50 protein-coding genes, 2 tRNA genes and 1 riboswitch (2 of these 53 cut by a window edge) are annotated in these 56,853 nt (G+C 62.5%); of the genes, 27 read left to right on the top strand and 25 right to left on the bottom strand.

The genetic code is table 11. From position 1 onward, the window contains the following. Both C4N04_RS22860 and C4N04_RS22855 read right to left on the bottom strand, forming a co-directional pair. Positions 1 to 2,987, bottom strand: partial view of an efflux RND transporter permease subunit gene (locus C4N04_RS22860; RefSeq protein ID WP_106797101.1) — the 5' portion only. 124 nt of this gene lie to the left of the window's left edge; 2,987 of the gene's 3,111 nt are visible here — the first part of the coding sequence; it begins with the start codon at positions 2,985 to 2,987; the stop codon falls past the left edge of the window. Next, a complete protein-coding gene (locus C4N04_RS22855; RefSeq protein WP_096764947.1) occupies positions 2,984 to 4,102 on the bottom strand; it encodes an efflux RND transporter periplasmic adaptor subunit in 1,119 nt (372 codons plus the stop codon). The genes C4N04_RS22860 and C4N04_RS22855 overlap by 4 nt, the downstream gene beginning before the upstream one ends. A gap of 98 nt (positions 4,103 to 4,200) precedes the next feature. On the opposite strand from C4N04_RS22855, the gene C4N04_RS22850 reads away from it, so the two are divergent. Next, positions 4,201 to 4,788, top strand: a complete 588-nt coding sequence (locus C4N04_RS22850) for a TetR/AcrR family transcriptional regulator (protein WP_106797111.1) — start codon at positions 4,201 to 4,203, stop codon at positions 4,786 to 4,788. A 22-nt stretch (positions 4,789 to 4,810) separates the two neighbouring features. Here C4N04_RS22850 and C4N04_RS22845 read toward each other — a convergent pair. Together C4N04_RS22845 and C4N04_RS22840 are read right to left on the bottom strand one after the other, a co-directional pair. Next, positions 4,811 to 4,884: transfer RNA gene (locus tag C4N04_RS22845), tRNA-Gly, on the bottom strand. Between the two features lie 59 nt (positions 4,885 to 4,943). Further along, complete coding sequence (locus tag C4N04_RS22840) at positions 4,944 to 6,038, bottom strand: 2'-deoxycytidine 5'-triphosphate deaminase (protein WP_170961364.1); 1,095 nt, start codon at positions 6,036 to 6,038, stop codon at positions 4,944 to 4,946. Between the two features lie 72 nt (positions 6,039 to 6,110). Beyond that, a riboswitch (SAM riboswitch) is annotated at positions 6,111 to 6,189 on the top strand. A gap of 44 nt (positions 6,190 to 6,233) precedes the next feature. Between C4N04_RS22840 and C4N04_RS22835 the strand changes: the two genes are divergently transcribed. Next, a complete protein-coding gene (locus tag C4N04_RS22835) occupies positions 6,234 to 7,418 on the top strand; it encodes an O-succinylhomoserine sulfhydrylase (protein ID WP_096764946.1) in 1,185 nt (394 codons plus the stop codon). A gap of 215 nt (positions 7,419 to 7,633) precedes the next feature. Further along, positions 7,634 to 8,026, top strand: a complete 393-nt coding sequence (gene apaG, locus C4N04_RS22830; RefSeq protein WP_096764945.1) for a Co2+/Mg2+ efflux protein ApaG — start codon at positions 7,634 to 7,636, stop codon at positions 8,024 to 8,026. A gap of 227 nt (positions 8,027 to 8,253) precedes the next feature. Here the strand turns inward: apaG and C4N04_RS22825 are convergent, their stop codons facing one another. The 3 genes from C4N04_RS22825 to C4N04_RS22815 all read right to left on the bottom strand — a co-directional run bounded on the left by C4N04_RS22825 (position 8,254) and on the right by C4N04_RS22815 (position 11,486). Beyond that, positions 8,254 to 9,246 carry an Hsp33 family molecular chaperone gene (locus C4N04_RS22825; RefSeq protein WP_038686708.1) on the bottom strand — a complete coding sequence of 331 codons (993 nt, stop codon included), beginning with the start codon at positions 9,244 to 9,246 and terminating at the stop codon, positions 8,254 to 8,256. A gap of 88 nt (positions 9,247 to 9,334) precedes the next feature. Further along, positions 9,335 to 10,249 (bottom strand): ornithine carbamoyltransferase, encoded by a 915-nt coding sequence (gene argF / locus C4N04_RS22820; protein ID WP_106797100.1) that lies wholly within the window; start codon positions 10,247 to 10,249, stop codon positions 9,335 to 9,337. 37 nt (positions 10,250 to 10,286) lie between these two features. Then, positions 10,287 to 11,486, bottom strand: coding sequence for an aspartate aminotransferase family protein (locus C4N04_RS22815; RefSeq protein WP_096764943.1), 1,200 nt, complete (start codon positions 11,484 to 11,486; stop codon positions 10,287 to 10,289). A gap of 425 nt (positions 11,487 to 11,911) precedes the next feature. Between C4N04_RS22815 and C4N04_RS22810 the strand changes: the two genes are divergently transcribed. Further along, on the top strand, positions 11,912 to 12,445 hold the full coding sequence (locus C4N04_RS22810; protein WP_038686705.1) for a GcrA family cell cycle regulator: 534 nt from the start codon (positions 11,912 to 11,914) through the stop codon (positions 12,443 to 12,445). Positions 12,446 to 12,683: 238 nt separating this feature from the next. Here C4N04_RS22810 and phoB read toward each other — a convergent pair whose 3' ends face one another. The 7 genes from phoB to phoR all read right to left on the bottom strand — a co-directional run bounded on the left by phoB (position 12,684) and on the right by phoR (position 20,815). Continuing rightward, positions 12,684 to 13,367 (bottom strand): phosphate regulon transcriptional regulator PhoB, encoded by a 684-nt coding sequence (gene phoB / locus C4N04_RS22805; RefSeq protein WP_004672768.1) that lies wholly within the window; start codon positions 13,365 to 13,367, stop codon positions 12,684 to 12,686. 133 nt (positions 13,368 to 13,500) lie between these two features. Next, positions 13,501 to 14,214 carry a phosphate signaling complex protein PhoU gene (gene phoU / locus C4N04_RS22800; protein WP_096764942.1) on the bottom strand — a complete coding sequence of 238 codons (714 nt, stop codon included), beginning with the start codon at positions 14,212 to 14,214 and terminating at the stop codon, positions 13,501 to 13,503. A gap of 44 nt (positions 14,215 to 14,258) precedes the next feature. Then, positions 14,259 to 15,074 carry a phosphate ABC transporter ATP-binding protein PstB gene (pstB, locus tag C4N04_RS22795; RefSeq protein ID WP_106797099.1) on the bottom strand — a complete coding sequence of 272 codons (816 nt, stop codon included), beginning with the start codon at positions 15,072 to 15,074 and terminating at the stop codon, positions 14,259 to 14,261. Positions 15,075 to 15,089: 15 nt separating this feature from the next. Then, positions 15,090 to 16,412, bottom strand: coding sequence for a phosphate ABC transporter permease PstA (gene pstA / locus C4N04_RS22790; RefSeq protein ID WP_106797098.1), 1,323 nt, complete (start codon positions 16,410 to 16,412; stop codon positions 15,090 to 15,092). Beyond that, complete coding sequence (gene pstC, locus C4N04_RS22785; RefSeq protein ID WP_096764939.1) at positions 16,409 to 17,890, bottom strand: phosphate ABC transporter permease subunit PstC; 1,482 nt, start codon at positions 17,888 to 17,890, stop codon at positions 16,409 to 16,411. The genes pstA and pstC overlap by 4 nt, the downstream gene beginning before the upstream one ends. Positions 17,891 to 18,057: 167 nt before the next feature. Next, positions 18,058 to 19,092, bottom strand: coding sequence for a substrate-binding domain-containing protein (locus C4N04_RS22780; protein WP_106797097.1), 1,035 nt, complete (start codon positions 19,090 to 19,092; stop codon positions 18,058 to 18,060). A 502-nt stretch (positions 19,093 to 19,594) separates the two neighbouring features. Further along, the gene (phoR, locus tag C4N04_RS22775; RefSeq protein WP_106797096.1) at positions 19,595 to 20,815 is read right to left on the bottom strand and encodes a phosphate regulon sensor histidine kinase PhoR; all 1,221 of its coding nucleotides are present in this window, start codon (positions 20,813 to 20,815) and stop codon (positions 19,595 to 19,597) included. Between the two features lie 244 nt (positions 20,816 to 21,059). On the opposite strand from phoR, the gene ppk2 reads away from it, so the two are divergent. Beyond that, a complete protein-coding gene (gene ppk2, locus C4N04_RS22770; RefSeq protein ID WP_106797095.1) occupies positions 21,060 to 21,941 on the top strand; it encodes a polyphosphate kinase 2 in 882 nt (293 codons plus the stop codon). 62 nt (positions 21,942 to 22,003) lie between these two features. Here the strand turns inward: ppk2 and C4N04_RS22765 are convergent, their stop codons facing one another. Next, on the bottom strand, positions 22,004 to 23,203 hold the full coding sequence (locus C4N04_RS22765) for a regulator (RefSeq protein ID WP_106797094.1): 1,200 nt from the start codon (positions 23,201 to 23,203) through the stop codon (positions 22,004 to 22,006). Positions 23,204 to 23,488: 285 nt separating this feature from the next. On the opposite strand from C4N04_RS22765, the gene C4N04_RS22760 reads away from it, so the two are divergent. Both C4N04_RS22760 and C4N04_RS22755 read left to right on the top strand, forming a co-directional pair. After that, a complete protein-coding gene (locus C4N04_RS22760) occupies positions 23,489 to 24,448 on the top strand; it encodes a nitronate monooxygenase family protein (RefSeq protein WP_106797093.1) in 960 nt (319 codons plus the stop codon). A 119-nt stretch (positions 24,449 to 24,567) separates the two neighbouring features. Beyond that, positions 24,568 to 24,643 (top strand) — tRNA-Thr (locus C4N04_RS22755). 172 nt (positions 24,644 to 24,815) lie between these two features. Here C4N04_RS22755 and C4N04_RS22750 read toward each other — a convergent pair. Further along, positions 24,816 to 25,121, bottom strand: a complete 306-nt coding sequence (locus C4N04_RS22750; RefSeq protein ID WP_106797092.1) for a hypothetical protein — start codon at positions 25,119 to 25,121, stop codon at positions 24,816 to 24,818. Between the two features lie 311 nt (positions 25,122 to 25,432). Between C4N04_RS22750 and C4N04_RS22745 the strand changes: the two genes are divergently transcribed. The 3 genes from C4N04_RS22745 (at position 25,433) to C4N04_RS22735 (ending at position 28,057) form a co-directional block, all read left to right on the top strand. After that, entirely contained in the window at positions 25,433 to 25,906 is a 474-nt protein-coding gene (locus tag C4N04_RS22745) for a hypothetical protein (protein WP_106797091.1), read from the top strand. A gap of 69 nt (positions 25,907 to 25,975) precedes the next feature. After that, positions 25,976 to 26,344, top strand: a complete 369-nt coding sequence (locus C4N04_RS22740; RefSeq protein WP_106797090.1) for a hypothetical protein — start codon at positions 25,976 to 25,978, stop codon at positions 26,342 to 26,344. A 222-nt stretch (positions 26,345 to 26,566) separates the two neighbouring features. Continuing rightward, positions 26,567 to 28,057, top strand: coding sequence for an MDR family MFS transporter (locus C4N04_RS22735; protein WP_106797089.1), 1,491 nt, complete (start codon positions 26,567 to 26,569; stop codon positions 28,055 to 28,057). A 12-nt stretch (positions 28,058 to 28,069) separates the two neighbouring features. Here C4N04_RS22735 and C4N04_RS22730 read toward each other — a convergent pair whose 3' ends face one another. Further along, the gene (locus C4N04_RS22730; RefSeq protein ID WP_106797088.1) at positions 28,070 to 30,028 is read right to left on the bottom strand and encodes an ABC transporter ATP-binding protein/permease; all 1,959 of its coding nucleotides are present in this window, start codon (positions 30,026 to 30,028) and stop codon (positions 28,070 to 28,072) included. A 379-nt stretch (positions 30,029 to 30,407) separates the two neighbouring features. Beyond that, positions 30,408 to 31,307 (bottom strand): GntR family transcriptional regulator, encoded by a 900-nt coding sequence (locus tag C4N04_RS22720; RefSeq protein ID WP_086155881.1) that lies wholly within the window; start codon positions 31,305 to 31,307, stop codon positions 30,408 to 30,410. Between the two features lie 265 nt (positions 31,308 to 31,572). Here C4N04_RS22720 and C4N04_RS22710 point away from each other — a divergent pair, with 265 nt between their 5' ends. The 7 genes from C4N04_RS22710 (at position 31,573) to C4N04_RS22680 (ending at position 39,722) form a co-directional block, all read left to right on the top strand. Beyond that, complete coding sequence (locus C4N04_RS22710) at positions 31,573 to 33,075, top strand: altronate dehydratase family protein (RefSeq protein WP_106797087.1); 1,503 nt, start codon at positions 31,573 to 31,575, stop codon at positions 33,073 to 33,075. Positions 33,076 to 33,115: 40 nt separating this feature from the next. After that, a complete protein-coding gene (locus C4N04_RS22705) occupies positions 33,116 to 34,135 on the top strand; it encodes an aldo/keto reductase (RefSeq protein ID WP_106797086.1) in 1,020 nt (339 codons plus the stop codon). A gap of 10 nt (positions 34,136 to 34,145) precedes the next feature. Beyond that, a complete protein-coding gene (locus C4N04_RS22700; RefSeq protein WP_106797085.1) occupies positions 34,146 to 34,595 on the top strand; it encodes an RbsD/FucU domain-containing protein in 450 nt (149 codons plus the stop codon). 205 nt (positions 34,596 to 34,800) lie between these two features. Then, entirely contained in the window at positions 34,801 to 35,790 is a 990-nt protein-coding gene (locus tag C4N04_RS22695) for an ABC transporter substrate-binding protein (protein ID WP_106797084.1), read from the top strand. A gap of 103 nt (positions 35,791 to 35,893) precedes the next feature. Beyond that, the gene (locus C4N04_RS22690) at positions 35,894 to 37,447 is read left to right on the top strand and encodes a sugar ABC transporter ATP-binding protein (protein WP_106797083.1); all 1,554 of its coding nucleotides are present in this window, start codon (positions 35,894 to 35,896) and stop codon (positions 37,445 to 37,447) included. A gap of 27 nt (positions 37,448 to 37,474) precedes the next feature. Further along, positions 37,475 to 38,449: an ABC transporter permease gene (locus tag C4N04_RS22685; RefSeq protein WP_106797082.1), complete on the top strand. Its 975-nt coding sequence runs from the start codon at positions 37,475 to 37,477 to the stop codon at positions 38,447 to 38,449. 253 nt (positions 38,450 to 38,702) lie between these two features. Beyond that, positions 38,703 to 39,722, top strand: a complete 1,020-nt coding sequence (locus tag C4N04_RS22680; RefSeq protein WP_106797081.1) for a zinc-binding alcohol dehydrogenase family protein — start codon at positions 38,703 to 38,705, stop codon at positions 39,720 to 39,722. Between the two features lie 313 nt (positions 39,723 to 40,035). Here the strand turns inward: C4N04_RS22680 and C4N04_RS22675 are convergent, their stop codons facing one another. Then, positions 40,036 to 40,761, bottom strand: a complete 726-nt coding sequence (locus C4N04_RS22675) for a copper homeostasis protein CutC (RefSeq protein WP_106797080.1) — start codon at positions 40,759 to 40,761, stop codon at positions 40,036 to 40,038. Then, a complete protein-coding gene (locus C4N04_RS22670; RefSeq protein WP_106797079.1) occupies positions 40,758 to 41,987 on the bottom strand; it encodes a LysR family transcriptional regulator in 1,230 nt (409 codons plus the stop codon). The genes C4N04_RS22675 and C4N04_RS22670 overlap by 4 nt, the downstream gene beginning before the upstream one ends. Here C4N04_RS22670 and C4N04_RS22665 point away from each other — a divergent pair. The 6 genes from C4N04_RS22665 to C4N04_RS22640 all read left to right on the top strand — a co-directional run bounded on the left by C4N04_RS22665 (position 41,955) and on the right by C4N04_RS22640 (position 46,664). Beyond that, positions 41,955 to 42,221: an acetyltransferase gene (locus tag C4N04_RS22665; protein WP_245425653.1), complete on the top strand. Its 267-nt coding sequence runs from the start codon at positions 41,955 to 41,957 to the stop codon at positions 42,219 to 42,221. The genes C4N04_RS22670 and C4N04_RS22665 overlap by 33 nt on opposite strands. A gap of 183 nt (positions 42,222 to 42,404) precedes the next feature. Further along, positions 42,405 to 43,313 (top strand): ABC transporter substrate-binding protein, encoded by a 909-nt coding sequence (locus C4N04_RS22660; RefSeq protein WP_106797077.1) that lies wholly within the window; start codon positions 42,405 to 42,407, stop codon positions 43,311 to 43,313. Between the two features lie 57 nt (positions 43,314 to 43,370). Next, entirely contained in the window at positions 43,371 to 44,537 is a 1,167-nt protein-coding gene (locus C4N04_RS22655; protein WP_106797076.1) for an ABC transporter permease, read from the top strand. Continuing rightward, on the top strand, positions 44,534 to 45,478 hold the full coding sequence (locus C4N04_RS22650) for an ABC transporter ATP-binding protein (protein WP_106797075.1): 945 nt from the start codon (positions 44,534 to 44,536) through the stop codon (positions 45,476 to 45,478). Before C4N04_RS22655 ends, C4N04_RS22650 begins: the two co-directional genes overlap by 4 nt. Beyond that, on the top strand, positions 45,475 to 46,224 hold the full coding sequence (locus tag C4N04_RS22645) for an ABC transporter permease (protein WP_106797074.1): 750 nt from the start codon (positions 45,475 to 45,477) through the stop codon (positions 46,222 to 46,224). Before C4N04_RS22650 ends, C4N04_RS22645 begins: the two co-directional genes overlap by 4 nt. Before the next feature lie 44 nt (positions 46,225 to 46,268). After that, on the top strand, positions 46,269 to 46,664 hold the full coding sequence (locus C4N04_RS22640; RefSeq protein ID WP_106797073.1) for a VOC family protein: 396 nt from the start codon (positions 46,269 to 46,271) through the stop codon (positions 46,662 to 46,664). Positions 46,665 to 46,876: 212 nt separating this feature from the next. Here the strand turns inward: C4N04_RS22640 and C4N04_RS22635 are convergent, their stop codons facing one another. Further along, positions 46,877 to 47,269 carry a PRC-barrel domain-containing protein gene (locus C4N04_RS22635; protein WP_096762952.1) on the bottom strand — a complete coding sequence of 131 codons (393 nt, stop codon included), beginning with the start codon at positions 47,267 to 47,269 and terminating at the stop codon, positions 46,877 to 46,879. A gap of 252 nt (positions 47,270 to 47,521) precedes the next feature. On the opposite strand from C4N04_RS22635, the gene C4N04_RS22630 reads away from it, so the two are divergent. The 3 genes from C4N04_RS22630 (at position 47,522) to otsA (ending at position 52,912) form a co-directional block, all read left to right on the top strand. Continuing rightward, on the top strand, positions 47,522 to 49,222 hold the full coding sequence (locus C4N04_RS22630) for a long-chain fatty acid--CoA ligase (RefSeq protein WP_106797072.1): 1,701 nt from the start codon (positions 47,522 to 47,524) through the stop codon (positions 49,220 to 49,222). Positions 49,223 to 49,361: 139 nt separating this feature from the next. After that, entirely contained in the window at positions 49,362 to 50,987 is a 1,626-nt protein-coding gene (gene pgi / locus C4N04_RS22625; protein ID WP_106797071.1) for a glucose-6-phosphate isomerase, read from the top strand. 518 nt (positions 50,988 to 51,505) lie between these two features. Beyond that, entirely contained in the window at positions 51,506 to 52,912 is a 1,407-nt protein-coding gene (gene otsA, locus C4N04_RS22620; RefSeq protein ID WP_106797070.1) for an alpha,alpha-trehalose-phosphate synthase (UDP-forming), read from the top strand. Positions 52,913 to 53,149: 237 nt separating this feature from the next. Here otsA and C4N04_RS22615 read toward each other — a convergent pair whose 3' ends face one another. Further along, on the bottom strand, positions 53,150 to 54,076 hold the full coding sequence (locus tag C4N04_RS22615) for a carbohydrate kinase (protein ID WP_106797069.1): 927 nt from the start codon (positions 54,074 to 54,076) through the stop codon (positions 53,150 to 53,152). Between the two features lie 63 nt (positions 54,077 to 54,139). After that, a complete protein-coding gene (locus tag C4N04_RS22610) occupies positions 54,140 to 54,829 on the bottom strand; it encodes an orotate phosphoribosyltransferase (protein ID WP_106797109.1) in 690 nt (229 codons plus the stop codon). Positions 54,830 to 54,926: 97 nt separating this feature from the next. On the opposite strand from C4N04_RS22610, the gene C4N04_RS22605 reads away from it, so the two are divergent. After that, entirely contained in the window at positions 54,927 to 55,409 is a 483-nt protein-coding gene (locus C4N04_RS22605; protein WP_106797068.1) for an anthrone oxygenase family protein, read from the top strand. A 199-nt stretch (positions 55,410 to 55,608) separates the two neighbouring features. Here C4N04_RS22605 and C4N04_RS22600 read toward each other — a convergent pair whose 3' ends face one another. Next, complete coding sequence (locus C4N04_RS22600) at positions 55,609 to 55,848, bottom strand: hypothetical protein (protein ID WP_077991147.1); 240 nt, start codon at positions 55,846 to 55,848, stop codon at positions 55,609 to 55,611. Positions 55,849 to 56,320: 472 nt separating this feature from the next. Beyond that, on the bottom strand, positions 56,321 to 56,853 hold the 3' portion of the coding sequence (locus C4N04_RS22595) for a glyoxalase superfamily protein (protein WP_106797067.1). It continues 4 nt past the right edge of the window; 533 of the gene's 537 nt are visible here — the last part of the coding sequence; its start codon lies off the right edge, out of view; the stop codon is at positions 56,321 to 56,323.

Raw genomic sequence — 56,853 nt, 5'->3', positions numbered from 1 at the left:
ACCGTGCCGACCGCCGTTCCACCGATCAGTGTGTAGGCCATCGACCCCCAGAACACCGAGTGGGTAAGAGGAATGAAGGCAAGCACGGCCGCAAGGGCTGTCAGAATAACGGGACGCGTCCGCTGCACCGTCGCCTCGATGACGGCGTGATAATCGTCGAGACCGGCTGCCTTGTTCTCCTTGATCTGTTCGGTCAGGATCAGGGTATTGCGCATCAGGATTCCGGCCAGTCCGATCAATCCGAGAATGGCGTTGAAGCCGAAGGGCTGATTGAAGAGCAGCAGGACCGGAACCGCCCCGGCAAGACCGAGCGGCCCTGTCAGCATGACCATGGTCATCGTCGACAGGCTGCGGACCTGCAGCACGATAACGATCAACATGGCGGCAATCATCGCCGGGAAGATCTTGACGAGGGCGGCGTTGGCCTTGAGCGACTCCTCGATGTTCCCGCCCATCTCGATACGATAGCCCACAGGAAGGGTGGCGATCAGCGGCTGAAGCGCCTTCATGACCTGCTGGGACACCTCAGGCGGCTGCGTCGCCTCGTCGATATCGGAACGGATCGTGACAACGGGCGTGCGGTCGCGCCGTTTCAGGATCGGTTCTTCAAACCGGATTTCGGAATGACCGATCTGATCGAGCGGAACCTGGCGACCATCCCGGCTCATCAGCGAGAAGTCCGCCAATCGCGAGGGATCGAGCCGCTTGTCGCCGGCACTGCGCGCAATGACAGGCACGTTGCGGATATTCTCGCGAACCTCGGTAATCGGGATCCCGCTCAGCAGCAGTTGCATCTGCTGGGCGGCCTCCGCCGGCGAAAGGCCGATCAGGCCCAGCCGTTCCTGGTCGGGAACGAAGCGCAGCACCGGTGTGCGGTTGCCCCAATCGCGGTTTGCCTGGCGCACATCCGGCACGCTCTTCATGATCTCCAGGGCCTTTTCGGAGATCCGGTACAATTGGTCGGTATCAGGACCCATGATGCGGAATTCGACCGGAAACGGCGTATAGGGACCGAAGACCAGCTGGGTAACGCGGACATAGGCTTCGGGAGCGAGGCCATCCGAGATGGCCGCACGCAGGCGAAGCTTCAAAGCCTCGCGTGTGTGAGCGTCAGGCGTCAGCACGACGATCTTGGCGAAGGACGGGTCCGGCAGCTCGGGCGCCATGGCAAAGAAGAAACGGGGAGCGCCCTGACCGGTATAGCTCGTGATTGTCTTTGCCTCCGGCTGCTGCTGCAGCCAGTCTTCGAGCTTCCCGACCGTGGCGGCCGTCGTCTCGATACTGGTCCCTTCAGGCATGCGCACTTCAACCAAAACCTCCGGACGATCCGACGTCGGGAAGAACTGCTGTTTCACCGCTCCCATTCCGACGACGGAGATCCCCATGGCGATACCGACCACCGCACAAGTGACGAACTTGTGGCGCACGGTAAACTCGATCACCCGCCGCAGGCGCCGGTAATTCGGCGTGTCGTAGATGGCGTGATGGCCGCCTTCGACCGGCTTGATCGCCGGCAGCATCTTGACGCCGAGATAAGGCGTGAAGATCACCGCGACGACCCAGGATACGATCAGCGCAAAGCCGACGACCCAGAAGATGTTGCCGGCATATTCGCCGGCGGTCGACCGGGCAAAGCCGACCGGCATTAATCCGATGATCGTCACCAGCGTGCCCGACAGCATCGGGGCCGCCGTATGGCTCCAGGCGTAAGCCGCCGCCTTGATGCGATCCATCCCCTCTTCCATCTTCACCACCATCACCTCGATGGCGATGATGGCGTCGTCGACCAGAAGGCCGAGCGCGAGGATCAGCGCACCAAGCGTGATGCGATCGAAGAACCGGCCGGTCTCCAGCATGATGAGGAAGACGACGGCAAGGGTCAGCGGAACGGCCAGAGCCACGACGATCCCGACCCGCCAACCAAGGCTGACGAGGCTGACGAACAAGACGACGCCGAGCGCCATGGCGAATTTCAGCATGAACTCGCCGACCGCTTCCTGGATATTGACGGCCTGGTCGCTGACCTTTGCGAGCGTCATGCCGAGCGGCAAGGTCTTGGCGATCGCGGCGGATCTTTCCTCCAGCGCCTTGCCTAGTTCCAGACCGTTCCAGCCCTGCTGCATCACCGCGCCGAGCATGATGGCGGGCTCGCCGTCATGGCGGATGAGATAGGTAGCCGGATCTTCGTAACCGCGCCGCACTTCGGCAAAATCCGAGAGTTTCAACGTGCGTCCGGCCGCGACGATCGGCGTGTCTGATATCGCCTGGATGCTGTCATAGGCGCCATCGAAGCGAATGAAGACCTGCGGGCCGCGGGTGTCGATCGAACCCGCCGGCGTCACGGTGTTTCGCCGCTGCAAAGCGGCCGCGACGTCTTGCGCCGAAATGCCGAGGGTCGCCAGCTTGGCATAGGAAAATTCGACAAAGATCTGTTCGGGCCGCTCGCCGAGGATGTTGATCTTCTTGACTCCAGGCACATGCAGAAGATCCTGGCGGATCACCTCGGCCTGGCGCACAAGCTCACGCATCGGCATGCCCTTGGCCTTCAGCGCATAAAGACCGAAGCTGACATCGGAATACTCGTCGTTGACGAAAGGTCCGAAGACGCCCTGAGGCAGATTGCGGGCCTCATCCCCAAGCTTCTTTCGGGCCTGATAGAATTCCTCTTCGACCGCAGTGGACGGCGTACTGTCCTTCAGCGTCACAGTCAGAAAGGCGTATCCCGGCCGGGTTGTCGTCTCGACACGATCGTACCAGGTGAGTTCCTGGAGGCGCTTCTCGAGCGGTTCGGCGACCAGATCCTGCATCTCGCGCGCCGTGGCACCCGGCCACACGGTCGTCACGGTCAAGGTTTTAATGGTGAATGAGGGGTCCTCCGCGCGCCCAAGCTTGACGAAGGCATAGGCGCCGGCGGCGGCCAGCAGAATGATGAAGAACAGCGTAACGGCCCGTTCGCGGACGGCGAGTGCGGAGAGATTGAAGTTCATTGTTTTGCCGCCTCTGCCTGTTCTACCTTGGTGCGCACGCTGGCGCCGTCCTGCAGCAGATGGGCGCCGAGAGCGACGACCGGCTCGCCTGCTTTGACGCTGGAAACCACCGCGACCTCCTCGCCTATTTGCTCTATGTTCACCTGCCTGAAGTGGACGGTCGAAGATTTCTCATCGAAGACCCACACGCCGGTTCGGCTGCCGTCGTCCAAAACCGCGCCGACAGGCACCGCGGCCTGCGATTGGTCGCTGCTGTTGGAGATCCTGATCGTCACCGTCGCGCCCAGCGGGGCCGACGCTGCCGCGCCATCCAGAACCCAGCGGGCTTCATAGGTGCGGGTTTGAGGGTCGGCGGCGTCGGAGATCTGCCGCAGCCGCGCCTTGTCCCGCCGGCCTTCGTTTCCGTAGATGCTGGCATCGGCGGTCTGACCGATCTCAGGCCGCAGGAATTCCGGAAGCCAGACCAGCGCTTCACGCGGACCGGCCTGCGCGAGCCGGACGACGGTTTGTCCTGCCGTCACCACCTGCCCCGGCTCGCCGAGCGTTTCGACAACCGTCCCATCGGTATCGGCAACAAGGACGGAATAGGCCGTCTCGTTCTCCGCGACTTTCGCGTCCGCTTCTGCCGCGGCAAGCTGCGCGGTCGCGGTGTCGAGGGCTGCCTTTGCCTGTTCATAGCGCTGCGGCGTCGCGGCCAATCCGTTTTTCACCAAGGCGGCATAGCGCCGCTCGTCGGCTTGCGCCTGGACCAGCACTGCTTGGGCTGCGGCGACCGCGTTTCGTTTCGCCGTCAATGCGAGACGCAGATCGGTCTCGTCGATGCGCATCAGCGGCTGACCGGCCTTGACCTGCACGCCAACGTCCACATAACGCTGCACGATCTTGCCGGGCACACGGAAGCCGAGATTGCTCTGCACCCGGGCGGCGATGGTGCCGGTGAAGGTGCGTTCGGCCGCCTCCGGATTTTTTGCCTCCACCAGCTTGACGAAGGGCGGTGCCGTGCGGGGATCGGCGGCTTTTGCACTGGCCGTGGAGGGCTCCTCGAAAAGCACGAAAGCGGTGGCGCCGGCAGCAGCCACAAGACCGAAAGCGGCGAGTAATATTTTGCGATTCATCTCATTAACCCTTATTGACCGGCGCAGCAGATCATTTAGATTGCGATCTAACTCTAAAAGGGGTATAGATGTCAAACGAAATCTAATTGGAGATCGAAATGAGAGTCAGTCGTGCCCAAGCCGAGGCCAACCGCGAAACAGTGATCAATGTCGCAAGCCGGCTCTTCCGGGAGCATGGTTTCGACGGCATCGGGCTGAAAGATCTGATGAAAGGTGCCGGCCTCACTCAAGGCGGATTTTACAAACAGTTCCAATCGAAAGACGATCTCGCAGCGCTGGCGTCCGGGCGAGCGATGGAGAGTGCAATTCGCCGGTGGTCGAGGGTTGCCGCCGGAAGCGCCGATCCCTTCGGCGCGGTTGTCGGCATGTATCTCTCAACCGGGCACCAGGAAGAGAAAGGCGATGGTTGCCCCCTGGCCGCGCTCGGTTCCGACGCGGCGCGTCAGAGCGAGGAGGTGCGGGCTCCATTTCAGAACGGCATCGAAGCTCACCTTCAGGTTCTCGACGAATTGATCCCGGCATTGGATCGCGCGAAACCTTATGACAAAGCCATGGTCGTGCTGTCCCTCATGGTCGGCGCCGTAACCATCTCTCGCATCATGACCGATCAGGCCATGTCGGAGCGACTGCTGGATGCCGCCGCCGATGCAGTCAAGCGCATCGCGGGCGACACGGACGAAGAATGAGATTTCGGTTGTGATGAGGAGCTGGAGCGGGTGAAGGGAATCGAACCCTCGTATTCAGCTTGGGAAGCTGCTGCTCTACCATTGAGCTACACCCGCGACGGGTTGAGATTTCCAACAGATGGGGGCCGCTGTCAAGTCGCACAGAATGCTGACTGTCAGATGCGGAAGTGTTTCGAGAGTTTGAGGCCCTGGGCCTGGTAGTTGGAGCCGAGGCCGGAGCCGTAGAGGCTTGCCGGTTTTTCCTGCATGTGTTCGTAGATGAGGCGGCCGACGATCTGGCCGTCTTCGAGGATGAACGGCACTTCGTGGCTGCGCACTTCGAGCACGGCGCGGCTGCCGCGGCCGCCGGCCGGGGCATGGCCGAAGCCCGGATCGAAGAAGCCGGCGTAGTGGACGCGGAATTCGCCGACCAGCGGATCGAACGGGGTCATCTCGGCGGCATAATCCGGTGGCACATGCACGGCCTCGCGCGAGACGAGGATATAGAATTCATCGGGATCGAGGATCAGCTCGTTGCGGCCGCGGCTATAGAGCGGCTCCCAGAAATCGAAGATGTCGTGCTGATCCTTCTCGTCGACATCGACGACGGCGGTGTGGTGCTTGCCGCGATAGCCGATCAGGCCGTCCTTGTCGCCGCTGAGATCAATCGAAAGCGCGATGCCGCCGCCCGATACGTTCGGCTGCTTGCTGGCGACAAGCGTCTCGCTTTCATGCAGTTTCAACAGTTCCGGCTCGCCGAGCAGGGACTGGCCGACGCGGAAGCGGATCTGCGACAGACGCGAGCCACGGCGCACGACGATCGGGAAGGTGCGCGGGCTGATTTCGAGATAGAGCGGGCCGGAATAGCCCGCCGGGATCTTGTCGAACTCCTGGGCGTAATCGGTGATGACGCGGGTGAAGATATCGAGACGGCCGGTCGAGCTTTTCGGATTGGCCGAGGCCGACATGTCGGCCGGCAGCGCCAAGCTCTCCATCAGCGGCACGATGTAAACGCAGCCGGTTTCAAGGACTGCGCCCTGAGACAGGTCGATCACGTGCAGGCTGAGGCGATCGAGCTTATCCGACACAAGATGCGAGGGGCCGGGCATGAAGGAGGCGCGCACGCGAAAGGCCTTGGATCCCAAGCGCAGGTCCAGGCTTGCCGGCTGGATCTGATCACGGTCCAGCTCCCGTTCGGAGTTAAGACGCCCCGATTCAAACAGCGCTGCTATCGCGCGGTCCGCCAGAATTCCAGTTTCGCGAGCCATCATGCCCCATCCATCTTTTGCGCCGACAAAACCAAATACGGGGAATTGACGCAAGCAGCTAACAGCAGTATTGCAGAATTATCCCGTGGTGATTTGGCCGGTCGGCTTGCAGCCACGTTAAACAAGTGGCTAAAAAGACCGGGTTATGAAACCGGTCTGCTTTTGCGGCCGGTTTTTTTGTTATGTGAAGGTGATGGCATGAGCAAGACCTGGCGCCCGGCAACCCAACTCGTCCATGGCGGCACGCTGCGTTCGCAATATGGCGAAACGTCCGAGGCAATCTATCTCACGCAGGGCTTCGTCTACGAGACGTCGGAGGCCGCCGAAGCCCGCTTCAAGGGCGAGACGGATGGTTATATCTACGCCCGCTACGGCAGCCCCACCAACGACATGTTCGAAAAGCGCATGTGCATGCTCGAAGGCGCCGAAGACGCCCGCGCCACCGCCTCCGGCATGGCGGCCGTCAGTGCGGCGATCCTCTGCCAGGTCAAGGCGGGCGACCATATCGTTGCCGCGCGCGCCCTTTTCGGCTCCTGCCGCTGGGTGGTGGAAACATTGGCGCCAAAATACGGCATCGAATGCACGCTGGTCGACGGCCGCGATTTGAAGAACTGGGAAGAGGCGATCCGGCCGAACACCAAGGTGTTCTTCCTGGAAAGCCCGACCAACCCGACGCTCGAGATCATCGATATCGCCGGTGTGGCAAAACTCGCCAACCAGGTCGGCGCCAAGGTCGTCGTCGACAACGTCTTCGCCACGCCGCTCTTCCAGAAGCCCTTGGAGCTCGGCGCCCATATCGTCGTCTATTCCGCCACCAAGCATATCGACGGCCAGGGCCGCTGCCTCGGCGGCGTCGTGCTGGCCGACAAGGCCTGGATCGACGAGAACCTGCACGACTATTTCCGCCATACCGGCCCGGCCATGTCGCCGTTCAACGCCTGGACGCTTCTGAAGGGCATCGAGACGCTGCCGCTGCGCGTCAAACAGCAGACGCAGAATGCCGCGAAGATCGCCGATTTCCTGGCCGAGCAGAACAAGGTCGCCAAGGTGATCTATCCCGGCCGCGCCGATCATCCGCAGGCCGACATCATCGCCAAGCAGATGAAGGGCGGTTCGACGCTTGTCGCCTTCGAGCTGAAGGGCGGCAAGGAGGCGGCCTTCGCGCTGCAGAACGCGCTCGATATCATCAAGATCTCCAATAATCTCGGCGACAGCAAGAGCCTGATCACCCATCCGGCGACGACGACCCACAAGAACCTGTCGGAAGAGGCCCGCGCCGAACTCGGCATCTCGCCGGGCACGGTTCGCCTTTCGGCCGGCATCGAGGATACGGACGACCTGATCGAGGATTTCGCCAAGGCGCTTGCCAAGGTTTCGGCCTGATCGACAGCATTGACGGCCGAGCCTCCGGGTTCGGCCGTCCCGGCCGCGGCATCGGTGCGCCGGCGCTGACCAAGTAAAATTAATACTGACAATTAGGCTTAACGATCGAAAACCATGCGATCACGGCTGTTTCATCGCCGATCAACGTTCCGTTTCTTGACGGACAGGGCCTTCTTATAAGATACGGGTAACATATCTTGACTAAGGTGCAAGGCATGTATCGCGCCCTCACAAGAGATATCGAAGTCGTCGTCGAACCATTCTATCTGGAGGAGCAATCCGATCCGGAAGACGATCGCTACGTCTGGGGTTACCGGATTGTCATCAGCAACAATTCCGGCGTCGCCGTTCGCCTCATCAACCGCTACTGGAACATCACCGACCAGAACGGCCAGGTGGACGAGGTGACCGGCCCCGGCGTCGTCGGCGAACAGCCGCGGCTCAGACCCGGCGACACCTACGAATATTCCTCCGGCTGCCCGCTCGATACGCCCTCCGGGCTGATGTTCGGCCATTATCAGATGGAAACGGACGAAGGCGAGCTGTTCGACGTCGACATCCCCGCCTTCTCGCTGGATTCACCAGGGCTGCTGCGCGTGCTGAACTGACGTGTAACGCCACAGGCGGCACGACACCTCGACCCAGGAGATTGCCGACACCAGCCCCTCATCCGGCTGCCGCCACCTTCTCCCCGTAAACGGGGCGAAGGGAGCATGCCGCAAGCTCTCCGTTCCCCTCCTCGCTCTCGCAGGGCACGTCCCCTCGCCCCGTTTTTACGGGGAGAGGGTTAGGGTGAGGGGCAGTCATGCGCGCAACCGGACAGCAGTGGTGTCAACTACTCCGCCGGCTGAAGCTCGGTCGGCTCGAAACGGTAGGTGGTCGAGCAGAATTCGCAGGTCACGGCGATCTCGCCGTTTTCCTGGCTTTCCTCGATCTCTTCGGCCGAAAAGCCCTTCAGCACGCCCTTGATCTTGTCGCGCGAACAGCTGCAGCGGTCGAAGACGGCGCGCGGTTCGTAGACGCGCACGCCGCGCTCGTGGAACAGCCGGAACAAGAGCCGTTCGGTGCCGACAAGCGGGTCGGTCAATTCGTCGGCGTCGATGGTTTCGACCAGCGAACGGGCTTCGACCCAGGCATCGTCTTCGCCATGCGGGCGGTCGCCGTTATCGCCGTCGCCGCCGTGGAGATCCGGGTGGCGCATGCGCTCGGGCGCCTCCGGCAGGAACTGGGCGACGAGGCCGCCGGCCCGCCAGCGATGGCGCGGCTTGCCGGCATCGTCACGGTCGAAGAGCTCTGCAGCAGCCAGGCGCACGCGCGTCGGGATCTGCTCCGACTGACGGAAATAGACACCGGCGATTTCCTCGAGCGAGGTGCCATCGAGCGCGACAATGCCCTGGTAGGGCTGCGCGAACTTGCCCTGGTCGATGGTGAAGGCGAGCACCCCCTTGCCGAGCAGCTGTTCCGGCTCGGTCTCGCCCGCTTCAACCGCCTTGTTGAGCAGCGCTTGATCGAAACGGGCATAGGCACGCACATTTTCCGGCGTCGAGAAATCGGCGACGAGAAGATCGACCGGGCCATCGCCCTTGGTCTGCACGGTGAACTTGCCGTCGAATTTCAGCGAGGTGCCGAGCAGCACCGTCAGCACGACGACTTCGGCAAGCAGCCGGGCGACGGGGGCGGGATAATGATGGCGCTCGAGAATCGCATCGAGCATCGGGCCGAGCTGGACGGCGCGGCCGCGCACATCCAGACCCTCCACCTGGAAAGGGACGACATGGTCATCGCCGGCGAAATCGAACTGGCCGAGGGCGGCTGCAGCTTCTGCCATGGCTTTCACTCCTAGTTTTCAAGCGAAGAGCAAGGGTGCCCTTCGCTCGCGCGGCCGCGCGTTTTCACACGCGGCGTCCGATTATGGTTCAGATCGCGCCCAGGCACCAAGCAAGAATCGACTTCTGCGCATGAAGACGGTTTTCCGCTTCATCGAAGACCACGGATTGCGGACCGTCGATCACCTCATCCGTCACTTCCTCACCGCGATGGGCGGGCAGGCAATGCATGAACAATGCATTGCTGCCGGCCTTGGCCATCAAGGCCGCATTGACCTGATAAGGCTGAAAGACGTTGTGACCCCGGGCCCGATGTTCCTGATTCATGGAGACCCAGGTATCGGTCACCACGCAATCGACGCCTTCGACCGCACGGTCGGCATCATGGCAGAGCATGATTTCGGCGCCCTCATTGCGGGCCCAGTTCAGATAGTGATCCTTGGGCTCCGAACCAAGGGGTACGGCCATGTTCATGCGATAGCCGAAACGCGCGGCCCCCTCGACCAGCGAATGCAGCACATTGTTGCCGTCGCCTGTCCAGGCGATGGTCTTGCCCTTGATCGGGCCACGATGCTCCTCGAAGGTCATGATGTCGGCCATGATCTGGCAGGGATGGGTATCGTCCGTAAGCGCGTTGATCACGGGCACGGTCGCATGCTCGGCAAGCTCCAGCAGGCGCGAGTGCTCGGTGGTGCGGATCATGATCGCATCGACATAACGCGACAGCACCTTGGCGGTGTCGCCGATCGTCTCGGCGCGGCCGAGCTGCATTTCGGTGCCTGACAAAAACAGCGTTTCGCCGCCGAGCTGGCGCATGCCGACGTCGAAGGAGACGCGGGTGCGCGTCGACGGCTTTTCGAAGATCATCGCCAGCATCTTGCCGGCGAGCGGCTTGTCGCCCGTGCCGGCCTTGAAGGCCTGCTTGCGGGCAAGCGCATCGTTCATGATGGTTCTGAGGTCGGCCGATGTGACGGCCGAAAGATCGAGGAAATGTTTAGGAGCCATGTTCTTACCTGTCGTGCGCCCGAAGGCGGCAATCCCTTCAAGCCGTCTTCTTGACCTTGGAGGCGCGGATGCTCTCGGCGGCGCTCTCGAGGCGGGCGAGACCCTCGCGGGCTTCCTCGGCGGTGACGACGAGCGGCGGAAGAAGGCGGATGACGTTGTCACCTGCCGGCACACCGAGCAGATGCGCCGCGCGGATCGCCTGCAGCAGCTCGGCCGAGGGCACGGCCGCCTTGACGCCGAGCAGCAGGCCCTCGCCCCTGATATCCTCGATCACATCGGGATAACGGTCCTTCAGCGAGGCCAGCCCCTGACGGAAGACCAAGGCGACGTCGCGCACATGTTCCAGGAAGCCGTCGGCGAGGATGACGTCGAGCACGGCGCCGCCGACGGCCATGGCCAGCGGATTGCCGCCATAGGTCGAACCATGGGTGCCGGCCTTCATGCCGGAGGCGGCCTCAGCAGTGGCAAGGCAGGCGCCGAGCGGGAAACCGCCGCCGATGCCCTTGGCGACAGCCATGATGTCGGGTGTGATGCCCGACCACTCATGGGCGAAGAGCTTGCCGGTGCGGCCAACCCCGGTCTGGACCTCGTCAAGGATCAGCAGCAGGCCTTTCTCGTCGCAGATCCGGCGCAGCGCCTTCATGAACTCAGCCGTGGCGGGGCGCACGCCGCCCTCGCCCTGCACCGGCTCTATGAGGATTGCCGCCGTCGCATCGGTGATCGCGGCGCGTACCGCTTCGATGTCGCCGAACGGCACCTGATCGAAGCCCGGCGTCTTGGGGCCGAAGCCTTCGAGATATTTCTCCTGGCCGCCGGCGGCGATCGTCGCAAGCGTGCGCCCATGGAAGGCGCCTTCGAAGGTGATGATATGGAAGCGCTCGGGATGGCCCTTGGAAAACTGATAGCGGCGCGCCGTCTTGATCGCGCATTCGAGCGCCTCGGCACCGGAATTGGTGAAGAACACCTTGTCGGCAAAGGTGGCGTCCGTCAGCCGTTTGGCCAAGCGCTCCTGGCCGGGGATCTCATAGATGTTGGAGAGGTGCCAGACCTTGTCGGCCTGCTCCTTCAAGGCGGCGACCACATGCGGATTGCCGTGGCCGACCGAGGTGACGGCGACGCCGGCGCCGAAATCGAGATAACGCTCGCCGCTTTCGGTGATCAGCCATACGCCCTCGCCTCGCTCGAACCGCAGCGGGGCACGAGAATAGGTGTCATAAAGCGGCGCGGCTTCAGCCATGGCGCGGGTCTCCCGGTCAGCGTTGTCAGGCTCCGGACTCCGGCTAAGAAAACCGGGCCCGAAAAATCAAAAATGCCGCCTTTCGGCGGCGATCGGTACTATTTCCTTTTCGCGCTGCAATGTCAACAAAACTGCGCCCTTAGCGCATGCAGCAAGCTTGTACAGCGGCATTTTCAGCCTTCAACAGGCATTATTGCAGAAATGACACGCAGGGGCAGCAAGTTGGGGAAAACTACGAATTCGATTCATCCGGATTCCCGCGACTCTTGTCACGGAGTCAGCCTCACACTAGGTTAAAGTTCAATTACTAGACTGCATGCGGCGGAACTAGTCACCAAAATTGATCAAGCGTTTCTTGTTTCGGAGGCTTCCGGGACAACGGTGAGGGATTCTGCCATCACCAACGCAAAAGGTGGAGACAGGGCATGAACTGGACAGACGAGCGGGTCGAGAAACTCAAGAAGCTGTGGTCCGAAGGGCTGAGCGCCAGCCAGATCGCGGCACAACTTGGCGGCGTGAGCCGAAACGCCGTAATCGGCAAGGTGCACCGGCTGAGCCTTCCCGGCCGCGCCAAGGCGGGCGGCACTGCCACCGCGGCGCGCACGCCGAAGCGCCAGACATCTGCGCCGCGCGCGCCGAACTACGCCTCCCGGATCACCACCCGCACCGTGACCCGGCAGCAGGGCGCAACGATGCTGAAGGAAGAGATCGAGATCGAAACGATCGAGGAAATGGAATACGTGCCGAAAGGCAACGTGGTCGTGCCGATTTCCCGCCGCCTCGGCCTGACGGAGCTGACCGAACGCACCTGCAAATGGCCGGTCGGCGATCCTCTGAAGGACGACTTCCACTTCTGCGGCTGCGAATCCCCGGACAATTCACCCTATTGCAGCTATCACCAGAAGCTCGCCTATCAGCCGGTCAACGAACGCCGCCGGGCGGCAGCGCGGGTCAGCTGAGCGGGCGACATTGTTGAGATGCAAAAACGGGCTGGAAGGCCCGTTTTTTGTTTGAGTGTGTTGGGTGTGGCTGCCCCTCATCCGCCTGCCGGCACCTTCTCCCCGCCTGCGGGGCGAAGGGATATGCCGCACCCTCTCGGTTTCTCACCAAGCTCTCGTGGGGCACGTCCCCTCGCCCCGTTTACGGGGAGAGGGCTAGGGTGAGGGGCGGAGCTTGCTCGACTTTGTCAGAAACCCCTCAGGCTTCCATCGAATAACCGGCGCCGCGGACGGTGCGGATGACGTCCTGCATGTTGGAGAAGTTCAAGGCCTTGCGCAGGCGGCCGACATGGACGTCGACGGTGCGTTCGTCGACATAGATATCGTGGCCCCAGACGCCGTCGAGCAGTTGCGAGCGGGAGAAGACGCGGCCCGGCGACGACATCAGGAATTCCAAGAGGCGGAATTCGGTCGGGCCGAGGCGGACTTCGCGGCTCTTGCGATGCACGCGATGGGTTTCGCGGTCGAGCTCGATATCGCCGCATTTCAGCACCGAGGACAGCACCTCCGGGCGGGCGCGGCGCAGCATCGCCTTGACGCGGGCGACGAGCTCGGGGGTCGAGAACGGTTTGACGACGTAATCGTCGGCGCCGGTGGACAGCCCGCGGACGCGCTCGCTCTCCTCGCCGCGCGCCGTCAGCATGATGATCGGCAGCCGTTCGGTTTCCGGCCGCATGCGCAGGCGTCGGCAGAGTTCGATACCGGAGACGCCGGGCAACATCCAGTCGAGGATGAGAAGATCGGGCGTTCGCTCCTGAAGCCTGATTTCGGCCTCGTCGCCGCGCAGGATGGTATCGACTTCGAAGCCTTCCGCTTCGAGATTATAGCGGAGAAGCACGCTGAGGGCCTCTTCGTCTTCAACAACTGCTACTCTCGGGATCATGCGTGTCCGTCTCCTCGCGCACGATCCTTAAACCGGGGGTGATTTAAGCAAGGGATCCCGCGCAAAATCAGAAATTGGCTGCGACCTCTTTGCGCGCCCGTACGGGCGCGCACGCAAGCTGGGTCCGGCACGGTTATTCCGTGGCCGCACCGACGGTGTTGGCGCTGTCGTCCTTCGGACGGTCGCCTTCCGGCTGGGCGCCGGTCGCCATGTAGTAGATCGTCTCGGCGATATTGGTGGCGTGATCGCCGATGCGCTCGATGTTCTTGGCGCAGAAGAGAAGATGCGTGCAGCTGGTGATGTTGCGCGGATCTTCCATCATATAGGTCAGAAGTTCGCGGAACAGCGAGGTGTACATCGCGTCGATCTCGTTGTCGCGCTCGCGGATGGCGGTCGCCTTGTCGGCGGCGCGCGTCGTATAGACGTCGAGCACTTCCTTGAGCTGGACAAGGGCCAGCTCGGACAGGTGCTCAAGACCGCGGGCGAGCTTGCGCGGAACGCCGGTGCTCTGCACGGCGATGACGCGCTTGGCGGTGTTCTTGCCGAGGTCGCCGACCCGTTCGAGATCGGCGGCGATGCGGATCGAACCCATGATTTCGCGCAGGTCCGAGGCCATCGGCTGACGACGGGCGATGGTGACGATCGCCTTGTCGCCGATTTCGCGTTCGGTGTGATCGAGGATCACGTCGTCGGAAATGACCTTCTGCGCCAGCGCGGTGTCGCCGTTGACCAGGGCGCGAACGGATTCGGCGACCATCTGCTCGGCCAGGCCGCCCATTTCGGAAATCCGCCTGGACAGGAACTTCAGATCATCATCATAGGCAGAATAAATATGTGTTGATGCCATGGGGCTTTGTCCTCGAATAACGGGAAGGCTTCGGATTGCCGCAATCAGCCGAAGCGACCCATGATGTAGTCCTGGGTGCGCGGATCGTCCGGGTTGGTGAACATCTTGTCGGTGTCGTTCTCCTCGACAAGGTTGCCGAGGTGGAACATGGCGGTGCGCTGCGACACGCGCGCCGCCTGCTGCATCGAGTGGGTGACGATGACGATCGTATAGTTCTCGCGCAGCTCGTGGATCAATTCCTCGACCTTGGCGGTGGCGATCGGGTCGAGCGCCGAGCAGGGCTCGTCCATCAGGATGACTTCAGGGCTGACGGCGACGGCACGCGCGATGCACAGGCGCTGCTGCTGACCGCCGGAGAGGCCGGTGCCGGACTCGTGCACACGGTCCTTGACCTCGTTCCAGAGGCCGGCGCGCTGCAGGCTGGACTCGACGATCTGATCGAGATCGGCCTTCGACTTGGCCAGCCCATGGATGCGCGGGCCGTAGGAGACGTTTTCATAGATCGACTTCGGGAACGGGTTCGGCTTCTGGAAGACCATGCCGACACGGGCGCGCAGCTCGACGACGTCGATGTCGGGATCATAGATATCTTCGCCGTCTAGGGTGATCTTGCCGGCGACGCGGCAGCCCTCGATCGTGTCGTTCATGCGGTTGAGGCTTCGCAGGAAGGTCGACTTGCCGCATCCCGAAGGGCCGATCAGCGCGGTTACGGTGTTTTCGCGGATGTTGAGGTTCACATCGAAAAGCGCGCGCTTCTCGCCGTAGTAAACCGAGACATCCTGGCCGATCATTTTATACGGGACGTTGCTCATCTTCTGATCCGGCGCCTTTTCAACTGCAGCTTCCGTCAACATGTTCATGATGTTTAACTCCGTTTACCAGCGGCGCTCGAAGCGACGACGCAAGAGGATGGCACCCATGTTCATGACGATCAGGAACAGGAGCAGGACGATGATGGCACCCGAAGTACGCTCAACGAAGGCACGTTCGGCCTCGTTTGCCCACATATAGACCTGCACCGGCAGGGCCGTCGAGGGCTCGAGCGGCGTGGCCGGCGCGTTGGCGACGAAGGCGACCATGCCGATCAAAAGCAGCGGCGCGGTTTCGCCGAGCGCATGCGCCAGGCCGATGATCGTGCCTGTCAGGATGCCGGGCATGGCAAGCGGCAGGACATGGTGGAACACCATCTGCATCTTCGAGGCGCCGAGGCCGAGCGCCGCGGCGCGGATCGACGGCGGCACGGCGCGCAGTGCCGCGCGGGTGGCGATGATGATCGTCGGCAAGGTCATCAGCGTCAGGACCAGGCCGCCGACCAGCGAGGCCGAGCGCGGCAGGCCGATGAAGTTGATGAAGACGGAAAGGCCGAGCAGACCGTAGACGATCGAGGGAACCGCGGCGAGGTTGTTGATGTTGACCTCGATCAGGTCCGTCAGCTTGTTCTTCGGCGCGAACTCCTCGAGATAGATCGAGGCGGCAACGCCGATCGGCAGCGAGAGCACCAGCACGATCAGCATCAGGTAGAGCGAGCCGATGAGGGCGACGCCGAGGCCGGCAGCCTCCGGACGGCTGGAATTGCCGTTGACGAACAGGCCGGTGTTGAACTGCTTATGGAGAGCGCCGCTCGCCTTCAGCTCGTTCATCCAGGTCACCTGCTTGTCGTTGACCTTGCGGTTCTTCTCATCGACGGAGAGATCGATCTGGCCCTTGTTGGCGCTGTCGATATTGGCGTCGGCGAGCAGCGAGACATTGACCGTCTTGCCGATGAGCGAGGGATCGGCGACGACCATATCGCGCAGCTGGATCGGCGCGCTCTTGGAGAGCATGGCGGTCGCCTCGCGCACGTCAGGCTTGCTCGACGCATTGATGTTAAGCTGCTTGACGATCGCGTCGCGCAGCAGAACCGGGTAATTGGCGGCGACCAGCACCGAGGGATCGCTCGCACGCTTGTTATCAGGATCGATCGTCTTCTCGGAGAATTCGATCGGCAGGGTGATCGCCGTCTGCTGGAAGGCAGTGTAGCCTTTGCCGATCACAGTCCAGAGCAGGATGAACAGGAAGACGAGACCGAAGGTGATGGCGGCGATGCCATAGGCCTGGAACCGGCGCTCGGCGGCGTAGCGGCGCTTGATGCCGATATCGCGGCGGGCTGGCGCCTTGGAAACGGTGACGCCTGATGTGGGAGAAACAATATCCGTCATTCGTACTGCTCCCGGTATTTGCGCACGATGTAGAGCGCGTAGATATTGAGGCAAAGCGTGATGCAGAACAGGGTGATGCCAAGGGCAAAGGCAACCAGCGTCTGCGGCGAGGTGAACTCAAGGTCACCGGTCAGCTGGTTGACGATCTTGACGGTCACCGTCGTCATCGGCTCAAAAGGATTGATCTGGATGCGGGCGGCGACACCGGCGGCCAGCACAACGATCATGGTTTCGCCGATGGCGCGCGAGGCGGTCATCAGCAATGCGCCGACGATGCCGGGAAGGGCCGCCGGCAGGACCACCTTCTTGATGGTTTCGGAGCGGGTGGCGCCGAGACCGAGCGAACCGTCACGCAGCGCCCGCGGCACGGCGGTAATGATGTCGTCCGACAGCGAGGACACATAGGGGATCAGCATGATGCCCATGACGATGCCGGCCGTCAGAACGCTCTGCGCCTGGATGAAGCTCGCATAGTTGCCGGAGAGCAAGCCGCTGATCTGCGCGGAGAAATCGCGCAGGAACGGACCGACGGTGACGAGCGCGAAGAAGCCGTAGACGATCGTCGGAATGCCGGCCAGCACTTCGAGAAGCGGCTTGGCGACGCCGCGCACTTTCGGCGAGGCGTATTCGGCCATGTAGATGGCGGCGAAGAGCCCGACCGGCACGGCGACCAGCATGGCGACCAGGCCGATATAGAGCGTGCCGAGCAGCAGCGGGATCAGACCGAACTGGCCGAAGGACGAGCTGCCGGCGCCGGCAAAGCGCGGATCCCAGACCGTGCCGAAGAAGAATTCGCCGGCGGGAACGACGGCAAAGAAACGCGTGGCTTCCGACAGCATTGACAGCACGATGCCGACCGTCGTCAGGATGGCGATCGAGGAAGCGAGCAGCAGAGCCCAGAGCATGACGCGCTCGACGCGGTTGCGGGCGCGGAAGCGGGGCGCGATGGCGCGCAGCGCGTAGAAGGCGCCGGCGACGGCCAGAACGAAGACGATCGCGGTCATGGCCATGCGGCTCGTCAGGCTCATGGCGTTGAGCGTCTTGGCGGCCTCGACCATATAAGGCTGCGGCTGGCCGGCGAGCGGCACGCCTTTCTCGCTGAGCTTGGCCTGCAGCGCGGCCGGATCGTTTGCGACCGCGGCAACTTCGTCAGATGTCAGCATCGTCAGGCCGCGGGCGACCGTCGCCACCATCGAATAGCTCAGATCCTGCTCGACCGCGGCTTGAGCCTTGACATCGTCAGGGAAAGCGCCGCGAACCGAGGATTGGATGATGCCGGGGCTGACGGAGAGCCACACGCAGAGAACGACGAGGGCCGGAAGAACGGCCCAGATCGCCGCATAGGCGCCGTAATAGGCCGGCCGTGAATGCAGTGCGGAGGATCTGCCCCCGGCAAGTGCTGAGGCACGGCTGCGCGCGACCAGATAGGCGGCGGCGCCGATCACCACAAGGCACAGAAGTATGACGGATGTGCTCATTCGTTACGTCCCCAGGCCCATGGCCCCCAAAAAGCCGGCGGCTTCATCAGCCTGCCTTCGGCTTCCAATCATGGAGAAGGAATTCAACCCTGCACCGGACATGCCGGGGCGCAGGGGCAGAAAGCAATACCGGCGCGGGCTCAGAGAGCACCGCGCCGGCAAAGTTATTACATGGACTTGCCGGCTTCGACAGCCTTGCGGATCGCTTCCCGCTCTGCATCCGGAGCGGCAACCAGACCGTATTCAGCCAGCGGGCCGTCGGGGCCGATCATCTGGTCGGATACGAAGAAGTTGACGTATTCCTTCAGGCCCGGAACGGCGCCGAGATGCGCCTTCTTGACGTAGAGGAACAGCGGGCGGGAAACCGGATAGGTGCCGTTGGCGATCGTCTCGGTGGACGGAACGATGCCGTTGACGGTAGCGACCTTCAGCTTGTCGGCGTTGTTTTCATAGAAGGAAAGGCCGAATACGCCGACGCCGGTCTTGTTGGCGGCGATGCGTGCCAGGGTTTCCGGATAGTCGCCGTCGATGTCAACGGCAGCGCCGTCCTTGCGGACTGCGACGCAAGCCTTGCCCTGGGCAGCCTTGTCGGAGATCTCCTTGGCGATGACGTCGAGGGCGCCGGAAGCCTTGCAGCCGGCGGCGAGGACGTTCTGTTCGAAGACTTCGCGCGTGCCGTGCTTTTCGCCCGGGATGTAGGCGGCGATTTCAACGGCCGGGAGCTTCGGGTTGACTTCCGACCACTTCTTGTAGGGGTTGGCGACGAGCTTGCCGTCGACGACGACCTGGGCAGCGAGGGCCTTGTAGATGTCGGCCGGAACGTAGGCGACATCAGGGTTGCCGGAGTCGGTTGCGAAGACGATGCCGTCATAACCGATCTTGACTTCCTGGATATCCGTCACGCCGGCAGCCTTGCAGGCTTCGGCTTCGTTCTTGTTGATCGGACGCGAAGCGTTGGCAATGTCGATGGTGTCTTCGCCGACGCCCTTGCAGAATTCCTTCAGACCGGCGCCCGTGCCGCCGGATTCGACGACCGGCGTCTTGAACTTGGTGAAGGTCTCGCCGAAGGACTCGGCAACGATCTTGGCGTAAGGCAGGACGGTGGACGAACCAGCAACCTGAATCTGGTCGCGGGCAACGGCGGCGCCAGCGAAAGCAGCAGTTGCAGCAAGTGCGGCAACGGTGAGCTTGAAGGTGTTCATTTGAATCTCCCGGCATTGGGCTTGTGTGAGTGCGGCCTATGAGAGGCCCTCGCAGTGCCTTTTTTCATCGGCGGGACTCTCTTAGCGCTGTAAGCCCCGTCCTTTTATGTCAAATCCGTGAAACATTTGTGACAGGCTAAGGCGTTGAAAGTAGACGTAATTCTCAAAAGCACTAAGGATGACTGTCGATAATCGGCAAAGTCGGAACCTTCAATCTACCTTTCGTTGTAAAAACTGTAGACGCATCCGATACCGGGTCGTCAGGTGGGGTGAACCGGGAAGGCCGATGGCGGTTTTGGCTTGTGTCTCGAAGTCGTTCCGTGTGTGAACGACCGGGTTGATGGTCGACACTTTGGACCGGGACGATACCTGACAGTACCGTGATTTGCCCCTCCCCTCTCCCGTTCTGACGGGGAGAGGGGACGTGCCATACGAACGGCCGAGTTAAGTCCCCTCTCCCCGCCTGCGGGGAGAGGGCTAGGGTGAGGGGCAATCTCTGTCGTCAGAACCGCACCGTAAAATCAGTGCCCTTGCCGACTTCGGATTTGACGATCAAGCGGGCCCGGTGGCGGGTGAGGATGTGCTTGACGATGGCAAGGCCGAGGCCGGTGCCTTTTTTCGAGCGGCTGTCCTCGATGCTGACGCGGTAGAAGCGTTCTGTCAGACGCGGTACGTGCTCGGCCGGGATGCCCGGCCCCTTGTCGATGATGCTGACCTCGACGGGCCCGCCGGCGCCATTCTTCAGCCGGACGTCGACGACTTTGCCTTCCTGGCCGTATTTGCAGGCATTTTCCATCAGGTTTTCGAAGACCTGGACGAGTTCGTCGCGGTCTCCCAGCACCTCGACCTTGCCGTCGGGCAGATGCAGGTTGATCTCGACGCCGACGTCTCTCGCCAGCGGCACCAGCGAGTCGCGGACATGGCCGAGCAGCGGCACCAGGTCGACCTTCTCGTCCGGCGCGATATGCGATTTCAGCTCCAGCCGCGACAGCGACAAGAGGTCGTCGACCAGCCGGCTCATGCGTGTCGTCTGATCGAACATGATGCCTAGGAACTGCGCCTGCGCCTTCTGATCGTTCTTCGCCGGCCCCTGAATGGTCTCGATAAAGCCGCGCAGCGAGGCGAGCGGCGTGCGCAGCTCATGGCTGGCATTGGCGACGAAATCGGAGCGCATGCGGTCGATGCGCCGGACCTCCGATATATCGCGGAAGGAGAGGATGAAAAACCGCTCGCGCTGGCCGTCGGCCTGGAATTCGACAGGCGCACTGCGGACGATATAGACCCGCTCGGATGGCAGCCGCTCGGCATGCTCGATCTGGTTCGGCGCATTGGTGGCGATGGTTTCGCGCACCATGTCGAGCACGCCGGGCGAACGCAGCCGGGCCGATATGTGGGCGCCGAGCGTCACCTCGCCGAAGGCCTTTTCGGCGGCGCGGTTCTGGAAGAGCACCGAGGCGTCGTCCGACAGCACCATGACCGGGATATCGAGGCCGGCAAGCGTGGCGGAAATGTCAGGCAGGCGGCTCGGCGGCGCTTCCGGCTCCGCCTCCACCGGCTCGGCCGGCTCCGGCTTGAGCACCGGCGCCTCGTTGAACAGCGCGGTCAAGATCATCACGAGCAGGAGCACGAGCACGACCCACTTGTTCATGCCGGCGGCAAGAGCAATCAAGGCGCTGAGGATAGCCGCAAGCAGCACCGGCCGTTCGCGCCGGATGCGCGCCAACAGGCTTTTTTTCCACGGGATTTCGTCTGGCAAGTGGGCCTCGCGGCGTCGATTCGTTTTTCTTTATATTGGAACTCTGCCTGATAGCGGCAATTCATGACAGAAGTTTTCGGCCGGCGCCGCTGAAACGAAAGGCTGCAGCGCAAGCTTGAGAAAAAATCACCGGCCGCAAGCGAAAGATTTGATTTTCAACGTTAAATATGTTCGCCTACAGGAGGACAAACCATCAGCGCTGGAGGAGCATATGGGCGAGGATGTCGAAAGCAGGGCAGTGGAGCTCACTATCCGCGGCAAGAAGCGCATCTTCGACGTCGACGACCCGGTCCTGCCGGACTGGGTGGAGGAGCAGGCGCTGGAATCCGGCGAGTTTCCCTACAAGAAGAAGCTCAACGAGGAGGACTATCTGGAGCAGCTCGAAAAGCTGCAGGTGGAACTCGTCAAGGTGCAGTTCTGGCTGCAGGCATCAGGCAAGCGGGTGATGGCGCTGTTCGAGGGGCGGGACGCGGCCGGCAAGGGCGGCGCGATTTCGGCTTCCTCGGCACATATGAACCCGCGCCTTGCCCGCGTCGTCGCACTCGCCAGGCCGACCGAACGCGAACAGGGGCAATGGTATTTCCAGCGCTATGTCGCGCAGTTCCCGACATCGGGCGAATTCGTGCTGTTCGACCGCTCCTGGTACAACCGCGCCGGCGTCGAGCCGGTCATGGGTTTCTGCACGCCGCAGCAATATGAAGGCTTCCTCAAACAGGCGCCGCAGCTCGAAAAGATCATCGCCCATGAGGGCATCTTCCTGTTCAAATTCTATCTCGATATCGGCCGGGAGATGCAGCTCAAGCGGTTCCACGATCGCAGGCACGATCCGCTGAAGGTCTGGAAGCTGTCGTCGATGGACGTCGCCGCGCTGACGAAATGGGACGATTACAGCGAAAAGCGTGATCGGATGCTGAAGGAAACCCATACGGATTTCGCGCCGTGGACCGTCATCCGCGCCAATGACAAGCGGCGTGCGCGTCTGCAGCTCATCCGTCACATGCTGAACAGGATGGACTATGAGGGCAAGGACAAAGCGGCCCTCGGCGAGGTCGATGAAGAGATCATCGGCTCCGGCCCCGGCTTCCTGAAATAGATCGCCCGCGCGGCCCCCTCAGCGCCGCGCGGCTTTTCAGATGCGGCGCGGCAAAAGGTCAGTCACTGCCCCGGCAGGATGCGAATGGCGAAGAGGTTGATGCCGCGCGCCTTGCCGTCGAGATCGCTGTTGATCGTCAACGTGCCCGGCGAATTCGGGGCGAGCGAGCGGTCGAACTTCACCTGCAGCAGCGCATCCGACTTTTCGCGGGTGACACTGAAGCGATGGCGGGCGCAATTGCCGAGCGACTGGAAATTGCATTCGACCGTCACCTGCGTCGGCTCGTCGGTGGTCGATTGCAGCGTCAGCGCGATGGTCGAGGATTTGCCGGCAAGCTGCTGCAGCACCGAGGCCGGAACGCTGACGGAGATGTTGCCGTCAGCCGCGCCGCTCTCGGAAATCAGGCGCACGGCGGGGCCGTCATTCTCGGTGATGTTTTCGATGCGGGCTCGCGGACCGCTTTTGATCTTGTCGGCCTCGTCAGGCTTGAACACCGGAATCCAGTCGGCCGAAAAACTGTTCTGCGGATCGATGGTCACCGGCTGATCGGTGTGGGGGGCGGCATTGCCGGCGCTGTCGTCATTGCCGGTGAAATCCTCCGGCTGGGTGCTTGCCGGCGGATTGGCGACGCTGGTATCGCGTTCGGCCGCCGTCAACAGCAGGCCCGACGTATAGGCCCACCAGGCGCCGATGCCGATGAAGGCCAAGAGCACGCACCAGACGAGAAGCCGGGAAAAGAACTTGCGCGGCTTGCGGCGGCCCGCCGCCCGCTCCGGTCGGAAATCCATGCTGGTCGCGCGTTCGCCGCGGGTCAGCCGCTCCTCGCCGGCCGGGGCGGCCGCGAGATGATCGGCATTGCCGGCATGGACGTTGTCGAGGCGCGACTCGTCGCTGCGGTGCATCACCACCTCGGGAGAGCGGGCCTCGCCCGCGGCCACCGGACTGTCGATCAGGCTGCCGATATCGGTCACGTCGCCCCGATGAACCGGCGGCGGCGGCATTTCGACGACCGGCGGCACCGGCACTTCGGGCGGCCGTTGGCGGGGGTGGAGCCGCTCGCGCTCCTCGCCTTCGATGGCATGAATGGTGCTTTCAAGGCGGTGGCGGTGATGGGCGACGGCCTCGGCATCGGTAATGTCCTGCTTGCGCAAGCCGGCTTCCAGCGCCTGGCGGGCCGACTGGTAGATCCTCGCTCGAACTTCCGGATTGTCGCGATCGGCATTTTCGAGCGCTGTTCTGATGGCCGTTTCTAATCCGCTCACATCATGTCCTTCACTTTGAACCCGGCGTCGGACCGCAATCCCCGCCGTTCCATCAAAATTCGGTAGCGGCAAGTGCGGCAAACCGCAAGCCTTGCAGGCCCGTCCGCCGTTGATCTCAGGCGATATTCGCCAGCTTTCACGGGCGTGCGAACTTCCCTATCCATTTTGTGGGCCTCTGATATATCGGGCGGGAATCGACGAAGGCATGGCAGCCGCTCTTTTATCGGCTTTTCTTCTCTGTTATGAGATTGACGTTTTCGTAAACGTCAATGCGAGCGGTGAACCATGGCCCTGCCCCCGATCCTCAAGGACAAACTCAGACTGCCGGTGATCGGCTCGCCGCTCTTCATCATTTCGCATCCGGCGCTCACCTTGGCGCAATGCAAGGCGGGCGTCGTCGGCGCCTTTCCGGCGCTGAACGCCAGGCCGGAAAGCCAGCTCGACGAATGGCTGGCCGAGATCACCGAGGAGCTCGCCCGTCATGACGCAGCCCATCCGGAGCGGCCGGCCGCACCCTTTGCCGTCAACCAGATCGTCCACATGTCGAACAAGCGGCTGGAGCATGACCTCTCGCTCTGCGTCAAATACAAGGTGCCTGTTGTCATCTCCTCGCTCGGCGCCGTGCCCGAGGTCAATGCCGCGGTGCATTCCTATGGCGGCATCGTGCTGCACGACATCATCAACAACCGCCACGCCCATTCGGCGATCCGCAAGGGTGCCGACGGGCTGATCGCGGTGGCATCGGGCGCCGGCGGCCATGCCGGCACGCTGTCGCCCTTTGCCCTGATCCAGGAAATCCGCGAATGGTTCGACGGGCCGCTGCTGCTTGCCGGCGCGATTTCGACCGGCGGCGCCATCCTCGCCGCCGAGGCGATGGGCGCCGACATGGCCTATATCGGCTCGCCCTTCATCGCCACGCAAGAGGCGCGCGCTGCCGACGCCTATAAGCAGGCGATCGTCGACGGTGTAGCCGCCGACATCGTCTATTCCAACTATTTCACCGGCGTGCACGGCAACTATCTCAAGCCCTCGATCCTCGCTGCCGGCATGGACCCCGACAACCTGCCCGTCGCCGACCCGTCGAAGATGGATTTCGAACAGGCAACCGGTGGCGCCAAGGCCTGGAAGGACATCTGGGGCAGCGGCCAGGGCATCGGCGCCGTCAAGGCCGTCGAGCCGGTGGCCAAACTCGTCGAGCGGCTGGAAGCGGAATACAACGCCGCCCGCGCCCGGCTGGCGCTCTGAAGGGATCTTCCACACCCGCTCTCTTTTTTGCCAAAGGCATGACAGGGTGCTTGAAATCTTCAAACAATGCCTGTATCAGCGCCATGCAAATCGCAGGCCGCACGTTTCGGCCGCCAAATGCCGCTTTAGCTCAGTCGGTAGAGCACATCATTCGTAATGATGGGGTCACGTGTTCGAGTCACGTAAGCGGCACCAAAATCTTCAAGTCAAACGCATATAGTTTCGAGATCGAAGCATTTCGACGCTTGCGGGTCGTTGGGGAAATCTGGCGATAAAATCGGCTTCGTTCCACCGCCAATCCGGCATTCGCGCGCCCATCTTGCCGATGTGACCTCAATTTGATCGGCGATGAAGTGCCAGTTGAGCCTCAAGCGCGTTCAATCCGTTCCCTAAGTTCATCCCAGAGAAGATAGTGAAAAGGGCTGCCTGTTTTCTCCTTGAAGAACTTTGCGCCAGATGCATTGATAAAAAATTCAGTCATAAACGAGACAAACGTCATAAACGATAGAACTACTACGAGCAGAACAGCGGCTACCAAGATAACTGCGAATAGAATTGCTCCGCCTTGATCACGAATCACCATATCACCATAGACTAAGTAGCCCGCAAGCATGTCCGCGATAGCAACGACCGTTGCAAGAGCCAAAGTACGGAGAGTAGTTGCCTTCTTCATACGCTGCTCCGTCGTGCTCAGCCGATGGCGACATTCGTGCGGACTTTTCTGCGACACTCTCGGCGCTGAGCAGTCTGGTGCATCAAGCTTTCGCCGTAAACGCTGTCTTCGCCTTCATCATTTTCGACCTCCATCGACATAGCTCCTCTGAAAGCCGAGCGGAAATTATAAGCATAATTGCACGTGTTGACGATGGCCGCTCGATAGGCAAAGCTTCAACCGGTGGTGGACTTCTTCATTCACGATTATCCCTTTTCGCATGAGCGAATGATGTCGATCGAGCTCGCGAGGGCTGGCAAGTAGGAGGATTTATGCGAATATCGCTTCTGAGCGTCATGCTTTTCACCTTTTCCATTTTCCCCGCGCATTCCGAAGATTTCCCTCTCGCTTCATGTGCTGGATGGGACGGAACGCTGGTCAGCAGGACCGGCACGGATTCGAGAAATGCGGTCATGGAAGGGAACGTCAATCAGGCCAACTTCCAGGAATACTGCGAGCGAGACCCGGGAGGCGAGACGGTCGCACATGGAGGGAAACTGACTGTTGAGCAGTGCGTGGCGCTGTATATAAAAGAAGATGGTAAAGACACCTATCGTTCCACCGCCGATTGCCGCAAGGGCACCCTGTCCTTCTTTCCTGCTGGCGGAGAACCGCTGCGCGTGACTTTCCCATTACCAGAGGATGCAGATGTGTCGTGCGCCTCAGGCATGCCGCCGTTAATCAAGCAGTTCACGATGCTCTGCCCTCAGGCGGCGCGAAAGTTTAAAATGCTGGACGACGAATGACGGATTCCGGCAGGAACCTGCCGCTCCCGAACTGGTTCTCTACTTGAGACAACAAGGATGGAGCAAACCATGTCCTGCAAACTCATCGCGATATCGCTTCTTTCCATCAGTCTTGCCGGCTCGGCGCTGGCGCAGACGACCGGGGGTGCGAATTCCAGTGGGCGGCTTTCGGTGGCGCCTGTTATCGGCGGCTCGGGGGGCTCGGGCGCGGGTTCGGGCGGCACTGGATCTTCTGGTGCGGGCTCGGCCGGCACGGGCTCTGTCGGCACCGACGCCGGCACGACCGGCAGCACCACCGGCAGCACCACCGGCTCCGGCGGCGTCGATCTCAACCGCGATCGCAGCACGATCAATCCCGGCGGCGTCAATCCGGATCTTCAGCAGGTGCCGGGCTGCACGGCCGGTTCCAACTCACTCAGCGAGGCATGCCAGCAGTGAGGAGGGGCGAGCCTCCGGCTCCGATAGAATGAAGGCCCGGTCGCGCCGGGCCTTCATTTCGGCTGACGTCGGGCAAAACGATGGCTGCCGCGGGAATGGCTTTACCGACTGGCCTTCAGGTCGTAGAACTACTGCATCCCTCCGCGCATGGCGCATCGCCCCACACCCCAGCCAGCATGCCATTATTTCCGGCATTCCGCGGAGCACCCGAAGAGGATCGTCATGTCGAATGCTGCGCATCGCTCGAACCGCGTGCTTGTCGTCGCGACCATCATGGTCGCAACCTTCATGGTTGCCATCGAGGCGACGATCGTGGCGACCGCGATGCCGCACATCGTCGGCCAGCTCGGCGGCTTTTCCTATTACAGCTGGGTGTTTTCGGCCTTCCTGCTGGCGCAGTCGACGACGACAGTCATCTACGGCAAGCTTTCGGATATTTTCGGGCGCAAGCCGGTGCTGATCGGCGGCATTATCATCTTCCTCGTCGGCTCGGCGCTCTGCGGCTTTGCCTGGTCGATGATGTCGCTGGTGCTGTTCCGGCTGTTGCAGGGGCTGGGTGCCGGCGCCATCCAGCCGGTGACGATGACGATCATCGGCGATCTCTTCAAGCTCGAGGAACGCGGCCGGGTGCAGGGCGCGATGGCGACCGTCTGGGCGACCTCGGCCGTGGTCGGGCCGCTTGCCGGCGGCATCATCGTCGACAATATCTCCTGGGCCTGGATCTTCTGGATCAACCTGCCGATCGGCATCGTCTCGATCGTCGCCTTCATGATCTTCCTGAAGGAGGACGTGGCGCACAAGCAGGCAAGGATCGATTATCTCGGATCGGTGCTGTTTTCGATCGCGATCGTGGCGCTGCTCGTCATGCTGACGGAAACGGCTGCCAGCGCCTGGATCCTGCTCACACTCTTCGCCGTCTTCGTCGTCGCCGGGCTGCTCTTTCTTGCCCAGGAGAAGCGGGCGCCGGAGCCGATCATTTCGATCGCGCTGTGGAGCCGCCGGCTGATCGCCACCAGCAATGCGGCGACGCTGCTTGCCGGCATGGCGCTGATCGGACTTTCCACCATCCTGCCGATCTACGTGCAGGGCGTGCTCGGCCGCTCGCCGATCGTCGCCGGCTTCACGCTGACCATGCTGATCGTCGGCTGGCCGCTCGCGGTGATGCTCTCCGGCCGCTTCTACAAGGCTTTCGGCATTCGCCGGACGCTGCGCGTCGGCAGTCTGATGTTTCCGTTCGGCGCCTGTTTCCTGCTGTTCCTGACGCCGGAAAGCTCGCCGGTTCTGGCCGGCGCCGGCTCCTTCTTCATGGGCTTCGGCATGGGCCTGATCAGCCTGACCAGCATCGTGCTGGTGCAGGACAGCGTCGAATGGTCGATGCGCGGCAGCGCCACTGCCTCGATCATCTTCGCCCGCAGCCTCGGCAATACGCTCGGTGCCACCGTGCTCGGCGCCATCCTCAATGCCGGCATCAGCCACCATGCGAGCGGCGAGACGGCGGCGGCCCTGCACAATGCGCTGAACCAGCCGACCGGGCTCGCCGCACTCGCCGCCGATCCGGCGATCCGCGGCGTCTTCAATGCGGCCCTGCACTGGAGCTTCTGGGGCGTGGTCGTCGTCGCGGTGCTGACCTTCTTCACCACCTGGCTGATTCCGGTCGGCCCTGGCCGCAAACGCGAAGAGCCGGCGGCGGCCAGCGAAGCGGCCTCGCATTGACCGCTGCGTTCTTCACGGCAGCGCCGAGCGGCGGCTGTCCAAAACGCGCAGGATCAGGTTGCGCCTTCCCTTGCGCGGGCCAAGATCGATATCGCTGACGAGCTTGGCGCCGCCTTCCCGCCGTTCCAGGGTGATCTTGCGGCTGTGGAAGGCTTCAAGCTCGGCGCGATGGGCGACGCTGATGATGGTCACCGTCGGCATTTCTTCGATCAACATTTCCATCATCCTGTCCTGGCTCTTCTCGTCGAGCGCCGAGGTGGCTTCATCGAGCACGATGATATCGGGGTGGTGCAGCAGCAGCCGGGCAAAGGCGAGCCGCTGCTTTTCGCCGCCCGACAGGATCTGATCCCATGGCGCCTCTTCCTCGAGCCTTTCGTTGAGATAATCCAGTCCCACCTTGGTCAGCGCCGCGGTGATCTCCTCCAGCGTCCAGCTGTCAGCGGCGCGGGGATAGGCGACGGCGCGGCGAAGCGTGCCGGACGGGATATAGGGCCGCTGCGGCAACATGAACAAGCGGCGGTCGGCGTGGAAATCGACGCTGCCGTGGCCCCACGGCCAGAGACCGGCGATGGCGCGCACCAGCGTGCTCTTGCCCGAACCGGATTCTCCGGCGACCAGCACCCGCTCGCCCGGCGCGATCTCGACATGGGTTTCCTTGACCACGGCGGTGCCGTCGTCGAGCGAGACGGAGAGATCGTTCAGATTGAGGATCGCATTGCCTTGGGTTTGGCTGTGCTTGATGCGCCTCAGCGCATCGTTCTGTTCGGCGCGCTCGAGGCCGTCGAGCGACGTCATCAGCGAGGCGATGCGCCGCGCACAGGCGTTCCAGTCGGCAAGACGCGGATAGTTGTCGACCAGCCAGCCGAAGGCGTGCTGAACGATGGCGAAGGCGGAAGCCGCCTGCATGACCTCACCGAGGGTCATGCCGCCTGCGAGAAATTTTGGCGCGCACAGCAGCAGCGGCACAACGGGCGCAATCAGCATCGATCCGTGCGACACGAATGTCGTTCGCATGTGCTGGCGCGCAAGCAGCGCCCATTGCCTGAGCACATTGGAAAATGTCTTGTCGAGATCGCTGCGCTCCTCCTCCTCGCCGCCGAGCAAGGCAATGCTCTCGCCATTTTCTCGCACGCGGGTCAGCGTGTAGCGGAGCTCGGCCTCCACCTGGTTCTTGACCTCCGAGACCTGGACGAAGTGGCGGCCGATGATGGCGATCACGGTTGAGGTAATCACGGCATAGAGAACCGCAGTGACGACGAGAAAGCCGGGAATGGTGATGGTCGCCCCTGCGACCGGCAGCTCGAGCGCTCCGCCGATCGTCCACAGGACGACGATAAACGTCGAGGCTGCCAGAAATGCGGAAATGACGCCGGCGATGAAATCGACCGGCGCTTCGGTGGCAATGCGCAGATCCTCCGAGATGCGCGCTTCGGGATTCTTGTGATCGCCGCCGATCAGGTTCAGCTGATAATAGCGGCCGTTGGCGAGCCAGCGCGCGATCACCGCCGAGGTCAGCCAGGAGCGCCAGCGGCGCTGGATCATCATGCGCACATAGACTTGCGCGGTGACAAGGGCGACGCTTCCGAGCACCAGCGGCACGAAAACGGCGCTGAGGTAATAGACGGTGCCGGCGTCGTGCCGCTCGATGGCGTCGAAGATCCCGCGGTTCCAGCGATTGATCCCATATTGAAAACCGACATTCATGCAGATCATTACCAGCAGACCGATCGAGCACGGCCAGGCGAGCCTGTCGCCGCCGCGGCTCCAGAAATGGCGGGCGCTGATCCAGAAACGTTTCAGCAAATATCGCTTGCGCGCCTGCTCGGCCTCCTCGGGCGTGAGCTCCGGACTGGGTTCGATGGCTGGCGGCGGCGCGGCCTCGACAGTCGATGCCTTCTCGGGGCGCGACTTCTCGGCACCGTGCTCATCGGTGCCGTCGACCGATTTCGGGTTGAGTTTTGCGTCGGTCATAAGCCTGACAACGGCTTACAATTCGAAAGGTTTCATGAGGGCCGCCGCCGGACGCGGCATCGCAGCTCTAAAGAGGACGAGGCGCAGATTTTTGCATGTGCAAGTGCCAACGGGATTCACGGCCTGGGGAGGTCAGACGTCGTTGGTGTCGTGCGTGCAGCCCCCTCATCCGACCCTTCGGGCCACCTTCTCCCCGCTGGGGAGAAGAGTGAAAATGCCGCTTTGCCATCGACCCTATTGAAACGAAGTGCCTTTAAGCAGGCCGGTTCATTTGGGCAGTTCCGCGCGCCTTGCTCCCTCTTCTCCCCTCGGGGAGAAGGTGGCCCGAAGGGTCGGATGAGGGGGCTGCAGGCACGAGTTTTGTCGCCCTTCTCTTACCTCACGCGCTCTCCGTCGCGATCTGCGGCAGGGATTGCAGCAGGGTCTGGCGGGCGGAGTGCAGATGCGCGCGGCAGGCTTTCTCGATAGCCGCCTGGTCGCCGGATTCGAGGGCGGCGATATAATCCAGATGTTCGTGGATGGCGCGCTCGTTGCGCTCGCGGGCGGCGGTCTTGTTCCATTGATAGTGATAGTGGAAGACGATGGCGATCGCATCGTAGAAGTCGGCGATGAAGCGGTTCTTCGAGGCGCGGTGGATCAAGAGGTGGAAGCGCTCGTCAAGGACGGAGAAATCCTTGAAGCGCTGGTTGATGTCGGCGAGCATGGCGAGATGCTCCTCGCGCATGGCGGCGAGATCGGCCCAGGCCTGGTGGTCGCGGGGAAGCCGGCCGAATTCGGCAGCCGAATGCAGCTCGAACATTTCGCGCACATCGGCAAGTTCGAGCGCGAATTCGCGGGTGAAGCCCTTCAGCGTCCAATGGCTGTTCGGTCGCTTCTCGATAAGGCCGAAGCGGGAGAAGCGGATCAGGAATTCGCGCACGCTCGTGGTGCCGGTGCCGATCTCGCGGGCAAGCTCCAATTCGTTGATCTGCATGCCGGGCGCGGCATCGTCGGCAAGGATGCGCTGCATGAAGCTGCGCTCGATGATGTCGTGCAGGGAATCCGTTTCTTCCGAAGGAAAGAGGTCGCCGTCGGTCGGCTGGCGGAGCACGATCTTCTGGCGTTTGTTCCAGCGGATGATACCTTCCTCGCTCAGACGCGTCAGAATGGCACGCGCGGTGGAGCGGCTGACGCCGAGCTGGGCGGCGATCTCCGGCTCCGACGGGAGTGCGGTATCCGTGCGCAGGGCCGCGGCATACCTGTTGTAGGCTTCCTTGAAGACCGTGTTCTGCCTTGCCATCAGACCCCCGCTTTCCGCCCGCGTGTCGCAACCGCCATCCCGGCTCAAAAGCAGGACGGGATCGGACCGGGGCTCATCCAAACGACCTTTAGCTTATTTCCGGCCGCCTGCGGCGCATCGCCTCCCTCGTCCACAGGATCAATATTCCCGTTGACTTGAAAATGTTTATTGTAGATAAAAAACAAAATCAATGCGCATTTGCCGTGCGGCAGGCGCTCCCGAAAACAGCTCACACTATTGGCCATCGTGCTCTAGGGAGAAGAGATTGGACAAGCAGCCTTGGATCATCCTGTCGGCCGGCGACAATGTCGCGGTCGCAACGGCGGCCATCGCGCCGGGTTCGACGGTTGCCGGCGTTCAGGCCCGCCAGAAGATCGATCCCGGCCACAAGGTGGCGATTGCCGATATTCCGCTCGGATCTCCCGTGGTGAAATACGGGCAGGCGATCGGCCGCACCACGGCCGAGGTCAAGGCCGGCGACCATGTGCACAGCCACAATCTGCATTTCGAAAACGACCGGCTGGCGGCGACCGCCAATTCGGCACCGGAAGCAGCGACCGGCGAAGACAAGGCGCGCACCTTCATGGGCTATCGCCGCGCCGACGGGCGGGCAGCGACGCGCAACTATATCGGCATCATCGCCAGCGTGAACTGTTCCACCACGGTCTGCCGGGCGATCGCCGACGAGGCGAACCGGACGATCCTGCCGCATTATGACGGCATCGACGGTTTCGTGCCGATCGTGCACGACCAGGGCTGCGGCATGAGCTCGACCGGCGACGGCATGAACGTGCTGCACCGCACGCTGGCCGGCTACACCAGGCATGTGAATTTCGGCGGCGTGCTGATGATCGGCCTCGGCTGTGAGGTCAACCAGCTGACGCTATACGGCCAGAGCGGTGCCGGCGCCTCGAAACGGCATTTCAACATCCAGGACGCCGGCGGCTCGCGCCGGGCGGTCGAGCGCGCCATGGGCGTGCTGCGCGAAATCGCCGCCGATGTCGGCCGGGAAAAACGCGTGCCGATCCTGATCGGCGAGATCATCATCGGCCTGCAATGCGGCGGCTCGGACGGGTTTTCCGGCATCACCGCCAATCCGGCGCTCGGTGTGGCGGCCGATCTCCTGGCGGCGGCCGGCGGCACGGCGATCCTGTCGGAAACCTCGGAAATCTATGGTGCGGAACATCTGCTGCGCAGCCGCGCCGTCACCGACGACGTGGCGAAGAAGCTCGATGAGAAAATCGCCTGGTGGGAGGCGTATGTGGCGCTGCACGGCGCCTCGCTCGACAACAACCCCTCGCCCGGCAACAAGCGCGGCGGCCTGACCACCATCCTGGAAAAATCGCTCGGCGCCGTCGCCAAGGGCGGACGCTCGCCGCTGACGGCGGTCTATGGTTATGCCGAGCGGGTCACCGCCCCCGGCCTCGTCTTCATGGACACACCAGGCTACGACCCGGTCTCGGCGACCGGCCAGGTTGCCGGCGGGGCGAATATGATCGCCTTCACCACCGGCCGCGGCAGCTGCTTCGGCTGTCGGCCGGCGCCGTCGCTGAAGCTCTCCAGCAATTCGGCGCTCTATGCGGCGATGGAAGAAGACATGGACATAGATTGCGGCACGATCGCCACCGGCGATGCGACGATCAGCGGCAAGGGCCGCGAGATCTTCGACCTGATCATCGATACGGCCTCCGGCAAAAGGACGAAGAGCGAACTCTTCGGCTACGGCGACAATGAATTCGTGCCCTGGCATCTCGGCGCAACGCTCTGATCTGAAATAGAAAATCCCGAAAGCTTGGCGAGGAGGCGTGATGAAGACGAGACGGATCGGCAGGACCAAGCTCCAAGTGACCGAAATCAGCTACGGGGCAGCGCCCCTGGGCGGTCTCTACCGGGCCTGCCCGCGCGAGCAGGCGATGGAAACCCTGCAGGCAGCCTGGGACAGCGGCATCCGCTATTTCGATGTCGCCCCCTGGTACGGTCTCGGCCTCGCCGAAAGGCGCGTCGGCGATTTCCTGCGCGACCAGCCCGATCGGTCCTACGTGCTCTCGACCAAGGTCGGCCGGCTGCTCAGGCCGGTGCCGACGGGGACTGTTCCCGACTATAGCTACGTCAATCCGCTGTCCTTCGATGCCGATTACGACTATTCCTATGACGGCATCATGCGCTCGGTCGAGTTCAGCTATGCGCGTCTCGGCCTCAACCGCATCGATATTCTCTACGTGCACGATATCGGCGTCTATACGCATGGCGCGGCGAAGAATGCCGTCTATCAGAAGCAGCTTCTCGATTCCGGTGTGAAGGCGCTCGAAGAGCTGAAATCCTCGGGCGCGATTTCCGCCTTCGGCCTCGGCGTCAACGAAGTTCCCGTCTGCCTCGAGGTCATGCGCCATGCCGATCTCGACTGCATCCTGCTTGCCGGCCGCTATACGCTGCTCGACCGCTCGGCGGTCGCCGAATTGCTGCCGCTCTGCCGGCAGAAGGGCACCTCGCTCGTCGTCGGCGGCGTCTTCAACTCCGGCATCCTCGCTACCGGGCCGGTGCCGGGTTCACATTTCGACTATATGCCGGCAAGCGACGAGGTGCTCGCCAAGGTCGGCGCCATGGAGGCGATCGCCAAACGTCATGGCGTGCCGCTCGCGGCTGCCGCGATGCAGTTTCCGCTGCGCGATCCGATCGTCGCCTCGGTGCTGATCGGCACGGCGAAGGCTTCGAGCCTGACGCGCAACATGGAGACCGTGGAGCCGCCGCTACCCGATAGCATCTACGCCGAATTCGATCCCTATACGCTCATCGCGCCGCCGCTTGGCGCCGAAGCGGTCCGGGTCTGAGGGAGAAGACATGCTGAAAGGAATTCATCCGGTGCTCGGTCCCGATCTGCTCCATGCGCTGAAGACCATGGGGCACGGCGACGACATCGTCATATCGGACGCCAATTTTCCCTCGGGCTCGATGGGTCCGCCGGTCATCCGCGCCGACGGCGTCAGCGCCACCGACATGGCCGAGGCCATCCTGACCCATATGCCGCTCGACACGTTCGTGCCGGAAACGGCATGGCGGATGGAGGTGGTCGGCGATCCCCAGGCCGTGCCCGAGGTCTGCGCCGAATTCCAGCAGATCGTCTCACGGCGCGCCGGCGATTTTTCCATCGTCCCGGTGGAGCGCTTCGCCTTCTATGCGATGGCGCGCAAAGCCGCCTATATCGTCGCGACGACGGAATTCCGGCTGTATGGCAACCTGATTTTGAAAAAGGGCGTCGTACATCCACACGAGGTTGAGTTCGGCCGATAGCTATATTAGGTTATCGTGGTATTGAAATAAAATCAGTAGCTTGGAAGGAGATTTCCAAAGCAAAAAAGCGCAGTTGACGCCCTTGCAATTTGATTGCGCCTCGGCTAGCTTCTGCCTGCAAATGTTTTTTATCGATAAAAACCCTCCGCCAGCGTTCAGCGGTCCGGTTTATTGGAGGAGAACGCATCCTGAGAGGAGAACCCTTATGAGCATTGTGAAATCCCTTCTGTCCCGCCGCGCCTTCACCGCGCTGGCTGGCGCCGCCGTCATCGCCACGGCGATGCCGGTCACGACCTTTGCCGCCGACGTGACGATCCCGATCATCGTCAAGGACACGACGTCCTTCTACTGGCAAATCGTTCTGGCCGGCGCCCGCAAGGCCGGCAAGGATCTCGGCGTCAACGTGCCGGAACTCGGCGCCCAGGCAGAATCCGACATCAACGGTCAGATCAGTATTCTTGAGAACGCCGTTGCCGGCAAGCCGGCCGCCATCGTCATCTCGCCGACGGAATTCAAGGCGCTCGGCAAGCCGATCGACGAAGCCGCCAAGTCGGTTCCGATCATCGGCATCGACTCGGGCGCCGACTCCAAGGCGTTCAAGTCGTTCCTGACCACCGACAACGTCCAGGGCGGCCGCATCGCCGCCGACGGTCTTGCCGCCGCCATTAAGGAGATGACGGGCAAGGAAGAAGGCGAGATCGTCATACTCACCAATCTTCCCGGCGTCGGCTCGCTGGAGCAGCGCCGCGAAGGCTTCCTGGATCAGATCAAGACCAAGCATCCCGGCCTGAAAGTCATCGCCGACAAGTATGGTGACGGCCAGGCGACGACCGGCCTCAACATGATGACCGACCTGATCACGGCTAATCCGAACCTCGTCGGCGTCTTCGCCTCGAACCTCATCCTGGCGCAGGGCGTTGGCCAGGCGATCGCCGAAAACAAGCTCGGCGACAAGATCAAGGTCATCGGCTTCGACAGCGACGACAAGACGGTTGGCTTCCTCAAGGACGGCGCAATCGCCGGCCTCGTCGTTCAGGACCCCTATCGCATGGGCTATGACGGCATCAAGACCGCGCTTGCCGTCTCCAAGGGCGAGAAGGTTCCTGAGAATGTCGACACCGGCGCCAACCTCGTGACCAAGGCGAACATGAGCGATCCTAAGATCGACGCGCTCCTGAACCCGAAGATCAAGTAATCGACAGAACAGGCCGCGCCGGCTCAAAAACCGGCGCGGCCTTTTCCATCCATGCTATGGTTCAGCAAGGATGGAGCAGACGTGACAAGAGGAGGAGAGGTCCATGATCGGACTGGAAGAGGTCAGTCATCGCCATGATGACAGCGCCACGCTGAAAGAAGCCAATCGTATCCCCACCGGATCGCCAATCCTCGAACTGAAAGGCCTGCAGAAGAATTACGGTCACGTGCAGGCGCTGAAACCGGCGACGCTGACCTTTCTGGCCGGAGAGATCCACGCCATTGTCGGCGAAAACGGCGCCGGCAAATCCACCCTCATCAAATTACTTACCGGCGTCATCACCCGCACGGCCGGTGAGGTGCTGTGGTGCGGCCATCCGGTCGGGCTGTCGACGCCGAATGAGGCGATCGCCCGCGGCATCAACGCCGTCCATCAGGAAGTCGTGCTCTGCCCGCACCTGACGGTCGCCGCCAATCTCTTCCTCGGCGACGAAGTCAACCGCTATGGCCTGATGCGCAAGAAGCAGATGGAGAAGATGGCGCAGGCCGTCCTCGACGATCTCGGTTTCGGCCTGCCGGCCGGCGCGCCTTTAAGCTCGCTGACGATCGGCCAGCAGCAACTGGTGGCGACGGCGCGCGCGGCGATGCGCGGCACGCAGTTTCTGATCTTCGACGAACCCACGGCCTATCTGACCCGCCAGGAATCGGCGCAGCTATTCAAGCTGATCCGCCGGCTGCAGGGTGAAGGCGTCACTATCGTCTATATCAGTCACCGCATGGAGGAAGTCTTCGAACTGGCCGACCGCGTCTCGGTGCTGCGCGACGGCACCCATGTCGGCACGCGGCTGATCGGCGAGACCAACGATGCCGAACTGATCGCCTTGATGATCAACCGCTCGATCGAGCAGATCTATCACAAGGAAGAGATTGCGATCGGCGAGACGATCGTCGAGGTCAAGGGTCTTTCCGGTCCCGGCTTCGAGGACGTGTCGCTCAGCGTCAAAGCCGGACAGATTGTCGGACTCTACGGGCTGATCGGCGCCGGACGCAGCGAATTCGCGCTCGGCCTCTACGGGCGCCAGCCGATCAGGTCAGGTGAAATCGAATGGATGGGCAAACGGGTCGATATCCGCAGTGAACGCACGGCGATGGAACTCGGCATTGCGCTGGCGCCGGAAAGCCGACGCGACCAGGGGCTTTGCCTCAACCTGCCGATCGGCCTCAACATCAACCTGCCGGTCTTCGGGCGCCTCAGCCAAGGGCCGGTGATCAGTCATGCGCGCGAATCGGCCAATGCCGACAGACAGATCCGCGATCTCAGCATCAAGACGCCAAGCCGGCGGGTTCCGGCCTCCAGCATGTCGGGCGGCAATCAGCAGAAGATCGTCATCGGCAAGTGGCTGAGCCATGGTGCCCGGCTGTTCATCTTCGACGAACCGACCGTCGGCGTCGACGTCGGCACCAAGGCTGAGATCTATCGGCTGTTCGCCAAGCTCCTGAAGGAGGGGGCCGGCATCATCCTGATCTCCTCCTACCTGCCGGAGGTCTACGAACTAGCCGACCGGCTGCATGTCTTCCGCGGCGGCAGGCTCGTCGCGAGCCATGATTTCCATGCGGCGACGCATGAACAAGTGCTCAGCGAAGCGATCGGCGTCTGAGCCAGAAGAAGAAGAGGGAGAAAATTCATGACTGCCACCCCCACCGAAATCGTCGCGCCGCCGCCGCGCCGGAAAATGAACATCCTGTTCGGCCTCACCCTGATCGGCCTGCTGATCTTCCTCTGGATCGTGCTCGGCTTCGTCACCGCCAGCTTCTGGACGCCGCTCAATATCTCCAACCTGCTGCGTCAGGGGGCAATGACGGCGATCCTGGCGCTCGGCCAGACCTTCGTCATCATTACCGCCGGCATCGACCTGTCGGTCGGCGCGATCGTCGGCTTCTGCACCGTCATCATCGCCTGGCTATTGCAGGCAGGCGTGCCGCTCTGGGGAGCAATCGTGCTGACGCTCGCCATCGGTGTGGCAATCGGCGCCTTTCACGGTTTCGGCATCGTCCATATGGGCCTGCCACCCTTCATCATCACGTTGGCAACGCTGACCTCGCTCCGCGGCATCGGCCTGCTGATCACCAACGGTTCGACGATCAGCATCACCGACGAAAGCTTCAGCAACTTCGCCCGCGCCGATTTCCTCGGCATACCCAGCCTGTTCTGGATGGTCATCCTGGTGGCGGTGCCCTCCTTCGTCTTCCTGCATCTGAGCCGCTGGGGCCGCTATCTCTTCGCCGTTGGCTCCAATGCCGAAGCCGCCCGTCTTTCCGGCGTCAACGTCAAGGGCATGATCTATCTTGCCTATATTCTGTCGGCCGGTTTTGCCGCCTTCGTCGGCGTGCTGCTCGCCTCGCGCATCGCCATCGGCAATGCGACGCAGGCCGACGGCTGGGAACTGCAGGCGATCGCCTCCTCCGTCATCGGCGGCACCAGCCTCTTCGGCGCGGTAGGCTCGGTGCACGGCCCGCTGATCGGCGCCTTCATCCTCGCCACCATCAACAACGGCGCCAATCTTCTGAACGTCAACTCGTTCTGGCAGCGGATCATCACCGGTCTCCTGATCATCGTGATCGTGTTCTTCGATCAGCTGCGTCGCCGCAAGAGCAGTTGAGAGGCCTAGGGAAGCCGGTCGAACAGGCCGGCTGCCGCCACCGGCCGGGGTCGAGCCACAGGTCTCGACCCGTCCTTCGGACCCCCGCACGCGGGGAGAAGGGCAAACGGCGCCAACCTCCGTGCCCATTGACGTCGTGCAGGGCAAGTCCCCTCGCCCCGTTTACGGGGAGAGGGTTAGGGTGAGGGGCAGCTACCCACACGAACAGAACAGCGGCGGTATGACACAGAGAACGAAGAATGCGAGACCCGTCATGAAAGCAGTAGTTTGCCGCGAGCCCGGCGTGCTCGAGACCGTCGAGCGGCCATCTCCCGCCGCACCGGCGCCCGGCTGGGTGCGCCTTGCCGTCAGCCATGTCGGCATCTGCGGCACGGATTATCATATCTTCGAGGGCAAACACCCTTTCCTCGAATACCCGCGGGTGATGGGGCACGAGATCTCGGCGACGGTCATCGAAGCCGGCGACGGCGCGAGTTTGGCGGCCGGCACGCCGGTCATCGTCAACCCCTATCTCTCCTGCGGCCAATGTGTCGCCTGCCGCCAGGCCAAGCCGAACTGCTGCACCAATATCAAGGTGCTCGGCGTCCATACGGATGGCGCCTTCTGCGAGGAGATCTCGGTTCCCGCAGGCAATCTCTATCCTGCCAAGGGCCTTAGCCTCGAGGCGGCGGCGACGACGGAATTTCTGGCAATCGGCGCCCATGCGGTGCGCCGCTCGCTGGCCGGCGCCGGTGCGCGCGCGCTCGTCATCGGCGCCGGGCCGATCGGCCTTGGGGCGGCGATCTTCTCGCGCATCGCCGGCCATGAAGTGACCCTGCTCGATACCAGCACCGAGCGGCTGCAAATGGCGGCCGAGCGCTTCGGCTTCAAATCAGGCATTGTCGCCAACGAAGGAACCGCGGGTATTGTGCGGGAAAAAACCGATGGCGACGGTTTCGATGTGGTCTTCGACGCCACAGGCTACGGGCCCTCGATGGAGAAAGCCTTCTCCTTCGTCGCCCATGGCGGCGCATTGGTGCTGGTCAGCGTCGTCAAGGACGATATCCGCTTTTCCGACCCGGAATTCCACAAACGCGAAATGATGCTGATCGGCAGCCGCAACGCCACCCGCGCCGATTTCGAGCATGTGGCGGATTCGATCGCGCAGGGACTGGTGCCGGTCGATAAATTGATCACCCATCGCACAACGCTTGCCGATGCGCCGCGCGATCTCGCCCGCTGGGCGCATGAGAAGAGCGGGCTGATCAAGGCGGTGATCAGGGTTGAGGGTTAGGCTACCACGGGTGGACGGACGTCGAGTGCTCGGCGTGGATACTCGGGTCGAGCCCGAGTATGACGGAGGGCGGTGAAACCGATGCGGCAAGAGGCGGGACGTTCGGAGGATTTCCAGCAAAATGCGGGGCGTTTTGCGTGGAAATCGCATAAATAAAGACGGCAACTCCCTCAAAATCACCACGCCCTTGCGCTGCTTGCCGCACGCGTTCCCCCACACTCCGTCGTCCTCAGGCTTGACCCGAGGACCCATGCGGCAAGCACTGCATTGGCGTTTCAAAGCGCAAAACGCTTTCCGTCTGGAACCAAAACCGCTAACCCGCAGCCGCGATCGCCCTGCACATCTCCCTAACAACCACGACATCCGTCCTATTGCTGCTCTTCGCCTCGAAACCGAAAGCAACCGCACGTGGATCGGCGTTTTCCACCGGCGAGCTGCAGGAGCCATGCACCTCGCGGGCGCCGGTCGCCTGCAATATGGCGCCGACATTGGCCGGGCGGATGCCGCTGCCGGGCATGATGGATATGCGGCCGGCCGCCTTGGCGGAGAGGCGTGTCAGCGTTTCGAGGCCGTCCGCGGCCTTCAGCGCACGGCCGGAGGTGAGGATACGCTCGCAGCCAAGCTCGATCGCCTGCTCCAGCGCCTGATCGGCATCCGGCACCAGGTCGAATGCGCGATGCAGCGTCGATCCCAAGCCTGATGCATGCGCCTTCAGGCGGTGGATCAACGGCATGTCGAGCGTACCGTCCGGCCGGTTGGCGCCGATGACGACGCCGGCGAGGCCGGCGCCGCGCACGGCGTCGATATCGAGCAGCATCGCCTCCTCGTCGGCGCCGCCGAAAATGAAGGGACCGGCATGCGGGCGGATCATCGCGTAAACGGGAATAGGCGCGCGGGCGGCGATCCGCATCAGGCTCGGCAACGGCGTCAGGCCGCCGAGTTCCAGCGCCGAGCAGAGCTCTATACGGCCGGCGCCGCCTTCGACCGCGGCGGCAAGGCCCTCGGCGCTGTCGACACAGACCTCCAGCAGGATCGTCATGCGGCGCTCTCCCTGACTCCGTCGATTTTCGCGACGGCCTCCGACGTTATTCTCGCCGCCGCCGCGATGATGACGGCGCAGGCATCGGCGGCGGCTTTGCGGTGGTTGAAGGCGACGTGATAGGACATCGGCACATGCTCGTCGAGATCGACGATGCGTACCTTGTTGGCAATCGGCATGGCGCTGACGCGGCCGAGGAAAGAAACGTAGCCGTGATTGGCGACGAGATCGACGATCACGGGCAGCGAATCCGCCGCAGTGATATCGCGGCTGCGGAAACGCCGGTTGGCTGCGCGCTCGTCGCTGAAAGCCATGGCCGCGTGGCCGAGGCCGGTGCGCGGGCTCGGCATGCAGATCGCATGGGCGGCCACGAGATCGGTGACCGAGGTTTGCGTACTGTGCGGCGGCGCGATCACCACCATGTCGGTCTGCAGGAGTTCGCGATGCCGGAAGCTTTCCAGGCCAAAGACCGAATCCAGGATTGCCACATCGATGCGGCCGCTCTTCAGCGCCTCGCGCAGATCGTCGGCGGTCATCGAGACCAGCGAAATCGCATTGTTGCTGCGGCGCGCGTTCCATTCGGAGACCAGCAGACCGAGGCAGCGCGCCACCCAGCTTTCCGATCCGGTCGGGATGATCGAGCCGATGCGCAGCGACCGGGCGCTGCGCCGGTAGCGCTCGTCGGCTGCCGATTTCAAATCATTCCAGGCTTGGCTGATCGCCATGAAAATCTGGTAGGCGCGCCTGCCCTCCTCCGTCAGGACAGAGCCCTGCGCCTGCCGCTCGAACAGCCGGTAGCCGAGGAATTTCTCAAGATTGGCAAGCTGGAGCGAAAGCTGCGGCTGACCGAGATGCAGGCGGCGGGCCGCGCGGTTGATGCTGCCCTGGTCGGCGACCTCGAGGAACCGCTCGATCGCGACGATCTTGACGGGAATGCGGGCGGCCCAGGCCTCATCGATCCCGCCGGCGCCGACTTGGCCGGCGAATCGGCAGAGTTCGCCGATCGCGACCGTGATTGGCTCCAGGCCTTCGAGCACGCCGCCGCCGGCGATCAGCGTCACCAGCTCGCCGGAGGCGCGTTCCGTCAGCTTCATCGCCAGCTCGGTTTCGGCATTGCGGATGGCCGCAGACACGGTGGAGGGCGACAACTGGAAACGGCGGGCGGTCTCGCGGACCGACGCCGAGGTCAGGACATGGCGGATTATGAACAGGGCGCCGAGATGCAAAGGCTGGCTCCGGAAAGCGCTTTAAAAACCGGACGATATGATGTGTTCGCGAAAAAAGATATCCCTGCCTCGACAGAGCCGGGCTATCGTGGCGGTCATAAAAATCCGGGCGGCGGTTATCCGCAGAAGAGCACCGGAACCATCGCGGAAACACGCAAGGGAACAAAAACAAATCGCGCCGACCCTGGAAAAGGGAATGCCTTTCCGCGCGCCGAGCCGCGTTCGCCGCCATAATCTCGGGCGTGAGCTTAAATACTGGAGGGGCTTGCATCGATTTTTCGAACGTGCACGCTATTTCCATGACGCACGCAATTCCGGCATGATGGCGGCCTTGTCGCCTTCGCCGGCAGATTTCCTGCGCATACGCCTCCGCCGGGGGCTTGCGCCACGTCAACGGTGTTAAAACAGGGGATATTCATGCTGAAGAAACTCGCACTTGCCGTCTCACTCTCCGCCTTCGCGGCGGGTGCGGTTCAGGCCGCAGACGTCGTGGTCTCGTCGAAAATCGACACGGAAGGCACGCTGCTCGGCAATGTCATCGCACTGGCGCTGGAAGCAAACGGCATCAAGACGCAGGACCGTATCGCGCTCGGCGCCACACCCGTGGTGCGCAAGGCGATCACCGCAGGCGAAATTGATATCTATCCCGAATATACCGGCAATGCCGGCTTCTTCTTCAACAAGGCCGACGATGCTGCCTGGAAGAACAACGACCAGGGATATGAGCTGGCGAAGAAGCTTGATTACGACGCCAACAAGATCGTCTGGTTGACGCCGTCGCCCGCCAACAACACCTGGGCGCTTGCCGTGCGCAACGACGTCGCCAGCCCGAACAAGCTGAAGACCATGTCCGATTTCGGCAAGTGGGTTGCCGGTGGAGGCGCCGCCAAGCTTGCGGCGTCTGCCGAATTCGTCAACTCGGCCGGCGCGCTTCCCGCCTTCCAGACGACCTACGGCTTCCAGCTGAAGCCCGATCAAATGGTCGTTCTCTCCGGCGGCGACACCGCGGCGACGATCAAGGCGGCGGCCGACCAGACGAACGGTGTCAACACCGCCATGGTCTACGGCACCGACGGCGCGATCGAAGCCGCGGAACTCACCGTTCTCGAGGACGACAAGGGCGTGCAGCAGGTCTATGCGCCTACCCCGATCATCCGCGAAGCGGTGCTGAAGGCCAATCCGAAGATCGAGGAAATCCTGTCGCCGATCTTCAAGAGCCTCGGCGCCGACGAGTTGCGCAAGCTCAACGCCAAGATCCAGGTCGACGGCGAACCGGCAAAGTCCGTCGCCGAGGCCTATCTCAAGGAAAAAGGCTTCCTGAAGTAATCACGCCCGCTCCGCCCGGCTGCGGGCGGAGCGTCCTTTCCCCATAAGGTTGGATCGATGGACGAAACCTCAGCGGTCCGCAGGCTGGACCGGCTCGGCGTGGTTCTGGTGGCCGGCGGCATTGTGGCCACAGCACTGATGCCCTTCATCTACGTCAAGGCGAACCGCATCGCCGCCGGCAAGCCGATGCTGCTGGCCCAGCTCTTTCCCCAGCCTTCCGTCTTCATCCTGACCGCCCTCCTCATTCTCACGGCCTTCGCCACGCTGTTTATCCGCAACGCCTTGGCGCGGCTTGTCATAGCGACACTCTGCCTTGCCACGCTGGTCGTTGCGATCGGTCTCGTCTCGAGCGCGGCGACGCCGCCCGGCAGCACCGTGGCGCGCATGACGCCGGGCGGCGGCTTCTGGGTGCTGTTCGCGGTGATCGGGCTCGTCATCTCCGATGCTCTGGTCAAGATAAGACTGGCGCCGTGGATGCGGGTCGCGGCACTTGCGGCCTATACGGCGCTGCTCTTCATCTCGCTCGCCTCCGGCCTGCTCGACAGCCTGTCGATCATGAAGGAATATTCGACGCGGGCGCCGCAATTCGAGACGGAAGCAATCTCGCATCTGCTGCTGGCGCTCGGCTCGCTTGCCATCGCCATCATTCTCGGCCTGCCGCTCGGGATCCTCTGCTTCTGGGTGCCACGGCTGCGCGCCATCGTGCTGCAGGGCTTGAGCCTCATCCAGACGATCCCAAGCCTTGCGCTTTTCGGCCTGCTGATGCTGCCGCTCGGCTATCTCGCCACGCATGTGCCGCTGGCCGCTGCTGCCGGCATTCGCGGCATCGGCACGGCGCCGGCGCTGATCGCGCTAGTGCTCTATTCGCTGCTGCCGATCGTCGCCAACACCGTCGTCGGCCTGCAGGGCGTCGATCCCTCGGTGCGGGACGCCGCAGCCGGCATGGGGCTGACGCGCCGGCAGATCCTTGTTGGTATCGACATGCCGCTTGCCTTTCCGGTGATCCTCACCGGCATCCGCATCGTGCTGGTGCAGGCGATCGGCATGGTGACGATCGCCGCTTTGATCGGCGGCGGCGGCTTCGGCATCTTCATCTTCCAGGGGCTCGGCCAGACCGCCATGGATCTCGTCCTGCTCGGCGCCGTGCCGACCGTCTTCTTCGCTTTCTCATCGGCCGTCATCCTCGATGCGGTCATCGACAGCATCCGGGGGCCTGCCGCATGAGCATGATCGAGGTCCGCAACGTCACCAAGCGCTATGGCGCCGCTACCGTCGTCGACAATGTCTCGATAGAGGTCGAGAAGGGTTCGATCACCGTCGTCGTCGGCACCTCCGGCTCCGGCAAATCGACGCTGATGCGGATGATCAACCGGCTGGTGCCTATCACCGAAGGCGAGATCTTCGTCGGCGGCCAGAATGTCATGGACGTCGAGGTGACCGAACTTCGCCGCCGGATCGGCTATGCCATCCAGGGGCACGGCCTGTTTCCGCACCGCACCGTGGCGCAGAATATCGCCACCGTGCCGCAGCTGCTCGAATGGGATTCGACGCGAATCGCAGCGCGCGTCGAGGAACTGCTTGGGCTGTTCAACCTCGATCCGGCGACTTTCGCCGACAAATATCCGCACCAGCTGTCCGGCGGCCAGCAGCAGCGCGTCGGGGTCGCCCGGGCGCTGGCGGCCGAACCGGAGCTGCTGTTGATGGACGAACCCTTCGGCGCCCTCGATCCGGTCATCCGCGGCAAGGCGCAGGACGACCTCCTGGCGATCCAGAAGCAGTTCGGCACCACCATCATCCTCGTCACCCACGACATGGACGAGGCCTTCCATCTCGGCAATCAGATCGCGGTGATGAGCCAGGGCCGCTTGCTGCAATGCTCGACGCCCGAAAAGATCCTCACCGATCCGGCCGATCCCTTCGTCCAGCAACTGACCGGCACCTCCGACCGGGCACTAAAGCTGATGTCGCTGCTGCCGCTGAAGGAGAGCATGGAGCCGGCCAAGAGCGGGCTTGCCTATGCCCTGCCGCAGTCGTTGAGCCTCCGCGACGCGCTCGCCGAAATGATCTGGCAGGGGGTCGATGAAGCGGCGGTGCAGGATGGCGACAAGGCCGCTGTCGGATCGATCTCGATGAGCCGGCTGCTCCAACTGGGCCGCAAGGCATGAAACTCGTCGTCGCCAATCTCTTCCGCCTGGCGGCGCTCGCCCTCCTGCTGATCTTGCTGTTCAGGACGGATTGGCTTTCCTTCCTGCTGACGCCGCTGACCAGCAACAATGCGCCCGCCGTCTATACGCAGAACAGCCTTGTCTCGCTTGCGCTCGGGCATCTGCAGCTGGTCATCGGATCGATCGCCTGCAGCGCCGTGCTCGCCGTTCTCGGCGGCATCTTCGTCACCCGCGACAGCGGGGCCGACTTTCTGCCGCTGTCGCGCGCCATCGCCAATGCCGGGCAGACCTTTCCGCCGGTCGCTGTGCTGGCGCTGGCCGTTCCCGCCACCGGCTTCGGCGCCATGCCAACGCTGATCGCGCTGTTTCTTTATGGCCTCTTGCCGATCTTCGAAAACACCGTCGCCGGTCTCAAGCAGGTGTCGCCGCAGGTGCTCGATGCCGCCGACGGTATGGGCATGAGCGCCACGCAGCGGCTGTTGCGCGTCGAGTTGCCGCTTGCCCTGCCGCTGATTCTCGAGGGGCTGAAGGTCGCGACCGTGATCAATATCGGCACAGCGACGATCGGCTCGACGGTGGCGGCAAAGGGTCTCGGCGAGGTGATCATCGCCGGGCTGATCTCGGACAATACCGCCTTCATCCTGCAGGGCGGGCTGATCGTCGGCCTGATGGCGGTGCTGATTTATGACGCCATGGGTCTCGTCGAAGCGGCGATCACGCGAAGAATCGGCTTGCGCGCGGCGTAAGGGGACCGCTACCACAGGCGTGACCGAAAGAATGGGAGGCAGAATTGGCGAAGATGATCCACTCCATGATCCGCGTTCTCGACGAGGCGCGTTCGGTCGATTTCTATCGCAAGGCTTTTGGCCTTTCGGTCGCCGATCGCGTCGATTTCGAAACCTTCACGCTGATTTATCTGAGCAATGCCGAGACCGGCTTCGAACTGGAGCTGACGGTCAACAAGGGTCGGACCGACCCCTACGCTCTTGGCAATGCCTATGGCCATCTCGCCGTCTCGGTTGACGAGGTTGCGGTGGAACGCGAACGCATGCTGAAACTCGGGCTGAAACCGGGCGAGCTGGTCGAGCTCAATCGCGACGGCAGGCTCTTCGGCCTGTTCTTTTTCGTCAGCGATCCCGACGGCTACAAGATCGAAGTGCTGCAGCGCCACGGGCGGTTTCTCTAGCCAGGAAATAACATGATTGCGGCTACGTTCGGCCAATGATCTTGTCGCGGGTTGGTGATTGAGGCGGCCGCAGCCTCCTCCCTCTCCTCCTCTCGGGGAGAAGAGGGATGCCGCGACCTTCCGGTTCCTCGCCACCCTGTAAGATATGTCCAGCACACACCAAAAGGCCCCGCGTCGCACGGGGCCCTTCCAGTTCGGCCTATCGGACGGGATTACATCCAGTAAGGCGGCACGCCATAGTAGTCATAGACCCGGCGGCCATTATCGTTGTACCAGGTGTCGTCATCGTCCGAATAGCTCGGGGCGCCTTCGATCTGCTCCTTGGTCAGGTCGATGCGATAGCCGTCCAGCTGGGTGTCGTAGTTCAGCTTTTCCCAAGGGAGCGGATAGTGATCGTCACCGATACCCAGGAAGCCGCCGAAGCTCAGCACCGCATAGGCAACGCGGCCATCGAGCTTGCCAATGATCAGGCGTTCGATCGAGCCGATATGCCTGCCGTCCGGGCCATAGACGCGGGTGCCTTCGACGCGGTCGCTGGCGATCAGTGATGGCGTATCCTTCACATTCGGGTCGCGGCGGGTGGCGTCGGTTTCCTCGTTCAACATTGTGCACCTCCTTTGGTGTTTCCTCATGGTGAGTATGCAGAATCAACGTCACGACCGACTCAAAGTTCCCGATCGAGCCATCCGCAAATGTTGACGTTTACGTCAAAGTTAGTGTAGCGTCATTCAGCTTGAACCGTTCAGGCGATGGCATAAGCTGCCGGACAGGAAGATGGAGGATGCTTCCGGTCAATTGCGGGCCAGCCGACAGCGGCTCGGCACCGGCGCGGCGGCCGCAAGGGAGAGAGAGACACTATGACCAGCATTTCCGTCCATCCGAACGGAGCAAAAGCCGACAAGCCCTGGCTTGCCACCTATCCCGATATGGTTCCGGCCGAACTCCCGCCGCTGGAACATGCCTCGCTTGCCGAACTCTTGGAAAAATCCTGCGCCCGTTACGCCGATCGCACGGTTTTTTCCAGCATGGGCAAGGCGATGAGCTACCGCGAGCTAGACGACCAGACGCGCAAGGTCGCCGCCTGGCTGCAGAGCATCGGCCTCGACAAGGGCGACCGCGTCGCCGTGATGATGCCGAACGTCTTGCAGAACCCGGTCGCGACCTACGCCATCCTCAGAGCCGGCTTCGTCGTCGTCAACGTCAACCCGCTCTATACGCCGCGTGAACTCGAACACCAGCTGCGCGATTCCGGGGCCAAGGCGATCTTCGTCCTGGAGAATTTCGCCCGCACGGTCGAGCAGGTCCTGAACAAGACCGATCTGCGCCACGTCGTCGTCACCTCGCTTGGGGAGATGCTTGGCCCAAAAGGGCTGATCGTCAATTTCGTCGTGCGCAAGGTGAAGAAGCTCGTTCCCTCCTGGTCGATCCCGCAGCACAAGAGCTTCAGCCAGGTGCTGCGCGAAGGCGCGAAAAAGAGCCTTCAGCCGGTGGCGCTTACCGGCGGCGACGTCGCCTTCCTGCAATATACCGGCGGCACGACAGGCATTGCCAAGGGCGCGGTGCTGACCCATCAGAACCTGCTCGCCAACAAGCTGCAGCTATCGCTCTGGCTGCGATCGGCCTTCGAGCGCAAGAAACAGCCCGAAGTGCTGAATTTCCTCTGCGCGCTGCCGCTATATCACATCTTCGCGCTGACGGTGAATTCGCTGATGGGCATGTCGCTCGGCGCCCACAACATCCTGATCGCCAATCCGCGCGACATTCCCGGCCTCGTCAAGGAGTTCGAAAAGTCTGATATCCATATCTTCCCGGGCCTCAACACGCTGTTCAACGCACTGCTGAACAATGCCGATTTCGCCAAGCTCGACTTCTCCTCGCTGATCATGTCGCTCGGCGGCGGCATGGCCGTCCAGCGCCCGGTCGCCGAACGCTGGCTGAAGATGACCGGCACGGCAATTACCGAGGGTTACGGCCTTTCCGAGACCTCGCCTGTCGCCACCGCCAACCGCTTCGATTCGATCGAGTTTACCGGCTCGATCGGCCTGCCGCTGCCCTCCACCGATCTCGACATCCGCGACGAGGAGGGCCTTCCGCTGCCGCTCGGCGAAATCGGCGAGATCTGCATCCGCGGGCCGCAGGTGATGGCCGGCTATTGGCAGAAGCCGGAGGAAACGGCGCGGGTGATGACGGCCGACGGCTATTTCCGCTCCGGCGACATGGGGTTCATGGACGAACGCGGCTATACCAAGATCGTCGATCGCAAGAAGGACATGATCCTCGTTTCCGGCTTCAACGTCTATCCGAACGAGATCGAGGAGGTTGCCGTCATGCATGCCGGCATCCTCGAAGCCGCCGCGATCGGCGTGCCGGACGGGCATTCGGGCGAAGCGGTCAAACTCTTCGTCGTCAGGAAGGATCCGAACCTGACGGAGGCGGAGGTGAAGGCCCATTGCACCGCCAATCTCACCAATTACAAGCGCCCGCGCTTCATCGAATTCCGCACCGAGCTGCCGAAGTCGCCGGTCGGCAAGATCCTGCGCAAGGATCTGCGCGACTGAATTTGACAAGCTCATGAAATTTAACGCCATCCGCTTGCCGCGGGTGGCTTTTTTGTTTCGGGAGCGATGGCTGAACTTGATTTGCGGGCGATAAAGCGAATAGTTTCCGCAACCTTTCCGCCTCCAAAGGAGCCTCCCCATGAACGCCATCGTCGAACAGCTGAAAAGCACGGCCGCCACCACCAAGGCGACCGATCTCCGGGCCGCCTTCGCCGCCGATGCGCAGCGCTTTTCGCGCTTCTCCGTCGCGCTCGACGATCTCTTGATGGATTTTTCAAAGACGGCGGTGAATGACGAGATCCTGAAGCTGCTGGTCAAGCTCGCCGAAGAAGGCGGTGTCGAGAAGAAGCGCGATGAGATGTTCTCCGGCAAGGCGATCAACTTCACCGAGGAGCGCGCCGTCCTGCACACGGCCTTGCGCAACCGTTCGAACACGCCGGTCCTGGTCGACGGCAAGGACGTCATGCCCGATGTCAACGCGGTGCTCGCCGCCATGGGCAAGTTCGCCGACGAGATCCGCTCCGGCGCACTGAAGGGCGCGACCGGCAAGGCGATCACCGACGTCGTCAATATCGGCATCGGCGGTTCGGATCTCGGCCCCGTCATGGCGACGCTGGCGCTTGCCCCCTTCCATGACGGCCCGCGCGCCCACTTCGTATCCAATATCGACGGCGCCCATATTGCCGATATCCTGAAGCTGGTTCAGCCGGAAACGACGCTGTTCATCGTCGCCTCGAAGACCTTCACCACCGTCGAGACGATGACCAATGCGCAGACGGCGCGCAATTTCATCGCCAAGTCGCTCGGCGAAGCCGCCGTCCAGCATCACTTCGCCGCCGTCTCGACGGCGCTCGACAAGGTTGCCGCCTTCGGCATCGACAGCGCCCGCGTCTTCGGCTTCTGGGACTGGGTCGGCGGCCGCTACTCGATCTGGTCGGCAATCGGCCTGCCGCTGATGATCGCGATCGGCCCTGAAAATTTCGGCAAGTTCCTCGACGGCGCCCATGCCGTCGACAATCATTTCCGTCAGGCGCCGATTGCCGAAAATCTGCCGATGCTGCTCGGCCTGATCGGCTTCTACCACCGCAATGTGTTGGGTTATCCCACCCGCGCCATTCTGCCCTACGACCAGCGCCTGTCGCGCTTCCCGGCCTATCTGCAGCAGCTCGACATGGAATCGAACGGCAAGGGCGTCACCGTCGACGGCACGCCGGTCGAGGGCAATTCCGGCCCGGTCGTCTGGGGCGAACCGGGCACCAACGGCCAGCACGCCTTCTATCAGCTCATCCATCAAGGCACGAGCATCATCCCGGCCGAGTTCATGATCGCCGCCAATGCCTTCGAGCCGGAGCTCCGCCACCAACACCAGCTGCTGATCTCCAACGTTCTCGCCCAGTCGGAAGCGTTGATGAAGGGCCGCACCTTCGCGGAAGCCAAGAAGCAGCTGACCGACAAGGGCATGGACGACAAGAAGGCCGATTTCATCGCTCCGCACCGCGTCTTCCAGGGCAACCGGCCGTCGATCACCTTCGTCTACGACAAGCTGACCCCTTACGCGCTCGGCCGGCTGATCGCGCTTTACGAACATCGCGTCTTCGTCGAGGGCGTGCTCTTCCGCATCAACTCCTTCGACCAGTGGGGCGTCGAGCTCGGCAAGGAACTGGCGACGGGCCTGCTGCCTGTTGTCGAGGGCAAGGAGAGCGCGGCAGGCCATGATTCCTCGACGCAAGGGCTGGTCGCAGCGCTGGCGAAACTCGCAAAATAGCGATCGAGGGGCGGCGCGCCGCCGCCCCTTAGCTCTCGAGGCAGGGCAACTGTCCCTGCCCGATCTTCCGGCGGCCTGCCTGTGTCGATAGAGGGCGCTCCGGCAGGCTGCGACCGGCGCGCCATTGACCGGCCGACGCCGCGATCGGCGCAAAACATCATCATTGCCGAAACGAACTTCAACTTGCCGGGTGCGTCCCTGCCGCGCCACGGGCTCGTCGTGCCGAACCGGATGAAACGTTCTTCTAATGGAAAATTGTAGAAAGAATTCTTCCATTCCGGCGGAATCGCCCTAGATTCAAGCAAATTCTGTGCAATGGGTATTTCCGACGACATGGCCTATCAAGCCCGGAACGACGCTCCGTTCCATTGTTCCCGCCGGCCTATACGGCGGCCCCTCGTCCGGATGGCTCGTTCGATGTCTGGGCCTGCCCTGCATCGCCCCCGTCACATTCAGGCGGTTCTCCAGGACGCTCGTCACATCGCGTTTTCATGTTCTATCTCAACTGAAGGAAGCTTATGAGCCGTCTTATCGTCGTTTCCAATCGTGTTCCCGTGCCGAGCAAGGATGGCGGTGCTGCTGCCGGCGGCCTGGCCGTCGCGCTGCAGGCAGCCCTGCTGGAGCGTGGCGGCATCTGGATGGGGTGGTCGGGAGAGTCGAGCGGCGACAGGGAACCGGGCGCGCTGTCGCTGCAGCAGAAGGGCAACATCACCTTTGCCCTGACCGACCTCACCGACACCGACGTCGAGGAATATTATCGCGGCTTTGCAAACCGCGTTCTCTGGCCGATCTGCCACTACCGCCTGGATCTTGCCGAATACGGCCGTAAGGAAATGGCCGGTTATTTCCGCGTCAACCGCTTCTTCGCGCACCGGCTGGCGCCGTTAATCGAGCCGGACGACATTATCTGGGTTCATGATTACCACCTCATTCCGCTGGCCGCCGAATTGCGCCAGATGGGATTGAAGAACCGGATCGGCTTTTTCCTGCACATTCCCTGGCCGCCGGCCGACATACTCGTCACCATGCCGGTCCACGAAGAGATCATGCGTGGGCTCTCGCATTACGATCTCGTCGGCTTCCAGACGGACTATGATCTCCAGAATTTCGCCGGTTATCTGAGAAGAGAGGGCATTGGCGACGACCTCGGCAACGGGTTGTTCGATTCGCATGGACGGATCTTCAAGGCCGGCGCCTATCCGATCGGCATCGAGACCGCGGCCTTCGCCGAATTCGCCGAGAAGGCGGCAAACAACGTGATGGTCCAGAAGACCCGACGCAGCATCGAAGGACGGGAGATGATCATCGGGGTCGATCGGCTCGATTATTCGAAGGGAATCATTCAGCGGCTGGAAGCCTTCGAGCGCTTCATCAGCAACAATCCGGCCTACCAGAACAAGGTGACCTTTCTGCAGGTCACGCCGAAATCCCGATCGGAAGTTCCCGAATACGAGCATATGCAGAAGATGGTCGCCGAACAGGCCGGCCGCGTCAACGGCGCCGTCGGAACGGTCGACTGGGTACCGATCCGCTATGTCAACCGATCGATCAGCCGCAACGTGCTCGCCGGGCTTTTCCGGCTGGCGACGATCGGGCTGGTCACCCCGTTGCGCGACGGCATGAATCTCGTCGCCAAGGAATATGTCGCCGCCCAGGATCCGGATCGCCCCGGTGTCTTGGTGCTGTCACGCTTTGCCGGCGCCGCACGGGAGCTGAAGGGGGCGCTGTTGGTCAATCCCTACGATGTCGAAGGCACCGCCAATGCGATTGCCCGCGGGCTCGCAATGTCACTTGAGGAGCGCCGCGACCGCTGGAGCAGGATGATGGAGCATCTGCTCTCGCACGACGTCTCGCTGTGGTGCAAAGATTTCCTGCGGGACCTGGTGGCTGTTCCGAGCTCCGACCGGAGCGGGGCGCAGGGATAGTCTTCTGATCGACCCCCGCCACCGCTTGAAAGTCACCTCACAAATTGCCCCTCACCCTAACCCTCTCCCCGCTTGCGAGGTGAGGGGACGTGCCGCACGAGATGTAGGCGAGGAACAGACAGGTCGCGGCTATCCTCCTTCGCCCCGTTTGCGGGGGTCCGAAGGACGGGTGGAGACCCGTGGCTCGACTCCGGTCGATGGCGGCAGCCGGATGAGGGGGCGACGCCGGCTCAAGCCTTAAAGCCCGATCTCATGCGCCCAGGGCGGGTTGGCGCCGGCGCGGGAGACCGTGACGGCGGCGGCTTTGGCGCCGAGCGTCAGGGCGTTGCGCACCGCCTGTTCGTCGAGCGAAGCGACCTGTGCCTTGGTCAGCAGGCCATCCCTCTTCAGCGACGCGAGCACGCCGGCGTCGAAGGTATCGCCGGCGCCGACCGTGTCGACGACGGCAACGCGCTCGCTCGGCACCGTCACCTTTCGGTCCCTGGTATAGCCGGAAGCGCCTTCGGCGCCCTTCGTGATGACGACGAGCTTGGCGCCTTGGGCGAGCCAGTGGGCGGCGAGTGTATCGTGGTCACCCGAAAGACCGAACCAGTCGAGGTCCTCGTCGGAGAATTTGACGATGTCGGATTTGGCCGCCATGCGCTTGATGCGGGCCATATGCGCCGGCTTGTCCTTGATGAAGCCGGGGCGGATGTTTGGATCGAGCGAGATGACGCGCTTTTCGGCTTCGCGGTCGAGCAGCGCCTCGTAGGTTTCACCGCAGGGGCTCGGGATCAGGCTGATCGCACCGAAATGCAGCGCTTCGCAATCATCGCCGAGGACGGGCAGGTCGGCCTCGGTGATCATCCGGCCGGCCGTACCCTCGTCGTAGAAGGCATAGGTCGCCTGGCCGTTGACGAGCTTGACGAAGGCGATGGTCGAGGGGCGCGGGGTGATGGCGCAGGGGCTGTAATCGACATTGGCGGCCTTCAGCGTCGCAAGGAGGATTTCGCCCATCATGTCGTCGGCAATGCCGGTGAAGAAGGCGGTCGGGATGCCGAGGCGGCCGAGCGCGATCGCGGTGTTGAAAATCGCGCCGCCGGCATAGGGGGCAAAGCCCTTTTCGCCAAGGGTTGTGTCCCTCGGCAGCATGTCGATCAAGGCTTCGCCGCAGCACAAAATCATCGGATTCCTCCCAAAAGGACTTACGCGTTCTTCAATCGAATTAAGCGAGCTTTTGTCAAAAGGCTAGAGCGAAAGCTCACTGACGCCACCATTCCTTCCCGACCAGGCGAGCGGCGCATCGAGGAAGGCCTCGACTTCTCCGAGCGTCTTGCCATCGAACAGCTGCTGCTCCTTGGCGACGGCCAGGACATTGCGCCAGGTGGCGATGTGATGCAGCCGGACCTTGCCGTCGGTAAAGCGCTGTTGGCCGAAGATGTCGTAGAAGAACAGCGCGATGCCATGATCGACGATGCCGCCGGCGGCACGGACGGCATCGATGAACTTGAACATGCTGCCGCCGGCCGTCGTCAGGTCCTCGATGACGAGCACGCGCGATCCTTCCACCATATTGCCTTCGATCTGGGCATTGCGGCCATGGCCCTTCGGCTGCTTGCGGACATAGATCATCGGCAGGCCGAGGCGGTCGGCGAGCAGGGCGGCGAAGGGAATGCCGGCGGTCTCGCCGCCGGCGATGCAATCGAACTGCTCGAAACCGGCGTCGCGCAGGAGCGTGCTGGCGGCGAAATCCATGACCGTCGTACGGATGCGCGGATAGGAGAGCAGCTTGCGGCAATCGATATAGACCGGGCTCGCCATGCCGGAGGAGAGCTTGTAAGGCTGAGCGGCATTGAAATGCACCGCCTTGATCTCCCAGAGCATCTTGGCCACCAGTTCGGCCATCAGGGCGCGGTCGGGAAATGTGGTCTGGATCATGCGGCTCTCCTTCGGCTTTGCGTCTCCGGCAATAGCAGCAAGAGCCCTCGGTTTCCAGACGCAAGGCGCGCCTGACTGCAACAGAAGGAACTTCGGCATGCAGATCATCCTCGTCCTTTCCCTGACGGCCGCCGCAATCGGCAGCGGCCTCATCGCCGGCATCTTCTTCGCCTTTTCGGCATTCATCATGACGGCCTTTGCGCGCCTGCCGGCGGAACAGGGCATTGCGGCGATGAACTCGATCAACATCACGATCATCCGCTCGCCGTTCATGGCGCTGTTCGCGCCGACGGCGATCCTCTGCCTCGTCATATCAGTGCTGGCGGTGATCAACTGGCGCGGCGGAGCATCCATGTTGATGCTGGCCGGCGCCGCCCTCTATCTCCTCGCTTCTTTCGTCTCGACCATCATCTTCAATGTGCCGATGAACGATGCGCTGGAGAAGGTGAGCGGCAGCGGGCCGCAAGCGGCCAAGCTCTGGGCGACCTATCTTAGGGACTGGACGTGGTGGAACCATGTCAGGACGATCGCCTCGCTGCTTGCCTCAGTCGCCTTCGTGCGGGCGCTGATGCTGGTTTGAGAAGCAGGCGCCGGCAGCCAAGAGAGCCTCATCCTGAGGGGCCCCAAAGGGGCCTCTAAGGGCGAGGCGGGTGCGCCGGCGTTGGAGGCATGCAGGAGCAGCGTTGCGGCTTGTCTTTCGAGGCTACAGCCTCCGGCTTCCGCACCTCAGGATTAGGGACGTTGGCGGTTGCCGCGGTTTCGCACCCGCCTTCGTCCGTTTATTTACCGGCGTCCCGGCGTCGGAAAATACGCCAGGCCGAGATCATGGCGAGCAGCAGGAACAACCCTGCAAAACCGCCCCACAGGGAGCCGCCTTGCGTCAGGTTGCCACCGTCTGGCGTGAGGCAACTGGATAATGCTTGAGATATGCAATCTCGAAACCTCCAATATCTTTCATAGAACAGCCATCCGAAAAAGATCGACAGAAGCGCTGAAACCAAGACTGAAACATATTTCATTTTGTTCCTGCCCGCCGGCTGGGAGTTATTGTGAGTTGAAAAATCGCCGTCACAAGTGACCTCGGGCGATCAGCCCTTCAGCGCGGGCTCGATATCTTGTTGTAACTGTAGGTTTAGAGCACCCGGATGCAAGCGCCGGCAATCACCATCCTCCTTCCTGTGCCTGTCACAGGAAGGAGGATGGTGATTGCCGGCCTAATGAAGCACCCGTTTTTGTGTGTCTCTGTACGCTGACGGCCGCGTTTGGCGAGAATGCCAACCACACTCTCCGTCATCCCAGGCCCTGAGCCTGGGATCCATGTGACTGCTGCTGATGGATGCGGTGGATGCTCGGCTCAAGGCTGCTCAAGGCCGAGCATGACGGAGGTGGGGTGGGCAGGAGAAACCCATTCACAGCGCATACGCCGTGTCACGAAGCCATCCGCTTAAACTGACTTGGTGGGAGACCGCGCGGACCTTGTCAGTGCTCCGCCTATCTCTGCTCGCAAAAGGCGATGCGGTTGCTGAAGGGGTCGGTGACGGTCATCTCCAGTCCCCAGGGCGCTTCCTCCACGCCGGGTTTCATGTAGCGGTAGTCCTTGCCGGCGAGTTCGGCGTGGTAGGCGCGGACATTGGCCACGCGGACGAAGACCTTGGCGCCGGGGCTGGCGTCGCCGGAATGTTCGCTCAGATGCAGCGCCATGCCGTCACGCGAGACCTGGCAATAGAGCGGGAAGTTTTCGCCGAAGCGGTGCTCCCAATCGAGGTGGAAACCCAGGAAGCCGCAATAGAACTCCATGACTTTCTCGACCGAGAAGATGCGGAAGATCGGCGTCGGCGGCTCTATACCGATAGCCGAAGGCGAGGCCCCGGCCGCCTCGATCTTCGCCGAGAGGATATTCCATTGGTCGAGCCCGAACTGCCGGGCGACGATTTCGAGGGTCTCGCTGTGAGTGAGGGAAATGTCGCGGTCGGCAAGGGCCTGCCGCAAAGTCTTTGCCATGAGCTTGGCATCGCGAAAATCGC

Origin of the sequence: Rhizobium sp. H4 (assembly GCF_003013335.1) — a bacterium.
In the GTDB taxonomy this organism is placed as follows: Bacteria; Pseudomonadota; Alphaproteobacteria; order Rhizobiales; family Rhizobiaceae; genus Rhizobium; species Rhizobium sophoriradicis.
This window is presented reverse-complemented; position numbering and strand designations above follow the sequence as displayed.

What these genes read in the sequence shown, in the direction of transcription:
- C4N04_RS22685 (WP_106797082.1), top strand. Translation starts at nt 37,475, where the DNA reads ATGACTGCCACCCCCACCGAAATCGTCGCGCCGCCGCCGCGCCGGAAA.
- C4N04_RS22645 (WP_106797074.1), top strand. Translation starts at nt 45,475, where the DNA reads ATGAAACTCGTCGTCGCCAATCTCTTCCGCCTGGCGGCGCTCGCCCTC.
- pstB (WP_106797099.1), bottom strand. Translation starts at nt 15,074, where the DNA reads ATGAACATGTTGACGGAAGCTGCAGTTGAAAAGGCGCCGGATCAGAAG.
- C4N04_RS22610 (WP_106797109.1), bottom strand. Translation starts at nt 54,829, where the DNA reads ATGATCCAGACCACATTTCCCGACCGCGCCCTGATGGCCGAACTGGTG.
- C4N04_RS22750 (WP_106797092.1), bottom strand. Translation starts at nt 25,121, where the DNA reads ATGAAGAAGGCAACTACTCTCCGTACTTTGGCTCTTGCAACGGTCGTT.
- C4N04_RS22695 (WP_106797084.1), top strand. Translation starts at nt 34,801, where the DNA reads ATGAGCATTGTGAAATCCCTTCTGTCCCGCCGCGCCTTCACCGCGCTG.
- C4N04_RS22850 (WP_106797111.1), top strand. Translation starts at nt 4,201, where the DNA reads ATGAGAGTCAGTCGTGCCCAAGCCGAGGCCAACCGCGAAACAGTGATC.
- apaG (WP_096764945.1), top strand. Translation starts at nt 7,634, where the DNA reads ATGTATCGCGCCCTCACAAGAGATATCGAAGTCGTCGTCGAACCATTC.
- C4N04_RS22605 (WP_106797068.1), top strand. Translation starts at nt 54,927, where the DNA reads ATGCAGATCATCCTCGTCCTTTCCCTGACGGCCGCCGCAATCGGCAGC.
- pgi (WP_106797071.1), top strand. Translation starts at nt 49,362, where the DNA reads ATGAACGCCATCGTCGAACAGCTGAAAAGCACGGCCGCCACCACCAAG.
- C4N04_RS22815 (WP_096764943.1), bottom strand. Translation starts at nt 11,486, where the DNA reads ATGGCTGAAGCCGCGCCGCTTTATGACACCTATTCTCGTGCCCCGCTG.
- C4N04_RS22655 (WP_106797076.1), top strand. Translation starts at nt 43,371, where the DNA reads ATGGACGAAACCTCAGCGGTCCGCAGGCTGGACCGGCTCGGCGTGGTT.
- C4N04_RS22630 (WP_106797072.1), top strand. Translation starts at nt 47,522, where the DNA reads ATGACCAGCATTTCCGTCCATCCGAACGGAGCAAAAGCCGACAAGCCC.
- phoU (WP_096764942.1), bottom strand. Translation starts at nt 14,214, where the DNA reads ATGGCATCAACACATATTTATTCTGCCTATGATGATGATCTGAAGTTC.
- C4N04_RS22780 (WP_106797097.1), bottom strand. Translation starts at nt 19,092, where the DNA reads ATGAACACCTTCAAGCTCACCGTTGCCGCACTTGCTGCAACTGCTGCT.
- C4N04_RS22690 (WP_106797083.1), top strand. Translation starts at nt 35,894, where the DNA reads ATGATCGGACTGGAAGAGGTCAGTCATCGCCATGATGACAGCGCCACG.
- C4N04_RS22675 (WP_106797080.1), bottom strand. Translation starts at nt 40,761, where the DNA reads ATGACGATCCTGCTGGAGGTCTGTGTCGACAGCGCCGAGGGCCTTGCC.
- C4N04_RS22740 (WP_106797090.1), top strand. Translation starts at nt 25,976, where the DNA reads ATGTCCTGCAAACTCATCGCGATATCGCTTCTTTCCATCAGTCTTGCC.
- C4N04_RS22705 (WP_106797086.1), top strand. Translation starts at nt 33,116, where the DNA reads ATGAAGACGAGACGGATCGGCAGGACCAAGCTCCAAGTGACCGAAATC.
- C4N04_RS22615 (WP_106797069.1), bottom strand. Translation starts at nt 54,076, where the DNA reads ATGATTTTGTGCTGCGGCGAAGCCTTGATCGACATGCTGCCGAGGGAC.
- C4N04_RS22835 (WP_096764946.1), top strand. Translation starts at nt 6,234, where the DNA reads ATGAGCAAGACCTGGCGCCCGGCAACCCAACTCGTCCATGGCGGCACG.
- C4N04_RS22660 (WP_106797077.1), top strand. Translation starts at nt 42,405, where the DNA reads ATGCTGAAGAAACTCGCACTTGCCGTCTCACTCTCCGCCTTCGCGGCG.
- C4N04_RS22700 (WP_106797085.1), top strand. Translation starts at nt 34,146, where the DNA reads ATGCTGAAAGGAATTCATCCGGTGCTCGGTCCCGATCTGCTCCATGCG.
- C4N04_RS22825 (WP_038686708.1), bottom strand. Translation starts at nt 9,246, where the DNA reads ATGGCAGAAGCTGCAGCCGCCCTCGGCCAGTTCGATTTCGCCGGCGAT.
- C4N04_RS22680 (WP_106797081.1), top strand. Translation starts at nt 38,703, where the DNA reads ATGAAAGCAGTAGTTTGCCGCGAGCCCGGCGTGCTCGAGACCGTCGAG.
- ppk2 (WP_106797095.1), top strand. Translation starts at nt 21,060, where the DNA reads ATGGGCGAGGATGTCGAAAGCAGGGCAGTGGAGCTCACTATCCGCGGC.
- C4N04_RS22735 (WP_106797089.1), top strand. Translation starts at nt 26,567, where the DNA reads ATGTCGAATGCTGCGCATCGCTCGAACCGCGTGCTTGTCGTCGCGACC.
- pstC (WP_096764939.1), bottom strand. Translation starts at nt 17,890, where the DNA reads ATGAGCACATCCGTCATACTTCTGTGCCTTGTGGTGATCGGCGCCGCC.
- C4N04_RS22730 (WP_106797088.1), bottom strand. Translation starts at nt 30,028, where the DNA reads ATGACCGACGCAAAACTCAACCCGAAATCGGTCGACGGCACCGATGAG.
- argF (WP_106797100.1), bottom strand. Translation starts at nt 10,249, where the DNA reads ATGGCTCCTAAACATTTCCTCGATCTTTCGGCCGTCACATCGGCCGAC.
- phoB (WP_004672768.1), bottom strand. Translation starts at nt 13,367, where the DNA reads ATGATCCCGAGAGTAGCAGTTGTTGAAGACGAAGAGGCCCTCAGCGTG.
- C4N04_RS22745 (WP_106797091.1), top strand. Translation starts at nt 25,433, where the DNA reads ATGCGAATATCGCTTCTGAGCGTCATGCTTTTCACCTTTTCCATTTTC.
- C4N04_RS22855 (WP_096764947.1), bottom strand. Translation starts at nt 4,102, where the DNA reads ATGAATCGCAAAATATTACTCGCCGCTTTCGGTCTTGTGGCTGCTGCC.
- C4N04_RS22665 (WP_245425653.1), top strand. Translation starts at nt 41,955, where the DNA reads ATGGCGGATTATGAACAGGGCGCCGAGATGCAAAGGCTGGCTCCGGAA.
- C4N04_RS22810 (WP_038686705.1), top strand. Translation starts at nt 11,912, where the DNA reads ATGAACTGGACAGACGAGCGGGTCGAGAAACTCAAGAAGCTGTGGTCC.
- otsA (WP_106797070.1), top strand. Translation starts at nt 51,506, where the DNA reads ATGAGCCGTCTTATCGTCGTTTCCAATCGTGTTCCCGTGCCGAGCAAG.
- C4N04_RS22650 (WP_106797075.1), top strand. Translation starts at nt 44,534, where the DNA reads ATGAGCATGATCGAGGTCCGCAACGTCACCAAGCGCTATGGCGCCGCT.
- C4N04_RS22600 (WP_077991147.1), bottom strand. Translation starts at nt 55,848, where the DNA reads ATGAAATATGTTTCAGTCTTGGTTTCAGCGCTTCTGTCGATCTTTTTC.
- C4N04_RS22720 (WP_086155881.1), bottom strand. Translation starts at nt 31,307, where the DNA reads ATGGCAAGGCAGAACACGGTCTTCAAGGAAGCCTACAACAGGTATGCC.
- C4N04_RS22840 (WP_170961364.1), bottom strand. Translation starts at nt 6,038, where the DNA reads ATGATGGCTCGCGAAACTGGAATTCTGGCGGACCGCGCGATAGCAGCG.
- C4N04_RS22760 (WP_106797093.1), top strand. Translation starts at nt 23,489, where the DNA reads ATGGCCCTGCCCCCGATCCTCAAGGACAAACTCAGACTGCCGGTGATC.
- C4N04_RS22635 (WP_096762952.1), bottom strand. Translation starts at nt 47,269, where the DNA reads ATGTTGAACGAGGAAACCGACGCCACCCGCCGCGACCCGAATGTGAAG.
- pstA (WP_106797098.1), bottom strand. Translation starts at nt 16,412, where the DNA reads ATGACGGATATTGTTTCTCCCACATCAGGCGTCACCGTTTCCAAGGCG.